This is a genomic window from Pseudomonas sp. GL-R-26 (assembly GCF_019947365.1).
Classification (GTDB): domain Bacteria; phylum Pseudomonadota; class Gammaproteobacteria; order Pseudomonadales; family Pseudomonadaceae; genus Aquipseudomonas.
This window is the reverse complement of the sequence record NZ_JAGYGI010000018.1, coordinates 54145-111815: the sequence shown is the minus strand read 5'-3', so window position 1 is coordinate 111815 and position 57671 is coordinate 54145. Positions and strand designations below refer to the sequence as shown.

Annotated in this window: 40 protein-coding genes and 2 riboswitches (2 of these 42 only partly in view); of the genes, 22 read left to right on the top strand and 18 right to left on the bottom strand. The window is 61.1% G+C overall.

Annotation, left to right across the window (positions count from 1 at the left end; genetic code table 11):
- Positions 1-338 carry the 5' portion of a MerR family transcriptional regulator gene (locus KGA96_RS19470; RefSeq protein WP_223442992.1) on the bottom strand. Its footprint begins 67 nt before the window's first position, so only the first 338 of its 405 coding nucleotides appear in the window; it begins with the start codon at positions 336-338; its stop codon lies off the left edge, out of view.
- A gap of 76 nt (positions 339-414) precedes the next feature.
- On the opposite strand from KGA96_RS19470, the gene KGA96_RS19465 reads away from it, so the two are divergent.
- Entirely contained in the window at positions 415-1638 is a 1224-nt protein-coding gene (locus KGA96_RS19465; protein ID WP_223464417.1) for an NADH:flavin oxidoreductase/NADH oxidase family protein, read from the top strand.
- Between the two features lie 55 nt (positions 1639-1693).
- Here KGA96_RS19465 and KGA96_RS19460 read toward each other — a convergent pair whose 3' ends face one another.
- From KGA96_RS19460 to cobW, 4 genes are all read right to left on the bottom strand, one after another.
- On the bottom strand, positions 1694-2239 hold the full coding sequence (locus KGA96_RS19460) for a vWA domain-containing protein (RefSeq protein ID WP_317850352.1): 546 nt from the start codon (positions 2237-2239) through the stop codon (positions 1694-1696).
- A 119-nt stretch (positions 2240-2358) separates the two neighbouring features.
- Entirely contained in the window at positions 2359-3366 is a 1008-nt protein-coding gene (locus tag KGA96_RS19455; RefSeq protein ID WP_223464411.1) for an ATP-binding protein, read from the bottom strand.
- A gap of 222 nt (positions 3367-3588) precedes the next feature.
- Positions 3589-7410, bottom strand: a complete 3822-nt coding sequence (cobN, locus tag KGA96_RS19450; protein ID WP_223514404.1) for a cobaltochelatase subunit CobN — start codon at positions 7408-7410, stop codon at positions 3589-3591.
- A 3-nt stretch (positions 7411-7413) separates the two neighbouring features.
- A complete protein-coding gene (gene cobW, locus KGA96_RS19445) occupies positions 7414-8484 on the bottom strand; it encodes a cobalamin biosynthesis protein CobW (RefSeq protein ID WP_317850351.1) in 1071 nt (356 codons plus the stop codon).
- Positions 8485-8586: 102 nt separating this feature from the next.
- A riboswitch (cobalamin riboswitch) is annotated at positions 8587-8800 on the bottom strand.
- Positions 8801-8894: 94 nt separating this feature from the next.
- Positions 8895-9121, top strand: a riboswitch (cobalamin riboswitch).
- Positions 9122-9241: 120 nt separating this feature from the next.
- Between cobW and KGA96_RS19440 the strand changes: the two genes are divergently transcribed.
- From KGA96_RS19440 to cobM, 4 genes are all read left to right on the top strand, one after another.
- Complete coding sequence (locus KGA96_RS19440) at positions 9242-9433, top strand: CbtB domain-containing protein (protein WP_046038480.1); 192 nt, start codon at positions 9242-9244, stop codon at positions 9431-9433.
- A gap of 11 nt (positions 9434-9444) precedes the next feature.
- Complete coding sequence (locus KGA96_RS19435; protein ID WP_046038482.1) at positions 9445-10152, top strand: CbtA family protein; 708 nt, start codon at positions 9445-9447, stop codon at positions 10150-10152.
- Positions 10149-10562: a cobalamin biosynthesis protein gene (locus tag KGA96_RS19430; protein WP_046038484.1), complete on the top strand. Its 414-nt coding sequence runs from the start codon at positions 10149-10151 to the stop codon at positions 10560-10562. Before KGA96_RS19435 ends, KGA96_RS19430 begins: the two co-directional genes overlap by 4 nt.
- A gap of 83 nt (positions 10563-10645) precedes the next feature.
- Positions 10646-11392, top strand: a complete 747-nt coding sequence (gene cobM / locus KGA96_RS19425) for a precorrin-4 C(11)-methyltransferase (RefSeq protein WP_046038486.1) — start codon at positions 10646-10648, stop codon at positions 11390-11392.
- Positions 11393-11562: 170 nt separating this feature from the next.
- Here the strand turns inward: cobM and nfuA are convergent, their stop codons facing one another.
- Both nfuA and KGA96_RS19415 read right to left on the bottom strand, forming a co-directional pair.
- The gene (nfuA, locus tag KGA96_RS19420; protein ID WP_007912592.1) at positions 11563-12147 is read right to left on the bottom strand and encodes a Fe-S biogenesis protein NfuA; all 585 of its coding nucleotides are present in this window, start codon (positions 12145-12147) and stop codon (positions 11563-11565) included.
- 152 nt (positions 12148-12299) lie between these two features.
- Positions 12300-14609 (bottom strand): fatty acid cis/trans isomerase, encoded by a 2310-nt coding sequence (locus KGA96_RS19415; RefSeq protein WP_046038489.1) that lies wholly within the window; start codon positions 14607-14609, stop codon positions 12300-12302.
- A gap of 156 nt (positions 14610-14765) precedes the next feature.
- On the opposite strand from KGA96_RS19415, the gene metH reads away from it, so the two are divergent.
- Positions 14766-18476 carry a methionine synthase gene (metH, locus tag KGA96_RS19410; RefSeq protein ID WP_223464407.1) on the top strand — a complete coding sequence of 1237 codons (3711 nt, stop codon included), beginning with the start codon at positions 14766-14768 and terminating at the stop codon, positions 18474-18476.
- 151 nt (positions 18477-18627) lie between these two features.
- On the opposite strand, the gene KGA96_RS19405 is transcribed toward metH, so the two are convergent.
- The gene (locus KGA96_RS19405; RefSeq protein WP_223514401.1) at positions 18628-25254 is read right to left on the bottom strand and encodes an NEL-type E3 ubiquitin ligase domain-containing protein; all 6627 of its coding nucleotides are present in this window, start codon (positions 25252-25254) and stop codon (positions 18628-18630) included.
- A 167-nt stretch (positions 25255-25421) separates the two neighbouring features.
- Here KGA96_RS19405 and KGA96_RS19400 point away from each other — a divergent pair, with 167 nt between their 5' ends.
- Positions 25422-25640, top strand: a complete 219-nt coding sequence (locus tag KGA96_RS19400) for a DUF2970 domain-containing protein (protein WP_223514387.1) — start codon at positions 25422-25424, stop codon at positions 25638-25640.
- Between the two features lie 6 nt (positions 25641-25646).
- Here the strand turns inward: KGA96_RS19400 and KGA96_RS19395 are convergent, their stop codons facing one another.
- Positions 25647-26732: an ABC transporter substrate-binding protein gene (locus KGA96_RS19395; RefSeq protein WP_223514385.1), complete on the bottom strand. Its 1086-nt coding sequence runs from the start codon at positions 26730-26732 to the stop codon at positions 25647-25649.
- A 523-nt stretch (positions 26733-27255) separates the two neighbouring features.
- Here KGA96_RS19395 and KGA96_RS19390 point away from each other — a divergent pair.
- Entirely contained in the window at positions 27256-28914 is a 1659-nt protein-coding gene (locus KGA96_RS19390) for a nitrite/sulfite reductase (RefSeq protein ID WP_223514383.1), read from the top strand.
- Complete coding sequence (locus KGA96_RS19385) at positions 28898-29392, top strand: DUF934 domain-containing protein (protein WP_223464402.1); 495 nt, start codon at positions 28898-28900, stop codon at positions 29390-29392. The genes KGA96_RS19390 and KGA96_RS19385 overlap by 17 nt, the downstream gene beginning before the upstream one ends.
- A gap of 52 nt (positions 29393-29444) precedes the next feature.
- Here KGA96_RS19385 and KGA96_RS19380 read toward each other — a convergent pair whose 3' ends face one another.
- Both KGA96_RS19380 and sohB read right to left on the bottom strand, forming a co-directional pair.
- A complete protein-coding gene (locus tag KGA96_RS19380; RefSeq protein WP_223514381.1) occupies positions 29445-33332 on the bottom strand; it encodes a dermonecrotic toxin domain-containing protein in 3888 nt (1295 codons plus the stop codon).
- Between the two features lie 190 nt (positions 33333-33522).
- A complete protein-coding gene (gene sohB, locus KGA96_RS19375; protein WP_046038501.1) occupies positions 33523-34545 on the bottom strand; it encodes a protease SohB in 1023 nt (340 codons plus the stop codon).
- Positions 34546-34746: 201 nt separating this feature from the next.
- Here sohB and KGA96_RS19370 point away from each other — a divergent pair, with 201 nt between their 5' ends.
- The 5 genes from KGA96_RS19370 to KGA96_RS19350 all read left to right on the top strand — a co-directional run bounded on the left by KGA96_RS19370 (position 34747) and on the right by KGA96_RS19350 (position 39299).
- On the top strand, positions 34747-35457 hold the full coding sequence (locus KGA96_RS19370) for a histidine phosphatase family protein (RefSeq protein ID WP_223514380.1): 711 nt from the start codon (positions 34747-34749) through the stop codon (positions 35455-35457).
- 64 nt (positions 35458-35521) lie between these two features.
- Complete coding sequence (locus KGA96_RS19365; protein WP_007976511.1) at positions 35522-35836, top strand: SCP2 sterol-binding domain-containing protein; 315 nt, start codon at positions 35522-35524, stop codon at positions 35834-35836.
- Between the two features lie 271 nt (positions 35837-36107).
- Entirely contained in the window at positions 36108-36971 is an 864-nt protein-coding gene (locus tag KGA96_RS19360) for a LysR family transcriptional regulator (protein WP_046038506.1), read from the top strand.
- A gap of 106 nt (positions 36972-37077) precedes the next feature.
- Complete coding sequence (locus KGA96_RS19355) at positions 37078-38223, top strand: sterol desaturase/SRPBCC family protein (protein ID WP_223514378.1); 1146 nt, start codon at positions 37078-37080, stop codon at positions 38221-38223.
- Positions 38220-39299 (top strand): SMP-30/gluconolactonase/LRE family protein, encoded by a 1080-nt coding sequence (locus KGA96_RS19350; RefSeq protein WP_223514376.1) that lies wholly within the window; start codon positions 38220-38222, stop codon positions 39297-39299. The genes KGA96_RS19355 and KGA96_RS19350 overlap by 4 nt, the downstream gene beginning before the upstream one ends.
- A 166-nt stretch (positions 39300-39465) precedes the next feature.
- Here the strand turns inward: KGA96_RS19350 and KGA96_RS19345 are convergent, their stop codons facing one another.
- From KGA96_RS19345 to KGA96_RS19335, 3 genes are all read right to left on the bottom strand, one after another.
- Positions 39466-39699 (bottom strand): hypothetical protein, encoded by a 234-nt coding sequence (locus KGA96_RS19345; protein ID WP_223514375.1) that lies wholly within the window; start codon positions 39697-39699, stop codon positions 39466-39468.
- Between the two features lie 164 nt (positions 39700-39863).
- Positions 39864-41975 carry a PAS domain-containing sensor histidine kinase gene (locus KGA96_RS19340; RefSeq protein WP_223464395.1) on the bottom strand — a complete coding sequence of 704 codons (2112 nt, stop codon included), beginning with the start codon at positions 41973-41975 and terminating at the stop codon, positions 39864-39866.
- Positions 41976-42139: 164 nt separating this feature from the next.
- On the bottom strand, positions 42140-42829 hold the full coding sequence (locus KGA96_RS19335) for a GntR family transcriptional regulator (protein WP_046038514.1): 690 nt from the start codon (positions 42827-42829) through the stop codon (positions 42140-42142).
- Positions 42830-42969: 140 nt separating this feature from the next.
- On the opposite strand from KGA96_RS19335, the gene KGA96_RS19330 reads away from it, so the two are divergent.
- The 7 genes from KGA96_RS19330 to KGA96_RS19300 all read left to right on the top strand — a co-directional run bounded on the left by KGA96_RS19330 (position 42970) and on the right by KGA96_RS19300 (position 50353).
- A complete protein-coding gene (locus KGA96_RS19330) occupies positions 42970-44055 on the top strand; it encodes an ABC transporter ATP-binding protein (protein WP_046038516.1) in 1086 nt (361 codons plus the stop codon).
- A gap of 1 nt (position 44056) precedes the next feature.
- A complete protein-coding gene (locus tag KGA96_RS19325) occupies positions 44057-44974 on the top strand; it encodes an ABC transporter permease (RefSeq protein WP_046038517.1) in 918 nt (305 codons plus the stop codon).
- On the top strand, positions 44971-45759 hold the full coding sequence (locus KGA96_RS19320) for an ABC transporter permease (RefSeq protein WP_057714357.1): 789 nt from the start codon (positions 44971-44973) through the stop codon (positions 45757-45759). Before KGA96_RS19325 ends, KGA96_RS19320 begins: the two co-directional genes overlap by 4 nt.
- 16 nt (positions 45760-45775) lie before the next feature.
- Positions 45776-46858, top strand: coding sequence for an extracellular solute-binding protein (locus tag KGA96_RS19315; RefSeq protein ID WP_223514372.1), 1083 nt, complete (start codon positions 45776-45778; stop codon positions 46856-46858).
- A gap of 139 nt (positions 46859-46997) precedes the next feature.
- Positions 46998-48194 (top strand): amidohydrolase family protein, encoded by a 1197-nt coding sequence (locus KGA96_RS19310; protein WP_223514369.1) that lies wholly within the window; start codon positions 46998-47000, stop codon positions 48192-48194.
- Complete coding sequence (locus KGA96_RS19305) at positions 48191-49678, top strand: amidohydrolase family protein (protein ID WP_223514365.1); 1488 nt, start codon at positions 48191-48193, stop codon at positions 49676-49678. The genes KGA96_RS19310 and KGA96_RS19305 overlap by 4 nt, the downstream gene beginning before the upstream one ends.
- 12 nt (positions 49679-49690) lie before the next feature.
- On the top strand, positions 49691-50353 hold the full coding sequence (locus tag KGA96_RS19300) for a flavin reductase family protein (RefSeq protein WP_223514363.1): 663 nt from the start codon (positions 49691-49693) through the stop codon (positions 50351-50353).
- Positions 50354-50434: 81 nt separating this feature from the next.
- On the opposite strand, the gene KGA96_RS19295 is transcribed toward KGA96_RS19300, so the two are convergent.
- From KGA96_RS19295 to lexA, 4 genes are read right to left on the bottom strand one after another with little or no spacing between them, the layout of a single operon-like run.
- Complete coding sequence (locus KGA96_RS19295; protein WP_185754746.1) at positions 50435-53533, bottom strand: error-prone DNA polymerase; 3099 nt, start codon at positions 53531-53533, stop codon at positions 50435-50437.
- A complete protein-coding gene (locus KGA96_RS19290) occupies positions 53509-54924 on the bottom strand; it encodes a Y-family DNA polymerase (protein ID WP_046038524.1) in 1416 nt (471 codons plus the stop codon). The genes KGA96_RS19295 and KGA96_RS19290 overlap by 25 nt, the downstream gene beginning before the upstream one ends.
- Before the next feature lie 7 nt (positions 54925-54931).
- Positions 54932-55549, bottom strand: coding sequence for a translesion DNA synthesis-associated protein ImuA (gene imuA, locus KGA96_RS19285; RefSeq protein WP_223464388.1), 618 nt, complete (start codon positions 55547-55549; stop codon positions 54932-54934).
- Entirely contained in the window at positions 55549-56166 is a 618-nt protein-coding gene (lexA, locus tag KGA96_RS19280) for a transcriptional repressor LexA (protein ID WP_046038528.1), read from the bottom strand. The genes imuA and lexA overlap by 1 nt, the downstream gene beginning before the upstream one ends.
- A gap of 1367 nt (positions 56167-57533) precedes the next feature.
- Here lexA and KGA96_RS19275 point away from each other — a divergent pair.
- Positions 57534-57671 carry the 5' end (the start) of an AAA family ATPase gene (locus tag KGA96_RS19275; RefSeq protein ID WP_223514360.1) on the top strand. Its footprint extends 582 nt past the window's final position, so only the first 138 of its 720 coding nucleotides appear in the window; the start codon lies at positions 57534-57536; the stop codon falls past the right edge of the window.

Genomic DNA, 57671 nt, shown 5'->3' with positions numbered 1-57671 from the left:
TGGATGGTGTCGATCCAGCCCAGCAACTGCGCCTTGCTATGGGCCAGGTGTCGTTGCATCTCTTCGATCTGCTCGATCTTGCGATGCAGGCCGGCCATCAACTCATCGTGCTTGAACGCGCCGGTCACATTATCCGGCAGTAACTGCTTGAGTTCTTCCAGACTGAAACCCGCTTGCTGCGCGCACTGGATGATTTGCAGGGTTTGCAGCGCCTGTTGCGAGTAACGCCGATAACCGTTGGCAGAGCGCTCGACCTGGCGGATCAACCCTTGAGACTCGTAAAAACGGATCCGCGATGCGGTCAACCCGCTCAACTGCGCCAATTCACCAATCTTCATTGCGACCTCGTTTACCTGCTTGACATTAAAGTTAACTTTAAGCTTAGCCTCTACTCATCACTACGAGGAGTCAAGCATGTCGCCCTTTCAAGCGTTGAATTTGCCCAACGGCCAGACCATCGGCAATCGCATTGCCAAAGCCGCGATGGAAGAGAACCTCGCCAATACCGACCAAGTGCCCGACCAGGCGCTGTTTCGCCTGTACCAGGCCTGGGCCGAGGGCGAGGCCGGCTTGTTGCTGTCCGGTAATGTAATGATCGACCGCCGCGCCATGACCGGCCCCGGCGGTGTAGCACTGGAAGACGAACGCCACCTGGAGCGCTTCCGCCAGTGGGCCAGCGCCGGTCGGGCCGGCGGTGCGCATTTCTGGGTACAGCTCAACCATCCTGGCCGCCAGACTATGGCCAACCTGGGCCAGCAAGCCTTGGCGCCGTCGGCGGTTGCGCTGGATCTGGGCCAGTTCTCGAAGATGTTCGCCGAACCCAAACCCATGAGTGAAGACGACATCCAGGAGGTGATCCGGCGCTTCGCCACCAGTGCCGCACTGGCCGAGAAAGCCGGTTTTACCGGTGTGCAGATCCACGCCGCCCACGGCTACCTGATCAGCCAGTTCCTATCGCCGCTCACCAATCGGCGTACCGATCAATGGGGCGGATCCCTGGAAAATCGTGCGCGCCTGCTGTTGTCGGTTGTCGAAGCGGTTCGCCAAGCGGTGTCGCCGCAATTTTGTGTTTCGGTAAAACTCAACTCGGCGGATTTCCAGCGCGGTGGTTTCGATGCCGATGATGCACGGCAAGTGATCCAGTGGCTCAACGAACAAGCGATCGACCTGCTGGAACTCTCCGGCGGCAGTTACGAAGCACCGGCCATGCAAGGCGAAGCCCGCGACGGCCGGACCCTGGCACGGGAAGCGTACTTTCTGGAAATGGCCGGTGAACTGGCCAGCGTGGCGCGCATGCCGGTGATGGTGACGGGCGGAATCCGGCGTTTGGCAATCGTCGAACAGGTGCTCGACAGCGGCATCGCCATGGCCGGCATCGGCACTGCGCTGGCCGTGGAGCCGCACCTGGTCAAGCACTGGCGCGAAGGCCAGGACAGCCATCCGCAACTGCCGCCGATCCGCTGGAAGCGCAAGCCTCTGGCAGCGCTGGCGAGCATGGCGGTGGTCAAGTTTCAGCTGAATCGCTTGAGCCGTGGGCGCAAGCCCCGGCCTGAAGTCTCGGCGTTGTGGGCGTTGATTCTCGATCAGTTGTACATTGGCAAGCGTACCCGGCAGTACCGGCAGGCGATGGGTAAGTAACCCGAAACCTGTGGTGGCTAATACATCGCCTTCGCGGGCATGAACAGCCCAGAATTCAGCCAGGAAGCAGCTCGTCAATATGACGATACTCAGCCTGCAACTGCGCCGCCAACACCCTGCTGCGCCCGAGCCGAATCGGCCCGCGTTCGATGTCGATCAGCACCCCCGGGCACTCCAGCACGGGCAACAACGGCCAGTCCTTCAGCCGGCCATCGGTCACCAGCAGCAACCGCTGCTGCTCTGCCGGAAAACGCTTTTGCCGTGCCGCAAGCCATCGCCCCGCTTCGCTCAACGCGGCCAGCAACGGCGTACCGCCACCGGCGCCAAGGCCATCGAGCCACTGGCGTAATCCGCTGGAAGCCTTCAACCCCTGCACCTGCCACTTGGGTGCAGCACCACTGGCCGTGAGCAACGCCAGTCGCGCACGCTGGCGATAGGCATCGTCGAACAACTGCGCCAGCAAGCCCTTGGCATCGCTCAAGGCCTGATGACGGCGGGTCGAAGCGGAGGCGTCAACGATCACTAGCCACAGTTCATGGGGCGAGCGAGTGCGCAGGTGAAACAACAGGTCGTCGCGCTGACGCGGTCGGCCGTTGAGCAATGTGCCAGGCCAGTTGACCGAACCGCTGCGGGCTGTGTAACGCTTGCCTTGTTTGCCGTGGTCCAGCCGCCCGGCACGGGGTCTGGCATTCGCCCCCACGTCTGAGCGAGGGCGAATGCCTAGGGCTTTTTTGGCCAGCTCGGCACTTCACGTCGTGCGCCGACCGCCAGCGCCTGGGCAGGCATCTCGCCCCACTGGCCCTGCCCTTCGCTCGGGTTGGCGTTTTGCGGCACCGATTGTTGCGCAGCCTGGGATGGCTGAGGTGCCGGTGGAGAATGTTCGCGACGACGATGGCGCAAGGCGAACTCGGCAACGGCGTCAATATCTTCCTCGGCGATCGCGTTCGCCCCGCGCCAGGCGGCGTGCGCCCGGGCGGCGCGCAGCCAGACCAGGTCGGCGCGCAAACCATCGACGCCAGCGGTAAAGCAGCGTTCGGTGATGTGTGCCAGTGCCTGGTCGTCGAGGGGAATGTTTGCCAGTGCATTGCGTGCGTTCTGGCATCGTTCGCGCAGAGACGCCTGTGCCGATTCCCATTCGGCGCAGAAGCCTTGCGGATCGCTGTCGAAATCCAGGCGACGGCGGATGATCTGGCCGCGCTCGGCCGGCGCGGTGTGGCCACCGAGGGCGACGTTCAAGCCGAAACGGTCAAGCAATTGCGGACGCAGTTCACCCTCCTCCGGGTTCATGGTGCCAATCAGCACGAACTTCGCCGAATGCCGATGGGAAATGCCGTCACGCTCCACCAAATTGGTGCCACTGGCGGCCACATCGAGCAGCAGGTCAACGAGGTGATCTGGCAACAGATTGACCTCGTCGACATAGAGCACGCCACCGTCAGCCTTGGCCAGTACGCCAGGGGAAAACTGCGCGCGACCTTCGCCCAGTGCCGCGTCGAGATCGAGGGTGCCGACCAGGCGCTCTTCGGTGGCGCCCAACGGCAAGGTGACGAACTGACCGCTGGCCAGCAGGTCCGCCAGACCGCGGGCCAGGGTCGACTTGGCCATGCCTCGCGGGCCTTCGATCAGCACACCGCCGATTTTCGGGTCGATGGCGGTCAGGTACAGGGCCAGCTTCAAATCGTCGGCGCCGACCACGGCGGAGAGCGGGAAATGCGGGGTGTCGGTCATGTCAGGCGTCTCATTATGGTCGGTTGTGTCGATCAACAATCCAAAGGACAAACTTGAACTCTGTGGCGAGGGAGCTTGCTCCCGCTGGGGCGCGAAGCGGCCCTCGCATGTCCAGGAAAATCGGGTTATCCGGTTTTACGGCCGCTTCGCAGCCGAGCGGGACGGTGCGGCGTTCCGACAAGCTCCCTCGCCACAGGTTTGTGTTGGCCTCGGGCTTCTGTGTCAGCTGTCTTCTTCTATATCCAGCAACAAATTCTCCAGCGCCTCGCGGTACTCGCCGGGTTCCTTCCACATCCCCCGTTGTTGCGCCTCGAGCATGCGCTCGGTCATGTCGCGCAAGGCATGGGGATTGTGCTCGCGGACAAAATCCCGGGTGTCCGGATCAAGCAAATAGGCATCCGCCAGCAACGCGTACTGGTGATCGTCGATCAACTGCGTGGTGGCGTCGAAGGCAAACAGGTTGTCGACCGTCGCGGCCATTTCGAACGCACCTTTGTAGCCGTGACGTTTAACACCTTCGAGCCACTTCGGATTGGCCGCCCGGGAGCGGATCACCCGGTTCAGTTCTTCTTTCAGGGTGCGAATCTTCGGCAGGTCCGGCTGGCTGTGGTCGCCATGATAGCTGGCCGCCGCCTCGCCTTTCAGGCTTTCCACCGCCGCGAGCATACCGCCCTGGAACTGGTAGTAATCGTTGGAGTCGAGCAAATCGTGCTCGTGGTTATCCTGGTTTTGCAGCACTGCCTGCACCTGGCTCAGGCGCTGGCTGAACTGTTCGCGGGCGGCGGTGCCCTCGTCGGAACCGCCATAAGCGTAGCCGCCCCAGTTGAGGTAAACCTCGGCCAAGTCCTCGCGGCTCTGCCACAGGCGACCATCGATAGCGCCCTGCACGCCTGCGCCGTAGGCACCGGGCTTGGCCCCGAAAATCCGCCAGCCAGCCTGACGCCGCGCAGCGTCTTCATCGAGCCCTGACAGCAACAAGGCTGCGCGCTCTCCGCGTACCTTGGCCGCCAACGGATTGAGGTCATCCGGCTCATCGAGGTCGGCCACCGCTTGCACCGCCGCGTCGAACAAGCGAATCAGATTGGCAAAGGCATCGCGGAAGAAACCGGATACGCGCAAGGTCACGTCGACCCGAGGACGGTCAAGCAAACTCAACGGCAGGATCTCGAAATCATCGACCCGCTGGCTGCCGGTGGCCCAGACCGGGCGCACGCCCATCAGCGCCATGGCCTGGGCGATGTCATCACCGCCGGTGCGCATGGTCGCGGTGCCCCACACCGACAGACCGAGCTGGCGCAAATGATCGCCGTGGTCTTGCAGGTGCCGTTCGAGAATCAGGTTGGCCGACTGGAACCCGATGCGCCACGCCGTGGTAGTCGGCAGATTGCGCACGTCCACCGAATAGAAGTTACGACCGGTGGGCAGCACGTCCAGGCGGCCACGACTCGGTGCGCCGCTGGGACCGGCCGGGACGAAGCGACCGCTCAGGGCATCGAGCAATCCGCGCATTTCCGCCGGGCCGCAGGCGTCCAGACGCGGGGCAATGACGTCACGCAAACCATCGATAATGGCTTGTACCTCAATCCAGTCGGCCTCCTGTAGGAGCGAGCCCCCTCGCCACACAAGCCCGTTCCCAGAGGAGATTGGTGTGGTTTGAGCCTCTGGATTCAACGCGTCCGAAATCAACTGCGCGGCAAACAGCTCCAGGCGTTCGCGAGTATCGCCCGCCGTGCGCCAGGTCTCTTCGCTGATGCCCACAAGAAGCTCAGGGCGCGGCCCCGTCCACGGCTCGGCCAAGGCGCAATCGAGCGGATCGAACCCCAGCCCGAAAGCCTTGGCCAGTGCCCGCAGCAGACTCGACTGCGCGCCCCGGCCATCGCCCCGTGGAATGCGCAACAGCGCCAGCAAGGTATCGATACGCAAACGACCGGTGGGCGATTCGCCGAACACATGCAGGCCGTCGCGGATCTGCGACTCTTTCAAATCGCACAGGTAAGTGTCGAGCCGTGGCAACCAGATCGCCGCGTCGGCATCGCTGTCGAGCTGTTCATCCAGTTGCAGTTCACGGTCGATGTGGGTGTCGCGTACCAGTTGCAAGATATCGCGCTGCAACTCTCGGGCACGACGCGGGTCGAGCAACTGCGCTTCGTAATATTCGTCCGCCAACAGTTCGAGATTACGTAGCGGGCCGTAGGTTTCGGCGCGGGTCAGCGGTGGCATCAGGTGATCGATGATCACGGCCTGGGTGCGCCGCTTGGCCTGGGCGCCCTCGCCCGGGTCGTTGACGATGAACGGATAGATGTTCGGCAGCGGCCCGAGCAAAGCATCTGGCCAGCAATGTTCCGACAGCCCCACGCCCTTGCCCGGCAGCCATTCGAGGTTGCCGTGCTTGCCGACGTGGATCACGCCGTGGGCGCCATACGTGTTGCGCAGCCAGAAGTAGAACGCCAGGTAACCGTGGGGCGGCACCAGGTCCGGGTCGTGATACACCGCGCTCGGGTCGACCTGATAACCCCGGGCCGGCTGAATGCCGACGAAGGTCAAGCCAAAACGCAGGCCGGCGATCATCATCCGTCCGCTGCGGCACATCGGGTCGCTTTCCGGCGCGCCCCAACGTTCGAGCACCGCCGCGCGGTTGGCTTCGGGCAGTGCATTGAACATCACCAGATAGTCATCCATGCCCAGGCTTTGCTGGCACGGACGCTGGTCGAGAGTCTCGAGATCGTTGCTGACGCCGCCCAGCAACTGCTGGATCAACGCGGTGCCGCTGTCCGGTAACTCAGCCGGCAATGGATAACCTTCGGCATGCAGCGCCCGCAGGATATTCAGCGCCGCTGCCGGGGTGTCGAGGCCGACGCCGTTGCCGATGCGGCCGTCGCGGGTCGGGTAATTGGCGAGAATCAAGGCAATGCGTTTTTCAGCATTGGGCACCCGTGCCAGATCGACCCAGCGCCGGGCCAGTTCGGCGACGAAATCCATGCGTTCCGGTTGTGGCCGGTAGCAAACCACATCCGACTGACTGCGCTCACTGCGCCACGCCAGGTCCTTGAAACTGATCGGGCGGCTGATGATGCGTCCGTCCAGCTCCGGCAAGGCAATGTGCATCGCCAGATCCCGAGGGCCAAGCCCCTGTTCGCTGGCGCGCCAGCCGGGTTCGTTATCCTGGGCGCAAATCGCCTGGATCACCGGAATATTGCGGCGAAACGGGCGCAGATGCGGTGCTTCGGGACTGGATTGGGCGAAGCCGGTGGTGTTCAGGATCACCGAGACGCTGGCCTCATCCAGCCAGTCCTCGACCGCGCAAAGACAACCGGGCTCTTTCAGGCTGGCCAGCGCAATCGGCAGCGGATTCAACCCCGCCGCCTGCAAGCGCTGGCAAAAAACATCAATGAACGCGGTGTTCGCCGCCTGCAAATGCGAGCGGTAAAACAGCACCGCCGCCACCGGTTGATCGGCGTGCCAATCGGCTTGCCAGTCGCTCAGTGCGGCGGAGTGTTTGTGCGGATGGTAAATCGCCGTGCGTGGCAGGGTTTGCGGCTCGCCCCAGGTGTAATCACGGGCCAGCCAGCGGTTGGCCAGACAGCGGAAGAAATCGAGGGCGTTGCCCATGCCCCCCTGGCGCAGAAACTGCCAAAGCCGGTCGCGATCCTCGGCGCCGACGGTGCTCAGGTCACTGAGCTCCGGATCCGGGCGATCATCGCCCGGCACCAAAATCACCTGCACGCCGCGCTGCGACAGTTCGACCAGACGCTCGATGCCGTAACGCCAATAGGCGATGCCGCCGTGCAGCGAAATCAGGATCACCCTGGCGTGACGCAGCACTTCATCGACGTACAAATCGACCGAGGCATGGTTCTGCACCTGCATCGGGTTGGCCAGGCGCACGCTCGGGTAATCGTCGGGCAACTGCTGCGCCGCTTCGGCGAGCAGCGCCAGGCTGGAGTCGCCGCTGCACAGGACCACCAGCTCGGCGGGGGTTTGTCCTAGGTCGGCAATGTTGTCATCCGACACGAAACCGCCGGGCTGGGTCCTGAGCAGGTGCATGGCTTACACGCTGAGCGCGGCGCGCAATTGCGCTTCGAGAACAGTGGCGTCCAGTTCCTGGCCGATCAGCACCAGGCGGGTGACTCGCGCTTCTTCGGCGCCCCACTGGCGGTCGAAATGCTTGTCGAAACGCGTGCCCACGCCCTGGATCAGCAGGCGCATCGGTTTGTTCGGGATCGCCGCAAAACCCTTGACCCGCAGGATGCCGTGCTGGACCACCAGTTGGGTCAGCGCATCCAGCAGCAGGCTTTCGTCGGCTTGCGGCAGTTCGATGGAGATCGAATCGAAGGCGTCGTGATCGTGGTCATCATGATCGTCGTCGCCATCGTGATGATGGTCGTGGTGGCTGTGACGGCTGTCGATGTGTTCTTCGGAGCCGGCACCCAGGCCGATCAGCACGTCCAGCGGCAGGCGACCGCTGCTGGCTTCAACGATTTTCACCGCTGGCGGCAATTCCTCGGCGACTTCCAGACGCACGCGGGCCAGGTCCGCCGGGTTGATCAGGTCGGTTTTGTTAAGGATCACCAGGTCAGCGCTGGCCAATTGGTCGGCAAACAGTTCGTGCAGCGGCGATTCGTGGTCCAGGTTCGGGTCTAGTTTGCGCTGAGCGTCGACCTGATCCGGGAACGCAGCGAAGGTGCCGGCGGCCACGGCCGGGCTGTCGACCACAGTGATCACCGCATCCACCGTGCAGGCACTGCGGATTTCCGGCCACTGGAAGGCCTGCACCAGCGGCTTGGGCAGGGCCAGACCGGAGGTTTCGATGAGGATGTGGTCAAGATCGCCGCGACGGGCCACCAGTTCGCGCATCACCGGGAAGAATTCTTCCTGGACGGTGCAGCACAGGCAACCGTTGGCCAGTTCATAGACACGGCCGTTGGCTTCTTCTTCGGTGCAACCGATGGAGCACTGCTTGAGGATTTCGCCGTCAATGCCCAACTCGCCAAATTCGTTGACGATCACCGCGATGCGGCGACCCTGGGCGTTGTCGAGCATGTGCCGCAGCAGCGTGGTTTTACCCGAGCCGAGAAAGCCTGTAACGATGGTGACGGGGAGTTTGGCCAGTGTTTTCATCGGATGCCCTATGGCTAATGTGGCGGGCATACGGGACGACGACCGGCAACGCGGACGCGCATGCCTGAAGAGTTCGCCACCGGATCACCCCGCCCGGTTGAAAGTGAGAATCTGTGACGAGGCAGGTCTCCTGGCTGACGGTGTGCCGGCCTTGAGCCTGGCATTCGCTGCGCCTTCCCGCCGGCCTCATGGATTGAGCCTGCAGTGGCGTGGCAACGAACATCACCGTTCACAGTTGCGGGGGCAGCCGCGGCATCGACCGCGTTCCCTTCTTAGCTTCGACAAACGCCGAAGAACCTCGAAAGCGCAAGGCTACGCATGGTCTTGGGGCGGGTCAATGCTTGCGATCCCTGTGGCGAACCTTAAATGCGAACCCTTGCCAATTGACGCCCAACCCCCGGCCATGCTCTCCTACACACCTTGTTACGGGTGCCCTTCACAGGGTGAAACGGGAAACCGGTGAATCATGTGCTTTACTCTTAAGCCATGTCAGTCCGGTGCTGCCCCCGCAACGGTAAGCGAGCGAAGCATCAGATCCACTGCGCCACTACGGCATGGGAAGGTGACGCTTTCAGGTTCAGGCCCAAGCCTTTGCCCCTCGTGAGCCCGGAGACCGGCCCGCAACACAAAGTGACCAGTACGATCACTGAACCAACAAACCCGCGGTGGGCGGGCGCTGTTCGAAACCTTGCGCGCCTGGTCGTGCGGGTTTTTGCATGCGCTCTTATTCCCCGCTGACAGACCAGAGGGAAACGCCATGTCGATCATCAGCAGCGCCGAACACACAGCCGCGAGCACCACCTCAACCCTGACCCAACGTCTGGCCACCGCCATCTGCGCGTCGATCCTGGGCGCGTGCCTTGTGTATTTTGCCGGTTTCTCGCACATCGAAGCGGTGCACAACGCCGCCCACGATACCCGTCACAGCTCCGCGTTCCCGTGCCATTGAGAGCTGTCGACATGATCAAGCGTATTGCGCAAACCGCAGGTTTCACCGGGCTGCTGGCCGCCCTGTTGCTGACCCTGCTGCAAAGCTTCTGGGTCGCCCCGCTGATTTTGCAGGCCGAGACCTACGAAAAAGCCGAACCGGCCGCTGTTGAAATGCATGAACACGCCGACGGTGCGATGGCTGCCCACACCCACGATGCGCAAGCCTGGGAGCCGGAAGACGGCTGGCAGCGCGTGCTGTCGACCACCGGCGGTAACCTGGTGGTGGCCGTCGGTTTCGCCCTGATGCTGGCCGGCCTGTACACCTTGCGTGCGCCGACCAAAACCTCGCAGGGCCTGCTCTGGGGCCTGGCCGGTTACGCGACCTTCGTGCTCGCACCGACCCTCGGCCTGCCACCGGAACTGCCAGGTACTGCCGCCGCCGATCTGGCACAGCGGCAACTGTGGTGGATCGGTACGGCCGCGTCCACTGCCGTCGGTATCGCCCTGATCGTATTCAGCCGTCACTGGCTGATGAAAGTCCTCGGCGCGGCGATCCTCGCCGTTCCCCATGTGATTGGCGCGCCGCAACCGGAGGTGCATTCGATGCTCGCTCCAGAGGCGCTGGAAGCCCAGTTCAAAATCGCTTCGCAACTGACCAACGTGGCGTTCTGGCTGACCCTGGGCCTGATCAGCGCCTGGTTGTTCCGTCGCAAAAGCGATGGCCAGTACCACGCATGACGGATATCAGCACAGCGCCGACCCTGGTGGTCGGCCTGGGCTGCCAGCGCGGCTGCCCTGTCAGCACGTTGCTGGCGCTGCTCGATCAGGCGCTGGAGGCACACCAGATTGCTCGTCATGAAATCAAGGCGCTGGCCAGCATCGATTCGAAGCGCGACGAACCTGCGTTAATCGAACTGGCTCAGCAGCTTGGCCTGGAATTGATGTATTTCAGCAGTGAACAACTGGCCGTTTATGAACCGCAACTCAGTCATCAATCGCAAATAGCCTTTGAACGCACCGGTTGCTACGGCGTGGCGGAAAGCGCCGCACTGGCCCTGGCCGAACAACTGGCCCAGGCCCCGGCAAAACTGCTGATTCCACGACAAAAATACGCCCAGGCAACCCTGGCATTGGCCGGCGCTGCGTAAAAAACCGATAATCCCCCGCTTTGATCATGAACATTCTTCATCTGAAGCCCTGTTCAGCCCCTTTTTCCCCACAGGAACCGACGATGACCGTCTACTTCATTGGCGCAGGTCCCGGCGACCCCGAACTGATTACCGTCAAGGGCCAGCGGCTGATTCGCAGCTGCCCGGTGATCATTTATGCCGGTTCCCTGGTGCCTGCCGCCGTACTGGAAGGTCACTGTGCCGAACAAGTGGTCAACAGCGCCGAACTGCACCTGGAACAGATCATCGACCTGATCAAGACTGCCCACGCCAAAGGCCAGGATGTGGCCCGGGTGCACTCCGGCGATCCGAGCCTGTATGGCGCCATCGGCGAGCAGATTCGCTATCTGCGTGAGCTGGGCATTGCGTTCGAAATCGTACCCGGCGTGACGGCCACAGCCGCTTGCGCAGCGCTTTTGGGCGCAGAACTGACGCTGCCGGACGTTTCGCAAAGCGTGATCCTGACGCGCTACGCCGACAAGACCGCCATGCCTCCCGGAGAGGAATTCTCCAGCCTGGCGCAGCACGGCGCGACCATGGCGATTCATTTGGGGGTTAATCACCTGGCGAAGATCGTTGAAGAACTGCTACCCCATTACGGCGCCGATTGCCCGATTGCGGTGGTTCACCGTGCGAGCTGGCCGGATCAGGATTGGGTGGTGGGCACGCTTGAGGATATTGCCGGGAAGGTTGAAGCCAAGGGCTTTCGCCGTACGGCGTTGATTCTGGTGGGTCGGGTGCTGGGCAGCGATAACTTCAGCGAGTCGTCACTGTATCGCGCGGGGCATGCGCATCTCTACAGACCCTGAAAGCACCTGTGGCGAGGGAGCTTGCTCCCGCTGGACCGCAAAGCGGTCCCAACATCAGCCAACGCATTCATCACGGGAAAATGCATTGACTGATTTTGTGATGGCTATGCCATCAAGCGGGAGCAAGCTCCCTCGCCACAGCGCCGTTTTTTCGTTTCGCAGCGAACACCTTAGTAGTAGGCGTTTTCTTTCTGCGTGTGGTCGGTCACGTCGCGAACACCTTTCAGCTCCGGGATGCGCTCGAGCAGAGTGCGCTCAATGCCTTCCTTCAGCGTCACGTCGGCCTGGCCGCAGCCCTGGCAACCACCGCCGAACTGCAGGACAGCGATGCCGTCTTCGACCACATCGATCAGGCTGACCTGACCACCGTGGCTGGCCAGCCCCGGGTTGATCTCGGTTTGCAGGTAGTAGTTGATGCGCTCGTTGACCGGGCTGTCGGCGTTGACCATCGGTACCTTGGCGTTTGGCGCCTTGATGGTCAGCTGGCCGCCCATGCGGTCGGTGGCGTAGTCGACAACGGCATCGTCCAGGAAGGCTTCGCTGAAGTGGTCGATGTACGCGGTGAAGCTTTTGAGCCCCAGCGCGGTGTCTTCGGGTTTTTCTTCGCCCGGCTTGCAGTAGGCAATGCAGGTTTCGGCGTACTGGGTGCCAGGCTGGGTGATGAAGACGCGGATGCCGATGCCCGGGGTGTTCTGCTTGGAGAGCAGATCAGCCAGGTAATCGTGGGCGGCGTCAGTGATGGTAATAGCGGTCATGGAAACTCCTCGCAGGCTTGGGCGCAGTTTACGCCAATCAACGCGCCGGACAAAGTCCTAGTATTTTTGTCGGGAAAAGAAACACCAATCACCCTGTGTGAGCGGGCTTTTGTGGCGAGGGGGCTCCACACCCACAGGGGATCTGCGTCCTGTCAGAGGTTCTCGTAGCGGTTCATGTCCAGCACGCCCTCTTCCACCGGATCGTTTTCGTGGATGTAGCGACTCAGGTCATGGAAATAAGGCCAGAATTGCGGATGACTGCGGCGTATGCCCCAACGTTCGACGATTTTCTCGAAGCTGTCGGTATCCTTGGCGCTTTCCATCGCATCCACGAACGCCGGCACTTGCCCGGCCGGGATGTTGAACATGAAGTTCGGGTAGCTGCTCAGCACGCCAGGGAAAATCGTCAGGGTGTCGAGTCCCGGCTGATAGCGCAGCGATTCACCGAGCAAAAACGCCACGTTACTGTGGGCACGGTTACGCAACAGGCTGTAGACCTCACGCTTGCCGCTGCTGGTTTCGATACGCAACATAGTGGCTTCCGGCAACTGATCGATGACCTTCAGCCCGGCGGCCGGACGCGAAGTCAGACGGCTCAGCGCCTGCTCGGCATTTTGCAGGTCCGGATCGATGTTCGGCCGCGAACAGTAAGCGCCGTCGCAGCGATTGATCGGGTCGGGCCTGGCATTAAGGTCGCCGTATCGGGCCAGCAACTGATTGGCAAAGTCACGCTTGGGATCAGCCGGATTGAGTTTCAGCGCGGTCGGCGAGTCGTCATCGATGGTCTCGTAGTCGAGCCACATCTTGAATTTGCCACTGTTCTGATACCAGTCGTCAAGGTAGCCATCCCGAGAATCGGCGGGCATCAGGCGCAGGAAATTCTGCTCGGCGCCGTTGCGGATCAGGTCGAAATACAAGCGCGTCTGGGCTTGGTGGGACAGGTTGCCGAACACATCGAAGTTCACCGCCAGTTGATAGTAGGTGCGCTCCAGCAGCGGATAGTCGAACAGCCATATCGTTTGCGGCACCTCGCCGATCAGGCCTTTGGTCACCGAAGCGCTGTCGAAATGGCGGAAGATACTCAGCAACGCGTTGTCGTTGCCGGCCCACAGGGTCGACCAGCTCGGCGCAGGCTGATCGGCGTAGCTGTCCCGGCGCAAGGCTTCGTATTCATTACGCTTGTCGCGGTAGTCGTGCCACAGGCTCAGGACGCTGCCGACGTCGTCATTCTGCCCCGGCATCGCCAGCAACGGCGTGGCCTGCCCGCGATAGTTCGGATCGGTGACATACAGGTCGTGCTCGGGCGCCTGGAACAGCGCCCAGAAATTATCGCGGATCACGTCCGTGGCGATCTGACCACGACACACCGGCCCACGGATAAAGGTGCGCACAAAGTACTCGGCGTTATCGAGCATGAACTGATAGCGCGCCTGGGCCGGAATCGCTTCGAAAGTGGCAAACGGGTTGGCCCGGCTCTGCGGTCCATAGCCCGGCAATGCGTCGACCTGCCAGTTGCCGCTGTAGAACAGACTCTTGACCCGCGCCAGCTTCGCCGGACTCAGCGGATAGGTGATGTGGGTCTTGTGCACGATCACGCCCTGAACCGGCCACAAGCGATAGTAGAACTGCGTACCCGGATCATCGTTCGGGCGACGGGTGTTGATCAGGTCAATTGGCTGGCCGGTCGGGGTGCGCGAACGCACCCACTGGAAGAAATGCCCAGGCTCGCCGTCCTTGAAGTAGAGATGGGCGAGGAACCAGTGCTCGAACAGCCAGCGCCCCACCAGACTTTCCCGGGCGCCCGGCGAATTGAGCAGGTTTTCCCATTGCACCACCTCCAGGGCTTCCCTGGCACTCGGCGCCAGCGCTTGCTGATCGATCGGCGCGCCTGCCGCCAACCAGCGTTGCAGCGTCTGGTACTGCTGGTCGGTCAGGCCGGTCACTGCCAGTGGCATGCCCTCCTTCGGATGCTTGGCGGCGTAGTCGTCGAACTCCGTGGGCATGGCACACATGTTTTCCCGGTTCAGGCCCAGGACGATGTCTTCCGGCAGCTTCGCGTTGGGTTGCAACGGAGTTTTGTGGCCAAGCTCCAGCATCCGCGCCATCAATGCAGCCTGGCTGCCCTGGGCATCGAGCACCGAATAGAAGCCTTTTTGCTGCCAGGCCTGTTTGCCGGAGGCGTCATAGAACAGTCGGGTCGGCGCAACGGCCTGGCGGCGGTCACCGTCGTAGACCGGGACTTTGGTTGCGCCCCGTGTCGCGCCCTCGCCGCTGCCCAGGTTGAGCTGACAGGCGGCGTCGTTGCAGGCGTGGCAGGCCACGCACTTTTCAGTGAAGATCGGTTGAATGTCGCGGCTGTAAGAAATAGCAGGTGAAATGGCAGTGGAAATCGCCGGGCCTTGCGCCACGGCGCCCCAGCTTAAAAACAGCAGCAATGTGCTGATGACGAAGCGATACGACATGTCCCTGGTCCTGAATCCTGAAAAAACGCCGCGATTCTACCGGTCTGTCATCCTTACCAACATGAACGATATTCATGCAAATTCGAGCCATGCTCCAAAAGCGCACAGGTTTGCTATCATCCCGGCCCTTCGTCATGGCCTTACCGAGTAGTCCAAATGTCCGATCGCAGCGTTCGCCTTCAAGCTCTCAAGCACGCCCTCAAAGAGCGCATCCTGATTCTCGATGGCGGTATGGGCACGATGATCCAGAGCTACAAGCTCGAAGAGCAGGATTACCGTGGCAAACGCTTCGCTGACTGGCCAAGCGATGTCAAAGGCAACAACGACCTGTTGGTACTGACTCGCCCGGATGTGATTGGCGGCATTGAAAAAGCCTACCTGGACGCCGGCGCCGACATTCTGGAAACCAACACCTTCAACGCCACCCAGATCTCCCTGGCTGACTATGGCATGCAAGGCCTGGCGTATGAGTTAAACGTAGAAGGCGCACGCCTGGCGCGCAAGGTTGCCGACGCCAAGACCCTGGAAACCCCGGACCGACCACGCTTCGTCGCCGGCGTGCTCGGTCCTACAAGTCGCACCTGCTCGTTGTCCCCGGACGTGAACAACCCCGGCTACCGCAACGTGACCTTCGATGAACTGGTGGAAAACTACACCGAGTCCACCAAAGGCCTGATCGAAGGCGGTGCCGACCTGATCCTGATCGAAACCATTTTCGACACCCTCAACGCCAAGGCCGCGATCTTCGCCGTACAAGGCGTGTTCGAGGAACTGGGGATCGAGCTGCCGATCATGATTTCCGGCACCATCACCGACGCCTCGGGCCGCACCCTGTCGGGCCAGACCACCGAAGCGTTCTGGAACTCCGTGGCCCACGCCAAGCCGATTTCCGTCGGCCTGAACTGCGCCCTCGGCGCCCGCGAATTGCGCCCGTACCTCGAAGAACTGTCGAACAAGGCAGGCACCCACGTTTCCGCGCACCCGAACGCCGGCCTGCCGAACGAATTCGGTGAGTACGACGAATTGCCGTCGGAAACCGCCAAGGTCATCGAAGAGTTCGCCCAGAGCGGCTTCCTCAACATCGTCGGTGGTTGCTGCGGCACCACGCCGGGCCACATCGAAGCCATCGCCAAGGCCGTGGCCGGTTATGCGCCGCGCGAGATTCCGGACATTCCGAAGGCATGCCGCCTCTCGGGCCTCGAACCGTTCACCATCGATCGCAACTCGCTGTTCGTCAACGTCGGCGAGCGCACCAACATCACCGGTTCCGCCAAGTTCGCCCGTCTGATCCGCGAAGACAACTACACCGAAGCCCTGGAAGTCGCCCTGCAGCAGGTCGAAGCCGGCGCCCAGGTGATCGACATCAACATGGACGAAGGGATGCTCGATTCGAAGAAGGCCATGGTGACTTTCCTCAATCTGATTGCCGGCGAACCGGACATCTCCCGCGTACCGATCATGATCGACTCCTCCAAGTGGGAAGTGATCGAAGCCGGCCTCAAATGCATCCAGGGCAAGGGCATCGTCAACTCGATCAGCATGAAAGAAGGCGTCGAGCAGTTCATCCATCACGCCAAGCTGTGCAAGCGCTACGGCGCCGCCGTGGTGGTGATGGCCTTCGACGAAGCCGGCCAGGCCGACACCGAAGCGCGCAAGAAAGAAATCTGCAAACGTTCCTACGACATTCTGGTCAACGAAGTGGGCTTCCCGCCGGAAGACATCATCTTCGACCCGAACATCTTTGCCGTCGCCACCGGTATCGAAGAACACAACAACTACGCCGTCGATTTCATCAATGCCTGTGCCTACATCCGTGACGAGCTGCCGTATGCGCTGACCTCCGGCGGCGTGTCCAACGTGTCGTTCTCGTTCCGTGGCAACAACCCGGTGCGCGAGGCGATCCACTCGGTATTCCTGCTGTACGCGATCCGTTCCGGCCTGACCATGGGCATCGTCAACGCCGGTCAACTGGAGATCTACGACCAGATCCCTGCAGAACTGCGCGACGCCGTGGAAGACGTGATCCTCAACCGCACACCGGAAGGCACCGACGCCCTTCTCGCCATCGCCGACAAGTACAAGGGCGACGGCAGTGTCAAGGAAGCCGAGACCGAAGAGTGGCGCAACTGGGACGTCAACAAGCGTCTGGAGCACGCTCTGGTCAAAGGCATCACCACCCACATCGTCGAAGACACCGAAGAATCGCGCCAGTCCTTCGCCCGCCCGATCGAAGTGATCGAAGGCCCGCTGATGTCCGGCATGAACATCGTCGGCGACCTGTTCGGCGCCGGCAAAATGTTCCTGCCTCAGGTAGTGAAATCCGCCCGCGTGATGAAACAGGCCGTGGCGCACCTGATCCCGTTCATCGAACTGGAAAAAGGCGACAAACCGCAAGCCAAGGGCAAGATCCTGATGGCCACGGTGAAAGGCGACGTGCACGACATCGGCAAGAACATCGTTGGCGTGGTGCTGGGCTGCAACGGCTATGACATCGTCGACCTCGGCGTGATGGTGCCGGCAGAGAAAATCCTGCAGGTGGCCAAGGAACAGAAGTGCGACATCATCGGCCTGTCCGGCCTGATCACCCCGTCGCTGGACGAGATGGTCCACGTTGCCCGCGAAATGCAGCGCCAGGACTTCCACCTGCCGTTGATGATCGGTGGCGCCACCACCTCCAAGGCGCACACGGCGGTGAAGATCGAGCCCAAGTACAGCAACGATGCGGTGATCTACGTCACCGACGCCTCCCGCGCCGTGGGCGTGGCGACGCAGTTGCTGTCCAAGGAGCTCAAGGCCGGTTTCGTCGAGAAAACCCGCCTGGACTACATCGACGTTCGCGAACGCACCGCCAACCGCAGTGCCCGTACCGAGCGCCTGAGCTATGGCGCGGCCATCGCCAAGAAGCCGCAATTCGACTGGGCGAGCTACACGCCGGTCAAGCCGACCTTCACCGGCACCCGGGTGCTGGACAACATCGACCTCAATGTCCTGGCCGAATACATCGACTGGACGCCGTTCTTCATCTCCTGGGACCTGGCCGGCAAGTTCCCGCGCATCCTCCAGGATGAAGTGGTCGGTGAAGCCGCCACCTCGCTGTACAAAGATGCCCGGGAAATGCTCAGCAAACTGATCGACGAGAAGCTGATCAGCGCCCGCGCGGTGTTCGGTTTCTGGCCGGCCAACCAGGTGCATGACGACGACATCGAGCTCTATGGCGATGACGGCAAGCCGATGGCCAAGCTGCATCACCTGCGCCAGCAGATCATCAAGACCGACGGCAAGCCGAACTTCTCCCTGGCCGACTTCGTCGCGCCCAAGGACAGTGAAGTGACTGACTACGTGGGTGGTTTCATCACCACTGCGGGGATTGGCGCCGAAGAAGTGGCCAAGGCCTACCAGGACGCCGGCGACGATTACAACTCGATCATGGTCAAGGCCCTGGCCGACCGCCTGGCCGAGGCCTGCGCCGAGTGGCTGCACCAGCAGGTGCGTAAAGACTACTGGGGTTATGCCAAGGATGAAACGCTGGATAACGAGGCACTGATCAAGGAGCAGTACAGCGGTATCCGTCCGGCACCGGGCTACCCGGCCTGCCCGGACCACACCGAGAAAGCCCAGCTGTTCGCCCTGCTCGATCCAGAGGCCCAGGAAATGCGCGCAGGCCGCAGCGGTGTGTTCCTCACCGAACACTACGCGATGTTCCCGGCGGCCGCGGTCAGCGGCTGGTACTTCGCTCACCCGCAGGCGCAATACTTTGCCGTGGGCAAGGTCGACAAGGACCAGGTGCAGAGCTACACCTCGCGTAAAAGCCAGGAGTTGAGCGTGACCGAACGCTGGTTGGCGCCGAACCTGGGTTACGACAACTAAACAGCCTTGCCAACCACTGCATTGTGGTTGGCAAGGCCCTCTGTAGGAGCGAGCCTGCTCGCGATAGCGGTCTTTCAGTCAACATCGATGTTGAATGTTATTCCGCAATCGTGAGCAGGCTCGCTCCCACATTAGTTATCCGGCGGCTGATTCAGCTGCTTCTGGCCGAGGTCCCCGGTTGCGGCTCCCCACCCGCGACCTCCTTGCGGGACAACTCGATCATCTTCGCGTTGCGCGCCGCCGCCTGCTCGAACATCTGAGTCAAAAGGGCAGCGTCATCGGCGATATCAACACCGTCATCCTCCCCTGCCTGACTATCCACCTCATCAAGCGCCCTGAACTCTTCAGGGTATTTCTCCTTGAGATAACTCACCCAATAGTCACGCTGGATCAAGTCTTCGAAAAACCCGTCGGACCGCTCCGCATTGACGATTTCCACGCGCGCGTCAGCCAGTTGTTGCCGCGTGACGCCCGAGGCATAGGTCATGTGTTTCGGCTGACCCGGCAGGATCAGGCCGTCATCCCAACCCTCCGTCAGACCGATTCGATAACCCAGGCGCACCTCGGCCTCATCCTCACCGGTATTAGCTGCGGCCTTGGTCGCCAGATCATCGATCTTGTCCAGTCGGAACAACTGCCTGGACAGTTTCAGCAGTGCTTCGCCCTTCACGCTCAAGCCTCCAGGCGGAATGTCGAGCAAGGCATTGTGGGTGAACACTTTGCTTTCCAGCCCGCTGAACGTGAGAATTCGCCCGTCGACACAGGTGCCATGGGTACTCGAACTGGCGAACAGCACTTCCCGAAGTTCGCTGTTGCTGGCCGCGGCTTCCATCACTGTCCAGACCCGTCGCGTCAAATCGGCATTGGCCACCCGAAACTCCTGGGTGTCCTGCAATCGCGAGAGCAAATGAAAGAACGCAGCATTGTCCGGCTCGGCCGCCAGCCGATTCCAGATTTCGCTTTTACCGGCCAGTTCCTCCGGGAGTGTATTGACTAGCCATGGGGTCTTTTGCGCGGAATCAGGCTCAACGTCAGGGAGTTCTTCATCCGACTCGACGCTGTCACTTTCGCCTTCGTCGTGAGCATCATCAAGTAACTCGTCGAGTTCGGCCCGCGAGAGCCCCAGCACGGTGTCGCGTGCTCCCGAGTCACGGTAAGCCCTCAAGCGTTCGAGGCTCTCAAGCGCCAGGTTGTTGTCGCTCAGATCGATGCCGATCATCAGGACATTGTGATTGCCATCCAGAGCCTGCGCTGGAACCGATGTGATGTCGTTACCACTCAGATTCAGGACTCTGAGGTGGGCGGCATCCAGCACGCCGTCCGGCCATTGCGCCAGATTGTTATTGCGCAGATCGAGTGTCACCAATGCTTCGAAAACGTCGAGATCGAAGGACTCCAGTTCGTTGTAGCCCAGGTCAAGCCGGTTCAGGCGTTCCAGATTGCTCAACGAGGCGTACAGGTGTTCGGCATCACTCAGCCGGTTCGAAGACAGTTCCAGTCGCTCGAGCGTACCCATGTGCTGGACCGGCTCGGGTATGGCTTCCAGCCCATTGCCGTTGAGTTCCAGGGTCTTGAGCCGGGTAAAAGCGTTGAGGAATCCGTCGGAGCCTGTCGGGGTCAGCTTTACACCGGTCAGGTTCAACCTGCCGACGTGCTCGAATGTTGCCGGCATCTCTGGAAGATCGCCCAGTTGCAGACCGCTCAGATCCAAAACGGCATTGGCGACGCCCTCCACGCCGGTCAGGCCCTGACGCCAGCATTCGAGGATGCGCAAGGCGCCCAGCCTGCGAATGCTCGAAGACACCATCCAGCCTGTGCCGCGCACGCCCCGTGTAAAGATCCAGCCGTTCAACTGACGCGTAAGCGCTTCGAAGGTCTGTTCCCAACCGGCAAGGCGTTCGCTGATTTGCACCTCGCTCGCCCCGCGCTCGCGCATCTGTTCCAGCGCTTGCAAGGCTTCATCATCCGCCAGTGCCGGCTTCAAACGTTGCAGACGCCTTGTGAAAACCTCGGCCCCTTCTCCCGCCGCAACCTCAGGCAGCGTCAGCAAATGCTGCGCAATGGAAAGCCCACTCTCGGACGGCGGGAAACCAAGCGGTATCGGCTCCATGGCGAACCGTTGCAGGGCACCCTCTGGCAGCACTCTGGCAACTTCTGTTCGCTGCCAGGCGGTCCGGAGCATGGCGCCAGCCTGATGGGTCAAGGGCGAACCGCCGAGATTGGTTTTGAGCATTACCTCATTTTCCAGTACCGCCACCGGTAGCTCGGAAATCTTGCTGTCGCGTAAATCCAGCCAGGTCAGCTCCGGCAAATCCTGGGCACCCACCGGCCAATCCCGCAGCTCAGTCGCGCGCAGATTCAAGGCCTTGAGACGAGTCATTGCGCTGACGTCCAGGCTGTTCAGGGGATTGCTGCTCAGGTCCAGATATTCGAGCGTCTGCAGCCCGTCGAGACCTTGCTGAACCCCTGGATCGACAACAATCGCGTTACTGGAGAGATCCAGCTGAGTCAATTTTCCGAGATTGTCGGGGCCGATGGGGATTTCGGTCAGGCCGCAACTGCGCAAGTCGAGTGTTTGAAGTTCGGAAAACCCGCTGATGAAATCGCGAATCTGTGCTGCAGGCGCTTTACTCCCCCTCAAATACAGCGTTTGCACCTCCGGGAAAGCACCGGCCTGCAGCTCGGGAAAATCACTCAACCCCAGATTTGGCAAGTCGAGCACCGAGGCATTGACCGTAGCGCCGTAGCGCTTGAACACGCCGTTGCGCCAGCAGGCTCTCAGGGAATTGGCCGCTAATGTCCGACCTGTCATTTCGTTGATCGCTGTCGGCATTTCACGCACACGATAGGACCAGTCATTGAGGTTGCGGTTGAGTGCATGGTGTTGCTCACTCAAGGCTTCGATCGCCCCGTACCTCGCCTCGGCGTCCTGCCACTGCTCGACAAACTGATTGAACAAGGCCTCGTGATTCTCGTTGATGCCCTCGCCAACGCGTCTCAACTCACCCTTGCTGTAATCCCTGACCATTTCCTCGAGATCGACAAGGTGTGGGGGTTGCCTTTTGGCGTACTCATACGCCGGCCTGAAATTTTCACGAAGGAAATTCGACCAGTCCAGCGACAGTCCGGACCAGAGCTTTTCATGCCCGTTGAACATGCCGTCGGGCAAGGTCCTGATCCCGGTGCCCTTGAGGTTCAATCGCTCGAGTCGCGGCAGTTCGAGCACCCCGCGGGGCCATTCGAACAACGAAGGTGCAAGCACTTCCAGCAGGCGCAGATTGCGCAACTGGCTGACATCCAGCGCAATCGGCGCGAATCCCGAGCAATAGACATTGAGGTACTCGAGCCTGGTCAGCGCGCTCAGCCTCGTCGGCATGTCGGCGGCGTAGGGAGCGGATGAGTACAGGCTCAGATCGGTGAGTTCCGGCATCGTGCCGATGATTTCGGGCACATTGCTGAACTGGTTGCCCGTGGCGTTGATCCGTAGTTTTCTCAATCTGGGGAAATTCGCCAACAGCGCATCGGCATTGGCATCGGTGATGCACCTGCCCCGCACGTACAGATCACGCACATGGGAGAAATCCGCCGACAACGAAGGAAGCGCTTCGTCACAGGTCAGGTCAAGCAATGTGAAGCGCGCCTGCTCTGCGGCCAACGGCGAGTTGCGCCAGCTATCCTTGAGACTCTGCGCGACCGAGGCCTTACCGCCCAGCATGCGCTCCAGGGCAGAGCTCGGCGATGGCTCGCCAACCCATTGATCGAGCGTCGCCTCAAGCGTCTCCCACTCCCGCAGGCGGGTCTGCAACAAACCGTAAATCTGCGCGTCGGTTTTTCCTGCCCGCAACTGCGCCAGGACAAATCCGTTGGCCTGCTGTTCGGTCAGCGCCGGATAGACATTGCGAACCCGTATCGCCAGCGAAGGGTTGATCCCTTGCCCGCGCCCGCTGGCGTAGTACCCCACCAACCGCTCGTTGACCCGAACCGGAGGCTTGAACGTCGCATGCTTGCCAGTGCGTGTCTCCAGGCTTTGTGCCAGCTCGCCACGATGGGTGACGGCATAGTCGATGATTGCCGTACGCAACTGGCTGCCCTGAGCCACATGGGGAACACCCAGCGCCTGGCGCGCCGCGTCGGGCAAGGCGTGCATGATCGACGGATAAAAATTGTCACCATTTCGAGGAATGCCATTGAGCTCCTCGCCGCGCTCATCGAACGCCTGGTAAGCCGGCCCTTTCTTGACCACATATTTGCGCGTGTCGGCAGCCTGACTGCCAATGCCATCGATCAGCGGCCCCTCGACGTGACTGTCGCGCACTTCCAGGCGCACGCCGTCGGACCAGCCCGGCAGCTTTTCCAGGGAATGCAGGGCGAGCCATCGGCTGTCCGCCGATGCCATACGCTCCAGAAGCAACCCGGCAAAGGCCTGGTTGACGCGCCCTTGCCGTGCATACCAGCGGCCCTCTTCAAGCATGTTCAAGGGAATCCGCCGCGTCGTTTGCCACCGCTCCAGTTCCTCGGCATTGCCATCGAGCAACACCCTGTTGGCAGCGGATTCACTCAGCCCCGGGCAAGCTCGCTGCAACATCGCCACCGGCCCCTTGACCGCCTTGGTGTTCCCCGGGCCAGCCTCGAACGCCGCCAACAACTCAGCCAGCCCGGGAGGTGGAGGCAGGCGATCGAGGTGCATCTTGCGCAAGGCATTGTCATGGGTGCCGCTGGCATCGGCGATGGTGAGCAGTTGTTCGTCAGTCAGGGCCTCGGTCCCATGGCCCATGCGCCGCAACAGGGTCAGGCGATCCCACTCTAGAGGACGCTCCAGCGTATGGCGCCAGGCACCGTGGCCGTTGTGTTCGAGAATCGGCCGCCAGGCCCTGACATCGGACGGATGCTTGATGCGCCATTTTTTCAGCGAGGAATCAAAGGTGATCTCATACACCTTGCCCACCTGGCGGATGTAAGTCTTGCGGTTCGCACGAAACTGGCCCAAAGCATTGGGGGCGATGTCATCGCCCAGTTCAACGTTGCACTCATAGGCCTTCAGGTCGGGTTTCCACAGCCGTGTCGCGCCATCGGGGTGCTTGATGGCGTCCAGCCCTTCAACCACAGGTTCGGGTGCAACCGGCGCCATCTTGCCCAGCACCTTGCCGGCCCCAGCCATCGCCGCGATCAGCGCCAGGTTTTCCGCAACATCGATCAGGTGCGCCTTGGCCGCGTTCTGATCACCCTCACTCCATTCGACAACCCCTTCGAACGATTCGTACAGCAATTGCCCGGCCATTACCGCCAGCATGATCTCGCCCAGCACCGGTACGAACATCGACACCATGTTCAAGCCCAGCATGCCGATTTCCAGCAGGTGATTGAGCTTTGCCGCCCGAACCCTCGCATCGACTTCGGCGGTCGGGACCGCATGGCTGCGCGCATCGGCGATGACCTTGGCGCGGTTTTGCTCGTAGAGATAAGTCCACAGATCGGTGTTGGCGGACCAGATTCCGGCTACGCCATTACGCGTCGTACCCATTGGGTCGAGGTAAGGATCTTCCACGGGTTCGCGCTTGCCCTGGGCTTCAGGGGGCAGCTCCTTGATACCAACGAACGTGGAGATCGGCGGAATGTACCGGGCGACCTTGACCCAGATGGAATGCAGCGGATCGCCTGGAGCGTCCGCCGCCTTGCGGGTGAACTGGCTGAAGTAGTAAGGGCGGTCGGCGTAAGCCACGAACTGACTGAAAAAGCGCTGGTGTGCGGTCGGCCTGCCATCGCTTGCAGACCGTGAATTGCCGGCCGTGAACTGGCGCTTGAATTCGTCACTCAGCTGCGCCGAGGTGTAGCGCTTGAGCGGATGCTCGGGATCATGGGGGATGTAGACGATGAAATCGCTGGTGTAGCGATATTGCTCGCTGATGCTGAACACCACGCAGCCGGTCATCCGGCGCTTCATCAGGATGAGATCGCGAAACCAGACCTGTCTGTCGCCCAGCCGGGGATGGACTTCCCCGCCAATGACCGAAAGGATCATCGAGTAGTCTTGCGGCTCGATATCCTTTTTCAACAACGCCAGGTCGGCTGCCGCCCTCATTGCGGTTTTCTGGCTGTCGATAAATTGCTCGCGCAGGTTGGCTTCCGCCCGCGTATCGGCTGGCTGGAAAAAACCGTTCACGAAGGTTTGATATTGCGCTCCGATGTCCAGCGTTCGGCACAGCGACAAGAACTGCCTGACCGTCATGCCCAGCGCAACATCTTTGAACGTGCCGGGGGTCGGCGTTTCGACGACGAACCCTGAACCACGGTGAAAGGCCCCGTCTTCACACTCCGAGGCCTCGAAGTTGTGCAATGCCGCCTGGAGCAAGGAAAGCTTCAACACCTCGAAAGACGAGACTTCGATATCGAACACGCCAGCCTCCAGGGGGCGTCGCAGGCACACCCAGGTCTTGCTGACGTCGACGTCGATCGAGAACCTGTCCTTGAGAGCCTTGGCCAATATCGGCCCGGCGAATGTTTCGGCATCGTGCAGCGCGGACATTGTCTGGTCCAGCCGGGTCTGCGAGATAAAACTGGTGTTGAAGCTTGCCCTCAGTGCCTGCTGTTGCGCGCCGGATGCGTGCACGTACCAGTCAGGCAGGCGTATTGCGCTATCTTTGATCGCGGCGCGCCTTGAGGACGTCGCGCTGATCAGCCAATCGGGGGTCATGCGTTCAAGCGATTCACTGTGCATGCTGCTTTTGCCTGGCAGCAACGGCTTCGACGTCGGGGACGAAGTGCGGGATGAAATGCTCATACTGTCTCTCCTGATAAATGGAGCGACAGGACACCACCCGAAGGCTGGACACCTGCGGTACATAGTTACCGCAAGTTCAAAAAGGCGAGACAACGCGTTTCAGCCAGCCACGGCACGAATCGGCAGATTGGCTATGCTGTGAGGACCAACCTTCAGGCGAGGGATTTATGAACGATCCGGCCGACAACAAGCCGCCGACCTTCTGGCAAATGCTGCACAGCGTCATGGCGGCAGCGTTCGGGGTGCAGAGCGGGAAGAACCGGGCCCGTGATTTCACTCACGGCAAACCGAGTCATTTCGTGATTCTGGGGATTGTGTTCACGGCGGTGTTTGCATTGACGCTGTTCGGCATCGTCAAGCTGGTGCTGCTTCTGGTCGGGGTTTGACGGGGCTCAGTGCATCAGGGTTTGCAGGGTGAACGGGTAACGCCAGGACGCGGGACGCCCCTTGGCCGAGAGTTTGTGGAAATCCACGCCGAAGTCCTGCGCGGTGCCCATCGCCAGCAGCCGCTTGGCCTGTGTCCGATCGATCAGCTGCAATAACGGGATCTGGCGGTCACGGCCACCGTATTGGCTGATGTCCACGCCTTCATCGTAGTCATGCAATTGCACCAGCGCCCAGCCACCGAGGCTGAAGTGCCCGCCCAGCAAGACACTCAGACGACGGTCCAGCAGTGCCTGCAACGCCGCGGGTGAAGTGTTGATCGCGCCGAACAGCACGCCTTTTCCTGGCACACCTCCGGCTTCGACATACGCCTGCATCCCACCGAACGCCATCTCGTCATTCGCGGCCCAGACCAGCGACGTCTGCGGGTAGCGCTTGAACAACAACCGGGCCTGCTCATAAGCACGTTGCCGGGTCCAGCCGCCGTACACCAGTTGCCGCAAACGCACTTCGGGGTGCTCGGCCAAGGCACGCCGCAAGCCCTTCTCGCGAAACTGCGCGGACGGGGTGATCTTCAAACCGGAAAAAGCCAGCAAGTCGATGGTCTGGCCGGGGGCCACCGGGCCATGCTGTCGGATCAGTTCCTTGAGCATCAGGTAGCCGCCCTCCTCGTCATTGGGTACCAGGCTGCCGAGCAAATCGGGGTACTTGTCAGGTTGGGCACCGATCAGTTTCGTCTGATCTGGGGTCAGGGCGTTGTTGACCATGAACAGTTTTACCCCACTGCCCTTGGCCAGCCGCAGGATTTCGGGGGCGATGTATTGCTCGTTGACGAAGACCAGGTAGTCAGGACGATGGTGGCCCTGAAGGGCTTCGCGAGCCTGGCGGAGGGTGTTTTCGGAGACGCGGTCGGAATACTGGATGCTCAAGTCCATCCCCAGGTCGGTCGCCGCGGCCTGCATGAACTGCGAATAACTCACCCAAAAAGCTTCCGTGGGGGTTCCCGGATTCAGGAACAGCACTGACGCCGCCTGGGCACAGGGTCCCACGACCATGCCCAGCGTCAGCAATACGCCACACAGAAACTTCAACATTGGTCGTCCGAGCCCCCGGAAATTCGCCGCGCATTATAGCCAGCGGACGTCCGTAAAACGGCGATTTTTCCGGTATTTGTCAGACAATCGTCGGAACCGGGCCCGGACGGGGTCGCTTACTGATGACTGACCCAGAATACCGCCGTCCCCACAACCAGAATGATCAGGAACAAAATTGCCCATGCATCAACGGTGCTATCGCTTTTCCTTGCTTTGGTTGGGTTGCTCATTGCATCGCCTCTTGTCGGTTTTATCGGTGATTGCATAAAGACACGAGCAGAGTAAAGACGACGATTGCCCGCATCACAAACAGGGTCTTTGCAACAACGATTCTCATTAGGCGATTTGGTTCTTTACATATGCTCAAACATCACTTTTACGCATAACTGCAAACTGGTATCTTGCCCCGGCTCCGTAGGGAGTGCGCGGCCGTGCGCGCAGAATTGCCGAGGTTTTATCGGACGCCAGCAAGCCAAAAAACGCCGCTGTTTCCGACCGGCCCAAGCCTGAGAACAGGACTTATATGTACGTATACGACGAATACGATCAGCGGATCATCGAGGACCGCGTCAAGCAGTTCCGTGATCAGACCCGACGCTATCTGGCAGGCGAGCTGAGCGAAGAAGAATTCCGCCCCCTGCGCCTGCAAAATGGCCTTTATATCCAGCGTTTCGCGCCGATGTTGCGAGTCGCCGTGCCTTACGGCCAACTGACTTCGCGCCAGACGCGAATGATGGCCAAAATTGCCCGCGACTACGACAAGGGCTACGCCCACATCAGTACCCGGCAGAACGTGCAGTTCAACTGGCCGGCCGTGGAAGACATTCCGGACATTCTTGCCGAACTGGCCACCGTGCAGATGCACGCGATCCAGACCAGCGGCAACTGCCTGCGCAACGTCACCACCGACCAGTTTGCCGGTGTCGCCGCCGACGAACTGATCGACCCGCGCCCATGGTGCGAGATTGTCCGCCAGTGGACCACGTTCCACCCGGAATTCGCCTACCTGCCGCGCAAATTCAAGATCGCCGTCAACGGTTCGACTTCCGACCGCGCCGCCATCGAAGTCCATGACATTGGCCTTGAGCCGGTGCACAACGCCGCTGGCGAACTGGGCTTCCGTGTGTTGGTCGGCGGCGGCCTGGGCCGTACGCCGGTGGTCGGGGCATTCATCAATGAATTCCTGCCGTGGCAAGACCTGTTGAGCTACCTCGACGCCATCCTGCGGGTCTACAACCGCTATGGCCGTCGCGACAACAAGTACAAGGCGCGGATCAAGATCCTGGTAAAAGCGCTGACGCCTGAAGTCTTCGCACAGAAAGTCGATGCGGAAATGGAGCACCTGCGCGGTGGCCAGACCACATTGACCGAAGCCGAAGTGCAGCGCGTCGCCAAGCACTTCGTCGACCCGGACTACAAGGCCCTGGAAAACCAGGCAGCCGCACTGGCCGAGCTCGACCAGCAGCACCCGGGCTTCGCCCGTTGGCGCGTGCGCAACACCCTGGCCCACAAGAAGCCGGGCTATGTGGCCGTGACCTTGTCCCTGAAACCGACCGGCGTTGCACCGGGCGACATCACCGACAAACAGCTCGACGCCGTGGCCGATCTGACCGACCGCTACAGCTTCGGTCAACTGCGTACCTCCCACGAGCAGAACATCATCCTGGCCGACGTCGAGCAGGACAAGCTGTTCGCCATGTGGGGCGAGTTGCGCGAGCAAGGCTTCGCCACGCCGAACATCGGCCTGCTGACCGACATCATCTGCTGCCCGGGCGGCGATTTCTGCTCCCTGGCCAACGCCAAGTCGATCCCGATCGCCGAATCGATCCAACGCCGTTTCGACGACCTGGACTACCTGTTCGACATCGGCGAACTGGACCTGAACATCTCCGGTTGCATGAACGCCTGTGGTCACCACCACGTCGGCCACATCGGCATCCTGGGGGTGGACAAGAAAGGCGAAGAGTTCTATCAGGTTTCCCTCGGCGGCAGCGCCAGCCGTGACGCCAGCCTGGGCAAGATCCTCGGCCCGTCCTTTGCCCAGGAAGCCATGCCTGACGTGATCGAAAAGCTGATCGACGTGTACATCGAACAACGTACCGAAGACGAACGCTTCATCGACACCTATCAGCGTATTGGTATCGACCTCTTCAAGGAGCGCGTCTATGCAGCGAATAATTAAAAACAACGAAGTCGTCGACGAAACCTGGCACCTGCTGCCCAAGGATTTCAACATCGACGAGATCAGCAACTGCGACGACCTCATCGTGCCGTTGCAGCTGTGGCGCGAACACAGCCGTATGCTCCTGGCCCGCGACGGCGGCCTGGGCATCTGGCTGGACGCCGATGAAGAAGCCGAGGAAATCGGCGAAGACGTGGCTCAGTTCCAGGTCATTGCCCTGAACTTCCCGGCATTCACCGACGGCCGCAACTACTCCAACGCCCGCTTGCTGCGTGACCGTTACGGTTTCAAGGGCGAATTGCGGGCCATTGGCGACGTGCTGCGTGACCAGTTGTTCTACATGCATCGCTGTGGTTTCGACGCGTTCGCCATTCGCGCCGACAAAGACCCGCACGAAGCCCTTGAAGGCCTCAAGGACTTCTCGGTGACCTACCAGGCCGCTACTGACGAACCGCTGCCGCTGTTCCGTCGTCGCTGACCGTCACGCCTTGAACCCCGGCGCGGGGTTCAAGGCGTTTTCACCCTCCCCGCTAAAACAACGGATAGTCGGCCAGCGGCATCGGCCGCCCCAAGGCGACCCAATCGCGGTACAGCCGGACTCGATCCTCCAGCACCACGAACAACCGAAACGGATTCTCGGCATCCGCCATCCGCGTTTCGACACACTGACGCAACCAGCCCCACAACTCTTCTGACGCATCTGCTTCCTGCAGCAAGCGCCACACACGCGCCTGCAGCGACCGATAGCCGACCTGGAAATCCGCCGTCAGGCTCAATCCATCCATGACCCGCAGCAACGTACTGCCCGATGGCAGGACGGCCAATCGTTGCCAGATCTGTTGTCGCGCCAGGCGCACGCTTTCATCGCCCTCCTCCAGCCAGGGCGTCGCACTGCCATAATCGGCACCCGGCTCACTCAGCCACAGATTGATACCGGTGCGTTCGCGATGATCCACCAGACGCAACAAGGTCTCTTCATCCGTCAGCGGATTACCCCACAGTTTCACCCGGTCCCGGGAGACCGCCTGAATCAGTATCGCGAAGGGAACCCGGCTGATCCGGTTGCCTCGCAAGTCGAGCGCGGTGAGGTACGGCTGATCGGCGATGCCAATCGGGCAACGGCTGATCCCGGTGTTTCTCAGATTCAACACACGCAACTCATTCATCCCCAGTACCACGGGCGGGACAGTCAACGGGTTGTCACTCAGGTCCAGCGTTTGCAAGCTCACCAGATCACGAAACTGCGAAGCCGTGTTCTCCCGGAGCTGAAGAAAGGTGGACCTCAGGTTGAGCGTTGTGAGTCGAGTCATTTGCCGAACCGGTGCAGGCAATACCCCCTCCAGCACGTCGTCTGCATTGAGTCGACGCAGATCCACGCGTTCCAGGTTCAGGGAGTGCAGATTGGGGAAACTTTCGAGAAAAGCGTTCAGGCTCTCGCGCTCGACAAGATGCAGGCCCTGCATCGATAGCTCGACGACTTCATTGAAGCGAACGTTCATTGTCGGCAAGCGATGGAAGTCCTCGTACCCCAGGTCCAGTCTGTAACCGCTGCACACCTCGCCGGACATGACTCGATTGATCTGGGGCGGGCATTTTTGCCAGATGCTCATCAGCTCGTCGCCCAATTCATTTCGCGCTTCACGCTCGCAATCGATCACGGTTTGCAGCAGTTCGACATTGTACGCCGCCACCTGCTGAGGACTCATGCCTGCGGCGGCATCATCGCCCACCGCCAGAAAATCCACATCCATGTCATCGGCATCCAGCACGGCCTGGTCGGCCCAGTGGCACAGATCGGCATGCAACTGCTGCGCCTCGAGCGTCAGGCGATCCACCAGCGCTTGCGCCCGGGCACCCGCCGTCAGGAGCAACTCGTCCACTTGGGCATCGGTGAACTCCGGATACAAATCCTTGACCTGCAAGCGCATGATTTCGTGAGCCAGCACAGCGCCTTGTGGCGTGTTCGGAAAGCCGCCGCCGCGCAACCCCCTGGCTTCGAAGGGCAACCGCGAATCCATTCGATTCAAGCCGAGTATCAGCTCGGAGCGAGACAAGGCGCGCCCGCCAATGCGCAGGCGCAACTGGCTGGATGCGTCCGGGGAGCTCAGCGACATCACCGCGCGTTCCTCCCCTGACAACAGATCGACCAGCGCGGCAAACAGATCCGAACCCTCATCGTCGGTAGCCGCCACCATGGTATACCGATAGCGATCACCGACCTTGATCAAACGCCGGCAATCCGCGGAATCGAACGGGCCGCAACGGTCCAGGACCCGGCCACTGATTGACCCGTCGAGCACCTCAATGCGTAGGTCTTTCGGCCAACCGGGCAGGCGTTCCAGGGAGTGCAACGCCAGGACATCGGAATCGGGATGACTGACCGAACGCAAGTACAGGCCCTCATAGGCCCGGTTGAGTCGTACATGCTGCTGATACTCGCGTGCCTTGCTGTCCAGACGCTTGAACAGTTGCAGCGCCTCGTCAGCATCGACAGGCCGATTGATGTCGACCCCGGAACGGTCGAGGATCTGCTCCACGGCATTTTTCGGCAAACCCTGGTATTCGCGCTGAAACAGGCGAATCCAGTCCTGGTCCGAGTGCTGAAGCGCCTGATAGCGGGCGTTGAACAATCCGGCCCGTGCTTGCGGATCGGTGACGGTTTCCAGTTCCTGATCGAGCTTGAAGCGAGTGATGGTGTCGGCAAGCAAAGGTGTCGGGGCGCGGCCGGCCTGCATAAGGCGCAACATGTCGTCGTCGACCGTGCTGATCCGGGCGATCTGCGCCAATACCTCATCGCTGAAGACAGCAAGCGGTGCGCAAACGCGTCGCATCAGCTCCACACGTGTCGACACCGGCGCCGATACCGATCCGGGTATGGGTTCGACCGGCGTTTCGGGATGCGGCTCGCTCCCCGGCTCCTCCGAATCCTGCAGCGTTCCGGCGATTTTTTCTTCACCCTTGAGTGCCGCCACCGCCCCGGCCAGCGGGAGCGCATTGAGCAAGCCGAACACCGTGCGCGTCACGCCCTCGGAGCGCTGCTCCGGCGCTTTGCCGTTGATGGCCTGATCGAGGCCGTAACCGGCGTCGATCAGGCCGGCCAGCACCAGCACGCCCTCACCTCCCGGAATGAACAATGCCAAAGGCCCCAGCCGGTTGATCCACTGCACGAGCGGCTGCACCACCGCGCTCAGGTTGTCGCGATTGACTTGGGCATCGTCACGGATGGTTTTGACGCTGGCCATGGAGGCCTGCTTCATGGTCAGTACCAGTTGCGCGAACGGATCGGTGTCGGTCGACACACGCTCAAGGTCGATATAGTCCTGCGGGTCCCAGAAACCGTCGTTATTGAAGAACCCTGCGTTCTTTTTCAGCCAGTGCTCCTTCGGGTAAACCGCCATGCCCTGCAACGCCGTCAACACGCCCGCATGGAAGGTGCCGTCTTCACGATCGTCCTCGGCAAAATGCGCGACCAGCGCTTGCCGTGTGGCGGCACCCCTGGCTTGGGCCACGATCCATTGGCGCAGGTGCGGCAAATCGGCGAATTCATGCAAGGGTGAGGAGTTGCCGGGAATATTCAGCAAGACCCGGCCACTGTGACGGTGGCGGTAACACCAGATATCGTCCGATGTGTAGCGATAGATCGTCAGCCGACCGACTTCGATCGGCGCACTGACGCGAGTGGGCGCCTGCACCTGATCGATGGTCAACGCACCCCAGACCTGCTCCGCTGGCAAACCGGCGGCCTGCATGGCCAGGGCCAGGCCCTCCTGACTCAAGCTGCCCTCCTGATGTTGCAGGCAGGCGCTCATGATAAAGGCGGCCTTGGCCGAGGTTCTCAGATCGTAAGGCTGCGCCTGGACGATTCGCTTATCGGACGGCCAGGCGCGATCAAGGTAAGCCTGATAGTGGGTCTGCAGATCCAGATCCCATACCCACTGTTTGAACGCCGCCGGCCTCAGGGCAATTTGCGTTGCCGGCCCATACACCTGAGGCGTGGTCTGGCGATAGATGCCTTCGTAGGTATGGTGGTTGCCGTTGCCGTGGTCGGCAAATTCATCGACATGCTCCACGATACGCATGGACGGGCCGACATCGGGCGGTGTGAACAAGCCCAATAGGCTTTCGGCAAAACGCCCGTCACCGACGCTCTGGTAGTTTGCCAGCAACGCCTGCACCAGGGTTTGCGTGTTTGCCACCTGGCCTTGCTCGATACCGTCCTGCGGCGGGTGCCCGCGGTAGCGGTAATCCAGGGTGACCAACAGGGCGTTTTGCGGGTCGATGTCTTGCCCCCACTTTTCCTTGATCAACTGTGCAGCGAACTGCGCGGGAGACTGCGGCAAAGCCGCGCTCACCACAGACTCCAGTGTTACGCGCAGCGGCATATGTTCGGCATGAAGCGGTGTCCGATGGTCATTCATGTGCGTTCCATGGCAACTGTTTTTTGGAACACCAACATAACCAGCCGCTGCCTTGCCGAAAGCAGGAACGGTCGCCTGCTGCCTACAGAGATTTCGCCGGGCCGTGGAGGACATCGGGCAAGCATTCGCAGGCAAAAAGAAAACCGGGGCATATGCCCCGGCTGGATGTTTTGTTGTATCTCCTGGCCCGTTACCAGAAGCGTTGCTGGGTCAAACGGCTCCACCAGCTCAGCAGCACGCGATCGACCGAGCCGCTGGCGGCCATGCCGATGCGTTCCGGCAGGCTTTTGCGTTCGGCGTAATGCAAGTGATAGAGCTCGGACTTGCTGGCGCGCTCGGCGAGGTATTCATCGCTGGTCTTGAGTTCGTCGACCAGGTGTTTGTCCAGCGCCGCGACGCCGAGCCAGATTTCGCCGGTGGCCACTTCATCGATCGCCAGTTGCGGGCGATAGCGCGACACGAAGTTCTTGAACAGTTGATGGGTGATGTCCAGGTCTTGCTGGAACTTCTCCCGGCCCTTCTCGGTGTTTTCGCCAAACACGGTCAGGGTGCGTTTGTATTCACCGGCGGTCAGCACTTCGAAGTCAATGTCGTGCTTTTTCAGCAAGCGGTTGACGTTGGGCAACTGCGCCACCACGCCAATCGAGCCAAGGATCGCGAACGGTGCGCTGATGATCTTCTGCCCGATGCACGCCATCATGTAGCCACCGCTGGCCGCGACCTTGTCGATGCACACGGTCAAGGGCACGCCGGCCTCACGGATACGCGCCAGTTGCGAGGAGGCCAGGCCGTAGCTGTGAACCATGCCGCCGCCGCTTTCCAGGCGCAGCACCACTTCGTCCTTCGGTGTGGCCAGGGTCAGCAAGGCGGTGATTTCGTGGCGCAGGCTTTCGGTGGCCGATGCCTTGATATCGCCGTTGAAATCCAGCACGAACACCCGGGGCTTGGCCTCGGGCTTTTTCTTCTGTTTCTTGTCGGTTTTAGCCTGGGTCTTGCGCAGGGCCTTGAGCTGGTCCTTGTCGAGCAAGGTCTGCTCCAGGCGTTCGCGCAGCCCTTTGTAGAAATCATTGAGCTTGCTGACCTGCAACTGGCCCGACGACTTGCGCCGCCCCTTGCTGCGCAAGGCCGCAAAACTGGCCAGGACCACCAGAATGGCGATCACCAGGGTCACGGTCTTGGCCAGAAAAATGGCGTACTCGGAAAAAAACTCCACAGGGACTCCTCAAACGATGCGCGGCTTGAACGCGCGCGGGATACCTCCAGCATACCCATGCGCCGACCTTGCGACCAGCCGTGAAAGCTCTGGCAACAGGCCTGTAACAGGCATTTCAAACAAGCGTATGTTTTTTCATTGACAGCGCACCGCCATCCTCATAACCTCGCCAAACCTTCAACGTACCGGGAAGACGCGGACGTGGGCAGCATCTATTTGATTCGACATGGCCAGGCCTCCTTTGGTGCAGACGACTACGACGTCCTGTCGCCGACCGGTATTCTTCAGGCTGAAATCCTTGGCCGCCACCTGGCCGAACTCGGGATCAGCTTCGACCGCTGCCTGGCGGGCGACCTGCGCCGCCAGCAGCACACGGCCAACAGCGCGCTGGAGCAATTCGCCGCGGCGGGCCTGCCGGTGCCGCTGCTGGAAACCGACGCCGCCTTCAACGAGTTCGACGCCGATGCAGTAATCCGCGCGCTGTTGCCGGCCATGCTGCCAGACGAACCCGAAGCCCTGGACATCCTGCGCAACGCCGCGCAAAACCGTAGCGAGTTCCAGCGTATCTTCGCCCTGATCATCGAGCGCTGGCTGGCCGGCACCTACGACACACCGGGCCTGGAAAGCTGGCTGGGGTTTGTCGAGCGGGTGCAGGCCGGCTTGCATCGCATCCTCGACCAGGCCGACAACACCCAGAAAATCGCCGTGTTCACCTCCGGCGGCACCATCACCGCCCTGCTCCACCTGATTACGCAAATGCCTGCCCGGCAGGCCTTTGAATTGAACTGGCAAATCGTCAACACCTCGCTCAACCAGCTTAAGTTTCGTGGTCGCGAGGTGTCCCTGGCTTCCTTCAACAGTCATGCGCACCTGCAACTGTTGAAGGCCCCGGAACTCATCACGTTTCGCTGAGTCCGGACTATTGTGACCCTGGCTGTAATCACCCAGCTCTTATTACCCAAGAAAGGATCGAACCATGACCTCCGTAGCTGATGCCGTACAAGCAATGAAAGCCAAGTTCAACCCAGCCGCTGCTGCCGGTCTGGACCTGGTCTTCGGTTTCCGCATCGACGACACCAAGAACTTCTCGCTGATCGTCAAGAACAGCACCTGCGAACTGCAGGAAGGCGAGAACCCGGACGCCCAGGTGACCCTGGTGATGGACGGCGAAACCCTGGAAGGCATCGTCGACGGTTCGACTGACGGCATGCAAGCGTTCATGGGCGGCAAACTGCGCGCTGAAGGCGACATGATGCTGGCGATGAAACTGTCCGAGCTGTTCCCGTCGTAAGCACTGGGCTTCCGAACTTCGGGAGCGTGCCTGCTACAAACGAATCCCGCCCTTAGTGGCGGGATTCGTCGTTTTTGCTGGTCCTGTGGCGAGGGGGCTTGCCCCCGTTCGGCTGCGAAGCAGTCGTCCCACCATTGATTTCGACTTATCGGAAGGACGCCAAGGGCCGCTTCGCGCCCCAACGGGGGCAAGCCCCCTCGCCACAGGGTATGAGTGGTGCCAGTGAGGTATCCGCTCTTACAATGCCTGAACCTCTCACACCGGCCACCCCATGGACATCGACCTCGCCCGCACCTTCCTCGAAATCGTCCGCCATGGCAGCCTGGCTGCCGCCGCGGAAAAACTCCATGTCACCCAGACCGCGATCACCGCACGGGTGCAAAAACTCGAGAGCCAGCTGGGCAGCACTCTGTTCGTGCGCAATCGTGCCGGTGCCCGCCTGACGCCCAACGGCGAAGCGTTCGTGGTGTACGCCAATCAGCTGGTGCAAACCTGGGAAGCCGCGCGGCGTGATTTGCCGTTGCCCGAGGGTTTACACGATGTCCTGCACATCGGTGGCGAGGTGAGCCTGTGCAACCCGCTGATGCTCGGCTGGGCCGGTGAAATCCGCAAGAATATCCCCAGCCACGCCCTGCGCATGGAAATCCGCGATGGCGAAAACCTGCTGCGCCAACTGGAGTTGGGCGTTCTGGATGCCGCGCTGGTGTATCAGCCCGAGTATTGGCCGCGTCTGCAAGTCGAGCAGGTTCTCGAAGAAAAACTGATTCTCGTGCGCCAGGCCGAAAAGCCCGACCCTTATGTGTACATCGATTGGGGCAGCGAATTCCGACGCCAGCACGACGCCGCGCTGCCGGAAAAAGCCAAGGCCGCGCTGAGTTTCAATCTCGGTCCGCTGGGCTTGCAGTACCTTCTTGAAAACGGCGGCAGTGGCTACTTCCGCACCCGCGTCGTACAGAGTTATCTGCAAAGCGGCGCCCTGGAACGGGTGCCCAAGGCGCCGGAATTCAACTACCCGACCTATCTGGTCTACTCGCGCGATCGTGACTCGCCGACGCTGCAACGCGCCTTCGATCTGCTGCGCAAGGTCATCGATTCCGACGAAGACTGGTCGCAGCGCTGGGATCCGCTGACCTGAGACCGGTTTGCACCGGATCATGACCGTTGTGTCCTCAAGGTTCGGTCCGTCAAGTCACCGGGATCGGCTAATCTGAAAGAGATAACAAAAACGACAGGTGATTGCAGTGAGGCAGACCACCGAAGGATTCCGCAGCCGTTACCGCGCCGACATTCATCCGCTCTACAACCCCTGGCTGCACGGCGCGTTTGTCCTGGTGTTCGGGGCACTGGCGATCAGCGTCTTCTGGAGCAACGTACATCAGGTGCGGCCAGCGGAATGGCTGGCGGTGCCCGTCACGCTGCTGTTGTTCAACCTCGGTGTGTACATGGTGCATCGCCACCTGGGGCATCATAAAAAGACCTTCGCCCGGCTGTTTTATGCCCGTCACGCAGTCGACCACCACAGCTTTTTCACCCCCGGCCACATGACCTACGACAGCGCCCGCGACTGGCGGGTGATCCTGTTTCCGGCGTGGCTGATCGTGCTGCACACCCTCGCCGTCGCCCTGCCCCTCTGGTGGCTGCTCAAGCATATCAATACCAACGTCGCCGGATTGGTCGGCGGCCTTCTTGTCCTCGGTTACCTGACTTACGAAGTGTTTCATGCCTGCGAGCATCTGCCGCCGCACAACCCGCTCACACGGCTGCCGTGGATCCGCCAGATGCGCCGGCTGCACGAACTGCACCACCGCCGCGAACTGATGCAGGAGCGTAATTTCAACATCGTTTTCCCGCTGATGGACTACCTGTTCGGCACCCTCTATTGGGAGCCGGAACCTGCGCCGCTCAACCCGACGAGAACGCCCATGACCCGCATGCAGCATCAGATTGTCATTGCCGGAAACCCGGTCCAGGTACTTGCCTACGCCAGCACCGTGACCCTTTGGCCGCAATGGCATCCGTCGTCGCTGCGCATCGATGGGCCAAAAGGGCCGTTGCATGCCGGCGCACGTTTCGAGGAGGACATCCGTGCCGGCGGGCGCGACGGGCACTTGCGCTGGGAGGTCGCGGAGTACCTGCCCGGAAGGCGCTGGAGCGCCGAGGCCCGGGGTGATCACGGCCTGTCGCTGGTGGTGACCTATGAATGCGATGCCACAGGCGAGGACACACGCTTCGTCCGCACCCTGGAATATCAATTCAGCGGCCTGGCAATGCGCATTGCCAACCGTTTGTTGCTCAAGCGGCGCATCGATCGGGAATCGGCGGTATCGATGCTGGCGTTGCGCGACATGGCGCAGAAGTCTCTGGCGGCGACAGGAGTCGGCGCGTGAGCAGAACCTCCAAATGTCTGTTGCTGGCCATCGTCGCCGTCGGCGCCTTCCTGCTGCTGATGCCAACCAAGGTGCGACCGGTGGCCTGGACGCCACAACCTGCGCCGCCCCTCGACAGCGGAGTCTACGCCGACAATCAGCGGCTCAAGGAGGTGGAACGCGTCGGTGCCGCCAACATCGACGGACCCGAAGCCTTGTTGCTGGAAAACGACACGCTCATCACCGGCCTGCACGACGGTCGCCTGATCCGCACGAGCCTGGATGGCAAGACCACCAAAGTCCTGACCGATACCGGTGGCCGGCCACTGGGCCTGGCCCGGCATCCCAATGGTCTGCTGGTGATCGCCGATGCCGTCAAAGGCTTGTTGTCCCTCGATGCCCAGGGGCGTCTGGTGGCCTTGACCACAGAGGTCGATGGCGTTCCCTTCGGTTTTACCGACGATGTGGCCATCGATAAACCGGGTCACTACGCCTATTTCAGCGATGCTTCGAGCCGCTTCGGCTATGGCCACGACGGTGAGGCCGTGATCGAACACGGCGGCGACGGTCGACTGCTGCGCTACGACTTCCAGACCGGCAAGACATCGGTTGTGCTGGATAAGCTGGAGTTTGCCAACGGTGTGACTCTGGGACCGGACGATGCCTATGTGCTGGTCAATGAAACCGGTGCCTACCGCATCAGCCGCTACTGGCTCAGCGGTCCGAAGGCCGGCACCCATGACCTGTTCATCGACAACCTGCCAGGGCTGCCGGACAACCTGTCGTTCAATGGCCACGACCGCTTCTGGGTGGCACTCTATGCCCCGCGGAACGCCTTGCTTGATGGCACGGCGGCGCATCCATTCGTGCGCAAGATGATCGTGCGGGCCATGACCGTCTTGCCCAAGCCAGTGGAAAAACGCGGATTTGCCCTGGGCCTGGACCTTGAGGGCAAAGTAATTGCAAACCTGCAGGACGGCAGCAGCGACAATTACTCACCGATCACTACGGTGCGCGAGTATGGGGACTGGTTGTATTTCGGTTCGCTGAAAGCGCAGAACATGGTGCGATTGCCGTTAAGCAAGGCATTGCAATGAGCGGTCCCCCTTCCTGAGTTCACCGCTGTTGTTCACCGGGATATTTTGGCTGGGTCATGAGGCACCTCGTTGAGAGCCGTAACATCGGTCTCTGAGCATTCGAGGTGCCGGTTCTGGTTGCCGTTCCAACTTTCCCGCCACCGGTCGTCAGTGGCAGCACGCTGGTTCAGGACGACGCGCCAAGTTGCTTGACGATCTTGTCCTTGACCAGCAGACGAGCCTCCTTGAGTTTCCTTACGGTGTCATCGTTGGACTTGGCCTCCTCTGCTTTCACCACTTCGGCATCCGCCTGGGAATACTTGTTAAGCAGTGAATCCAGTAACGGATCCTTGGTGCGTTTCTGCTGGACTTCTTCCTTTGAGCGTTTCAGATCCTGATAAAGGTCATGTGGCACCGGCATGGAACACCTCCGTTTGTTGATCGGCAGCGAAACGCGATCAATTGCGTTCACCAACTATCAGAATGGCCTCGGTTTACCCGTTCTGTCGACCACCTGTCAGACCAGCGGTGTCCGTTCGTCGTCCGGTCCCACAGGCGCTAAAACCTTTGCCTGCGCCAGCGGATTCAGCCGTTGAGCACCATGCGCACCATCTGCCTGAGTGATTCGGGATTGTAGGGTTTGCTCAACAGGTGGGTGTCGGAGCTGAGTTGGTGATTGCGCGAGATGATGTCGCGGGTATGCCCCGAGGTGAACAGCACAGCCACCGGCGGTTCCTGCACTTTCGCCCAGGCCGCCAGGTCGGAACTCTTGATCAGACCGGGCATGACCACGTCGGTGAATATCAGGTCCACCGCCAACCCTTCCAGCAACATTTGCATGGCGACGTCACCGTTGGTGGCCGTGAGGACCTGATAGCCCTCTTCACGCAACAACTCCACCGCCGCCACCCGCACGGCCTCATTGTCCTCCACCACCAGGATGCGTTCGTGCCCGCCCCGTTGCGGCACATCGGGGCCCGGCGTTTCGCTGGGTGCTGCGCGTAAGGTGCGCGGGAAGTACAACTGCACCCGGGTCCCCCGCCCCACGTCACTGGCAATTTCGATATGACCGCCACTCTGCTTGACGAAGCCAAACACCATGCTCAGGCCCAAGCCGGTGCCGTGCCCGTCGGCCTTGGTGGTGAAGAACGGCTCGAACGCCTGGGCCAGCACCTGCGGCGGCATGCCGACGCCGGTATCCGTCACGGACACCCGCACATAGTCCCCCGGGGCAATGCCCTTTGCGGCGCAAAATTTGCGATCAAGGACGATGTTTTCCGCGCACAGGTCAATCCTGCCCTCGCCTTGAAGGGCGTCACGGGCGTTGATCGCCAGATTGAGAATGGCGTTTTCCAGTTGGTTGCGATCGACAAACACATTCCACGAGTCTTCGGGTGCCGTCATGTGAACCTGAAGGGTTTCACCCAGGGCACGCAGCAACAACTCCGCCAGACCATCGAAAATCTGCCGCAACGTGAAGACCGCGGGCGACAACGGTTGGCGACGGGCGAATGCAAGCAATTGCGAGGACAGCTTGGCACCGCGCTCGACGGCGGCGATAGACGCCGAGACCCGGCGCTGCACATTGGCGTTACCCGGCTCATGGCGCGCCAGCAGGTGCAGATTGCCGGCGATCACTTGCAACAGGTTGTTGAAGTCATGGGCCACACCGCCGGTGAGGCCGCCGATGGCTTCCAGCTTCTGTGACTGGCGCAGTTGCTCTTCCGCCGCCAGCCGCGCCTCGACTTCATCGGCCACCCGTTGTTCCAGGTTGCGGGTGAACTTGAGCAGGGACTCTTCGGCGTTCTTGCGTTCGTGAATATCGATCAGCACGCCGGGGAAGCGAAACGCCTCGCCCTGCTCATTGAACTCGCAACAACCACTGGCGAGTACCCAAAGGTAGCTGCCATCCAGGCGCTGGATCCGGTATTCGACGTTGTAGGGCTCACCCGTCTCCACCGACAGTCTGACTCGCTCCTGAACCCAACTGCGGTCATCCGGATGGATCCGGCTTTCAGCGATTTCCTGGGACAGGTTTTGCAGGTCTTGCCCGGGTGGATAAGAGAGCGTGCGAGCGAAGCGCTCGTCACCCGACAGCACGTTGGTCTTGATGTCCCAGACAAAGGAACCGAGCAAGGCGCCGGCGTTCAGCGCCAGGCGTACCCGTTCGTTGTCGGCGCGGTAGGCGTCTTCAGCCACTTGTCGCCGTTGCTCGGAGATCACCCGCTCCGTGGTTTCCACCACCATGGACATGACCCCGGCCGGGCGCCCGTCATCGTCGGCCACCGGGCTGTAGTAGAGGTCCATCCAGACATCTTCCGGAACCCCGTCACGCAGCAGTACCAGTTCTTTGTTGCGATAGGACAAGGTACCGCCCGCCAGGCAGGTGTCGACCACGTGGCGATTGAACTCGGCAACTTCCGGCCAACCCAGTTCCACGGCAGAACCGAGCAGATACGGATGACGTCCACCGGCAAACTTGGAATAAGCGTCGTTATAGATCATGTACCCGGACTGGCCCCAGAGCATCACCATCGGCAGCGGGGACGCGAGCATCAACTGCACCGCGCTGCTCAGGCTCCTGGACCATGAGTCGAGCGGGCCAAGTTCGGTCAGGCTCCAGTCGAACGCACGAATGCGCCCGGCCATTTCGCCGTTCCACCCGGAGCACCCGTGGCTATCCTCTAGAAACTGCATCGGCTGGCTCTATCCCGGTAAGTTGCACCCGTTTATTTCGAGCATCCTGCACGCTATTCGTTTCATAGAGGTATAGCTGATTCTGGTGGGCCACTGGAGATCCCTTGTGGGAGCGAGCCGGCTCGCTCCCACAATTTGGTCCTCAGTAACCGAGAGACCGTGCACTACACCTCAATCAAGTGCTTTAGCGGGTTGTAACTGCTTTTCAGCGTGGCCGCGACATCCAGAATGGCCTTCTCGATGCCATTCAAATGCATGCAGGTCAGCTCTATGGCCGCGCTCTGGTTCCCTGCTTCGATGTACTCGATCAGCCGCAGGTGTTCGTCGTCGCGGCAGACCTCGTGGCTGTCGTCATCCAGTGCGGCGGCATACAGCGACGCCCGGGAAATCAGCTTCTGGAACCAGTCCAGCAGCACCGGGTTGTTCAGGCTGCGGGCCAGTTTGATGTGGAACTCGCCGAGCAGGTGAATCAGCCGTTCGTGATCACCGCTCTGATGCGCTTCATCTTCCAGCAGCAAGTGATCGCGCAGGTCCTGAGTCACCGCTGTATCACGCCGACGGCACAGCTCACTGACGATGCCGATCTCGACCAGGCGACGGGTTTCGAACAGCGAGCGGATCTCTTCGTCACTGGGCAACGACACCGACGCACCTTTATTGGGCTCGGTGGTGACCAGTCCGTCGGCCTCCAATTGCTTGAGCGCGGCCCGAACGGACGTGCGGCTGACATTGAACAGCTCGGCCAAAGAGGCTTCGCCAAGCTTCATGCCCGGACGCAACGAGCGTTTGCTGATCGCTTCGTAAACCCCTTGGTAGACGCGGTCGACCGTGGTTTCCAGTTTCTTTTCCGTCATTCATCAACTCCTGGCGCCCTGTGCAACCGACCCTGGCGAATGAACAGCCATTGAAAAAGGGGCTTGCACGGGCAGATTAATCCGGGTATTTCTAAATTGCATCCAGATTTTGCATACAATAATTAGAGGAATGCACCATAATGGGTCATCCAACAGCAATCGAAGTGCGAAACGTCTCAAAACGATACTCCGACGATCCGGGGCTTGCTCCAGCCCTCGATAACGTCTCGGTGGACATCGCCGACAACGAATTCTTCACCCTGCTCGGCCCCTCCGGTTGCGGCAAAACCACCCTGCTGCGCACCATCGCCGGCTTCGAGCACGTCAGCGAAGGTGAGATCCGCCTTGCGGGCGAGCCGGTCAACGATTTGCCGCCGTTCAAGCGTCGGGTCAACACGGTGTTCCAGAGTTACGCGCTGTTTCCGCACATGAGTGTTGCGCAGAATATCGCCTTCGGCCTCGAGATGCAGGGTCTTGATCGCAAACTGATTCCGCAGCGCGTCGACGAGATGCTCGCGCTGGTGCAAATGCAGCACCTGGCCAGGCGCAAACCGGCTGAACTGTCCGGCGGCCAACAGCAACGGGTGGCTCTGGCCCGGGCCCTGGCGCCAAAACCCAAAGTGCTGTTGCTGGACGAACCGCTGTCGGCCCTGGACCTCAAGCTGCGCAAGGAAATGCAGGTCGAACTCAAGCGCGTGCAGAAAGAAGCCGGGATCACCTTCATTTTCGTCACCCACGATCAGGAAGAAGCCCTGACCCTGTCCGATCGCATCGCCGTGATGTCCGCCGGCAAGATTCTGCAGATCGGCTCGCCCAATGAAATCTACGAGCGTCCGCAACACCAGTTCGTTGCGCAATTCATCGGCGACATCAACTTCCTCCCCGGCCACCTCAAGCGTGGCCAACAGAACGAAAAGCTCTTCGTGCCCAACGGCATGCCCGTGGAAATCCCCTGCCCGGCCCAGGGCTTTGACGGCAATAAGGTGCAACTGGCGTTCCGCCCCGAGCGTTCGCAACTGGTGGAGCCGACGCAGCCACATCACCTGCGCGGTGTGATCGAAGCCGTGCTGTATGTCGGCACGGCCACGCTCTATCAATGCCGCCTGAACAACGACATCAAGGTCATGCTGCGCGAGAACAACGAGGGCCTGAACCACGGGCGGGTGGTGGGCGATCGTGTCGCGGTCAACCTGCCGCCCCACGCCTGCCTGTTGATGGAGGCCTGAGATGAGCGTCAGCAGCACTTCCCCGGCCCTCAACCGCGCGCTGTTGCTCAGCCCGGTGGTTCTGACCCTGCTGGCCCTGATCGCCATTCCGCTGGGCATCATGGGCTACATCAGCCTGCTGCCGCGCAACGTCTATGGCGGCGTCGACTGGCAGGCCAACTGGCAATTGCAAAGTTATGTGCAGCTGTTTTTCCAGGAAGGTTTCGACGGCGAACTGGAACTGAACTGGGTCTACGCCCAGGCGTTGCTGCGTTCGGTGTTCCAGGCCGGTGGCACCACGGTCCTGTGTTTCCTGTTCGGTTTCCCGGTGGCGTTGTGGATGTCGAGCCTGACACCCCGTCGACGCAACCTGATGGTGTTGCTGATCACCATCCCGTTCTGGACCAACCTGCTGATCCGCAACTACGCGTGGCTGATCATCCTGCGCGAACACGGCTGGATCGCCCAGAGCCTCAACGCGCTGTTCCCCCAGGCCGGTGGCATCACCCTGCTCTACAACGACTTCGCGGTCAGCGTCGGCCTGGTCTACAGCTTCCTGCCGTTCATGATTCTGCCGATCTATTCGACCCTGGAAAAACTTGACTGGCGCCTGGTAGAAGCCGCCTACGACCTCGGTGCCAACCGCTGGCACGCATTGCGCCGGATCATCCTGCCGCTGTCGATGCCGGGGGTGATTGCCGGTGCCTTGCTGGTGTTCGTGCCAAGCCTGGGTGCCTTCATTACCCCGGCGATCCTTGGCGGCGGCAAGACGCTGATGATCGGCAACCTGATCCAGCAGCAATTCGGCACCGCGCGCAACTGGCCGCTGGGCAGTTCGCTGTCGTTCCTGTTGCTGGGGATCATGTTGCTGTCCCTGGTGCTGTACGCCCTCTATAGCCGCAATGCCGCCAAGACCCAACGCCCAGGAGCCCAAGCATGATCGCCCTGCACCTGAAGAAACTGCCCCTGACCCGCGAAGTCAGCCTGTTGATGCTGGCCTATCTGTACCTGCCGATATTCGTGCTGATCGCCTACAGCTTCAACGCCAACCGCTCGGCGACGGTGTGGACCGAGTTCTCGTTCGACTGGTACGGGCGAATCCTGGCCAACCCGTCGATCCAGACCGCCGCCCTGAACTCGATCATTGTCGCCAGCATCGCCACCGTTTGTGCCACGGCGATTGCGCTACTTGCGGCCTTGGCGACCTACCGGCCGTTCTACGGGCAGAAAATGGTCGAGGGCGGCATCAACCTGCCGTTGATCCTGCCGGAGATCGTCACCGCCGTGGCCACCCTGCTGCTGTTCATGGCGCTGGGGATCAAGCTCGGTTTGCTGACGGTGATCGTCGCGCACATCGGCTTCTGCATTCCCTTCGCTTACCTGCCGATCCGCGCGCGGCTCAACGACCTGGACAAGAGCCTGCTGGAAGCGGCGAACGACCTGTACGCCAACCCCTGGCAGGTGTTTCGCCGGGTGACCTTGCCGCTGCTGTGGCCGGCGGTGCTGTCCGGTTCGGTGCTGGCGTTCGTGGTCAGCCTCGACGATTTCATCATGACCTTCTTCGTCGCCGGCCCCGGTTCGACAACCCTGCCGGTGTACATCTTCTCGGCCATCAAGGCCGGGGTGACGCCGGAGATCAATGCGATTTCAACGCTGATGCTGGTGATTTCCATCGTGCTGGTGGTGCTGGCCTTCTGGCTGGGACAGCGCGGCAAACAACAATAAGCCTGGAGACTTCTATATGAGCAAGAACGTGAAAAGCCCCCGTTTCGCTGCTGTCAGTTTTGCCGTTGCCGGTCTGGCCTTGAGTTGCTTCACCGCGCTCACTGCGTTCGGCGCCCAGGCCGCCGAGCCCAAGGAACTGTTCTTCTACAACTGGACCGACTACTACCCGGTCGAGCTTTTGGCCAAGTTCGAAAAGGAGACCGGCATCAAGGTCACCATGGACGGCTACGACAGCAACGAAACCCTGCTGGCCAAGTTGCAGGCCGGCGGCGCGGCGTATGACGTGATCGTGCCGTCGCAATCGATCATGCGCACCCTGATCAACCAGGACCTGCTGCTGGAGATCGACGCCTCGGCCCTGCCCAACTTCCAATACGTCAAACCGGCGTTCCGCGACCCGAGCTTCGACCCGGGGCGCAAGTTCTCAGCACCGTACCTGTGGGGCACTACCGGGTTCTCCTATGACAGCGCCCGGGTGCCCGGCGGCAAGCTCGACGACTCGTGGAAAGAGTTCTTCGAGCCGCGCAAGGAACTGCAAGGCCAACTCGCGGCCCTCGACACCTCCAGCAGCGTAATCAACGCCGCCAGTCACTACCTGAATGTCGACGAGTGCAGCGAAAACCCCCAGGACGCCAAGCGCATCCTCGAGCTGCTGCAAAAACAGAAACCCTTCCTGAAGATGTACAGCTCGGACAACACCGTCGACCGCATGGCCTCCGGTGAAGTGATCATGATGCAGAACTGGAACGGTTCTACAGCGCGGGCCACCTTGCAGAAGAGCACCATCAAATACGTGTATCCGAAGGAAGGCCTGGCGATGTTCCAGGACAACTTCGCCGTACCGAAAAGCGCACCGCACCCCGGCAACGCGAAGATCTTCATCGACTGGATGATGAAACCGGAAAACGCCGCCGCCGTGTCCAACGCCATCGCCTACGACAACGGCATCCAGAGCGACAAGCTGATCGACGCCAAGTGGCGGGTGATGGACGCCATCAACATGCCCGACGAATTCGCCTCGCGCCTGCGTCCGGAAAAGGAATGCAGCAACAAGGCGCGGGAGCTGCAGGACCGCATTTGGGCCAAGCTCAAGGGCTGATTGCCTAACTTGAAACCGAGTTGCGGCCATCGCGAGCAGGCTCGCTCCTACAGGGATTTTGTGAACGCCGAAGATCCACTGTAGGAGCGAGCCTGCTCGCGAAGAGGCCCTCTCACACAACACTGAATTTGAGGTTTGTATGACCCAACCCCGCTGGCTGCGCAACGTGCGCCCCTACGGCGCCCCCGCCGAAGACCTGCTGATCGAAAACGGCCGCTTCAGCCAACGCCGCCCGGCCTCGACCACCGAACTGCTCGCCACCGACATCGACGGCCAGAACCAACTGCTCACCCCCGCCCTGGTGGAAAGCCACGTACACCTGGACAAAACCCTCTGGGGCCAACCCTGGCGCCCCAACAGTGCCGGCCCGACCCTCAAGGACTATATCGCCAACGAACGGCGCATCCTGCGCGAAGTCACCACGCCCATCGCACAACGGGCCGGCGCCCTGCTAGAAAACTGCATCGCCCGCGGCTCGCTGACCATGCGTTGCCACGTCGACATCGATCCGGAGTTCGGCCTGCGACATGTCGAGGCCATGCAGCAACTGCGTGAAAACTACCGCGACCTGATCGACCTGCAACTGGTGGTGTTCCCGCAGACTGGTTTGATCAGCCGCCCCGGCACCGCCGAACTGATGCGCGAAGCCATGGCCCTGGGTGTGGAGAACGTCGGTGGTTTGGACCCGTGCGGTATCGACAACGACCCCATCGCACAACTGGATTTCGTGTTCAAACTGGCCAGCGAGTTCGACCGTGGCGTCGACATTCACCTGCATGACAAGGGTGAGCTGGGCCTGTGGCAGATCGCCCTGATCGCCGACTACACCGAGCGCTACGGCCGCCAGGGTCGGGTAATGATCAGCCATGCGTACTGCCTGGGGATGTTGCCGTGGAGCCAGGTCAAACCGGTGGCCGAGCGCCTGGCGGCACTGGGTATTTCGCTGATGAGTTCAGCCCCGGCCGATTGTGCGGTGCCGCCGTTCCTGGCCTTGCGCGAAACCGGTGTGAATGTGTGCCTGGGCTCGGACGGCATTCGTGATGCGTGGTCGCCCATGGGCAACGGCGACATGCTGGAGCGGGCGATGTTGCTGGCGTTCCGTTTCGATTTGAACAAGGACGAAGAACTGGCGGCGGCGTTCGAGGCGGCGACCGGCAACGGCGCCCAGGCGCTGGGTTGCGAAGCCAATCGCCTGGAGATCGGCCAGCCGGCGGACTTCCTGCTGATGCCAGTGCAAACACTGGGCGAAGCCGTGGTTTCGCGGCCGTTGCGTCAGGTCTATCGCGCGGGCCGATTGATTGCTGCGGGCGGTCGTTTGCTGGAAAGCCGTTTGTGAAGCGCATCGGCTTGCGCGCCAGTTGCGTGGTCGGCTTCGACGGCACGCAGCATGTGCTGTGGCGCGACGGCGAAGTGGTGTTCGCAGGCTCACACATCGAGTTTGTCGGGCGCGGTTATCCGGGCCCGGTGGATCAGTGGATCGATTACGGCAACGCGCTGATCGGCCCCGGCTTCATCGATCTGGATGCCCTTGGCGATCTCGACTCCACGGTGCTGACCCTGGACAACGGCGACGAGCGCGACCTGGGCCGGATGTGGTCGGCGCAGTATCTGGCGCGTGGATCGCGGGAAAGCTACAGCCCCGAAGAAGAAGTCTTCAAATACCGCTACGCCTTCACGCAACTGATCCGCAACGGCATCACCACGGCCATGCCGATCACCTCGATGTATTACCGCGAGTGGGCCGAGACCTACGACGAATTTGCCGCGGTGGCCGGTGTGGCTGCCGAACTGGGGCTGCGCACTTACCTCGGCCCTTGCTACATGAGCGGCATGAGTTACTGGCAGGCCGATGGAACCCTGGCGCACCACTGGGACGAAGCCCGGGGCATGGCAGGCCTCGATGGAGCCGAACGGTTTTTCCGGGATTTCGACGGTGCGCACAACGGCTTGATTCGTAGCGCGCTGCTGCCTGATCGCATCCAGACCTGTACCCCGGCGCTGCTGCAACGTACCGCCGCGCTGAGTCGGGAGTTGAACGCACCGATGCGCTTGCATTGCTGCCAGGGCCTCGGTGAAGTGGCGATGGTCGAGCAACTTCGCGGTACTTCGCCACTGGGCTGGTTGCAGCAGCTTGGGCTTTTGAACCCGCGCAGCCTGCTGCCCCACGGCATCTACACCCGAGGCGATGACGACCTGCAACGGGTGGTGGATGGCGGCGCGAGCCTGGTGCATTGCCCGGTGGTGTTTGCCCGGGACGGCGAGGCACTGAATTCGTTTGGGCGCTATCGGGCCAAGGGCATCAACTTCGCCCTGGGCACCGACACCTGGCCGGCGGACTTGCTGGACAACATGCGCCAGGGCTTGAACATCGCCCGCCTTATGGAGGGCGGCAACGCACTCACCAGCACACTGGATTTGTACAACGCCGCCACCCTTGGCGGCGCCAAGGCTTTGGGCCGTGATGATCTCGGACGTCTGGCGTCCGGGGCCAAGGCCGACATCACCGTGTTCTGCCTGCGCGGCCTGCACTTGGGCCCCTTGTTCGACCCACTGAAAAACCTGGTGCTGGCCGGCCGTGGTGACGACTGCATCGCCAGCTACATCGACGGCCGTTGCCTGATGCGGGACGGCCAGGTCGAGAGCGTCGACTACCCCGCCCTGCAACGCCAGGCCCAACAACAATTCGAAAAACTGATGCGCAGCCACAGCGACCGGGCCTTCGGCCAACCGGACTGGAAAAGCCTGTTCCAGCCAGCCATCCCGTTCGCCGACGACTACAGCGCCCACGCGCCATTGAGCGCGATTGATCCACTTCTCTAGAGATTCCTGCCCATGCAAAGCTTCGACTTCAGCACATTGAGCCCAAGGGACAAATACAAGATTCTGATTGGCAGTGTGGTGCCCCGCCCTATTGCACTGGTCACCACCGTCGACGGCGAAGGCCGGATCAACGCAGCGCCGTTCAGCTTTTTCAATGCGCTTTCCGCCGATCCACCAATCCTCGCGCTGGGCGTGGAAAACTACGGCGACCAAAGCCCCAAGGACACCACCCGCAACATTCAGCTCAACCAGGAATTCACCGTGAACATCGTCAGCGATGCGCTGGTGGAAGCCATGAACGTCTGCGCCGTGCCCTTCGCTCCCGGTTTCGATGAACTGACCGCCGCCGGCCTCACCGCCATCCCCGGCACCACAGTCAAATGCCCACGCATCGGCGAAGCCCCAGTGGCGCTGGAGTGCCGGCGGATGATGGCGCTGTCCATCGGCCAATCCCGGGAGATCATCTTTGGTGAAGTGCTGATGGCCCACGTGCGGGACGAACTGATCGATCCGAAAACCCTGTACATCGATCAGTTGAGGCTGGATGCGATCGGACGCATGGGCGGGCATGGCTATGCGCGCACGCGGGATTACTTCGACCTGCCGACACGCTCGTTGCAGGCCTGGACCGATGCGCCGGGGGGTGGGGAGCGGTTTTGGCCGCTGGCCAAATAACAGGCATCAACACAAACCCTGTGGGAGCGGCTTTTGTGGCAAGGGGGCTTGCCCCCTCGCCACAAAAGCTCCCGCCGTGGATCAGTGAAAATCCCGACTGCGCACGCTAATCCCATCCAACAACGCACTCAGATCACTCAACCGCCCGGCTATCAGATGCCGGACCTCGCCCTCCTTCTCCCAGCGCCCATCGACCTTGAGCAACTGCGAGCCGACCAACACCTGGCGCTGGCGCTCGGCAAGGTCGCGCCACACCACCACGTTGACGTTGCCGAACTCGTCCTCAAGGGTGACGAAGGTGACGCCGCTGGCGGTGGCCGGGCGTTGTCGGCCAGTGACCAGCCCGGCGACGCTGACCGGCCGCCCGTGCTCGACGTCCAGCAACTCCTTCGAACTGCGGCAGCGCCGCGCCTTCAACTCACCGCGCAACAGGGCCAACGGATGCGGCCCGAGGGTGGTGCCGACACTGGCGTAATCGGCTTGCAGGTCCTCGCCTACGGTGGGCTTTGGCAACGACACCGCGTCCTCCTCCTGGCTCGGCACGCCGGCGAACAAACCCAACTGCTTTTGTACCCCGGCCACTTCCCAGCGTGCCCGATGCCGGTCGCTGGCCAAGCCACGCAACGCGCCGGCATCGGCCAGTTGCTCCTGGGTGCGGGCATCGAGTCGCGCCCGCTCGCCGAGGTCGGCGATGTCGGCAAACGCGCCTTTGGAGCGTGCCGCCTCGATGCGTCGGGCATCGTCCTCGCGAAAACCCTTGATCATGCGTAGCCCCAAGCGAATCGCCGGTTGCGCATCGGCGATCGGCTCCAGGCTGCAATCCCAGTCACTGGCGCGCACGTCCACCGGGCGAACCTGCAAATGATGACGCCGAACGTCCTGCAGAATCTGGTCCGGGCTGTAGAACCCCATGGGCCAGCTGTTGATCAGCGCACAGGCGAAGGCCGCCGGCTCGTGGCATTTCAACCAGCAACTGGCGTAGGTCAGCAAGGCAAAACTGGCCGCGTGGGACTCGGGAAAACCGTAGCTGCCAAAGCCCTTGATCTGCTCGAAGATCTGCGCGGCAAACTCGGCGGTATAGCCGTTTTTTTTCATTCCGGCGGCCAGCCGTTCCTTGTGTGGTTCAAGCCCGCCGTGGCGTTTCCAGGCGGCCATCGAGCGGCGTAGCTGGTCGGCCTCGCCGGGGCTGTAGTCGGCGGCGACGATGGCGATCTGCATGACCTGTTCCTGAAACAGCGGCACGCCGAGGGTGCGCTTGAGCACCACCTCCAGTTCCGGTGACGGATACGCCTCCGGTTCTTCCTTGTTCCGGCGCCGCAGGTACGGATGCACCATGCCGCCCTGGATCGGCCCCGGCCGAACGATGGCGACCTCGATCACCAGGTCGTAAAACGTCTTCGGCCTGAGCCTCGGCAGCATCGACATCTGCGCCCGGGATTCGATCTGGAACACGCCGATGGTGTCGGCCCGACCGATCATTTCGTAGGTGGCCGCATCTTCGGCCGGGATGGTCGCCAAGCTCAAGTCCAGCCCCCGGTGCCGGCGCAGCAGATCGAAACATCGGCGAATCGCGCTGAGCATGCCCAGCGCCAGGATATCGACCTTGAGCAAACCGACCGCATCGAGGTCATCCTTGTCCCACTGGATGATGGTGCGCTCGGCCATGGCGGCATTTTCCACCGGCACCAGACTGTCCAGCGGCTGCTCGGAAATCACGAAACCGCCGGGGTGCTGGGACAAATGCCGGGGGAAGCCGATCAACTGCCCCGTCAGGCTCAACACCCGGCGCAGCACCGGGCTCTCCGGATCAAACCCGCCCTCGCGCAGACGTTCAACGGGAGGCGTTTCATCGCTCCAGTGCCCGCAACAATCGGCCAGGGCGTTGATCTGGTCCGGCGGCAAGCCCAGTGCCTTGGCCACATCGCGCACCGCGCCGGCCGCATGGTAAGTGCTGACCACCGCCGTCAGTGCCGCTCGGGTTCGACCATAGCGCTGGAACACGTACTGCAAGACTTCTTCGCGGCGTTCATGCTCGAAATCGACGTCGATATCCGGCGGCTCGTTGCGCTCTTTGGAGAGAAAACGCTCGAACAACAGCGTGGTGCGATCCGGATCGATTTCGGTGATGCCCAAGGCGAAGCACACTGCCGAGTTGGCGGCAGAACCACGACCCTGACAAAGAATCTGTTGCTGGCGGGCAAAGCGGACGATGTCGTGGACTGTCAGGAAATAGCTTTCATAGCCCAGCTCCGCGATCAGTTGCAGCTCCTTGTCGATCTGCACCAGCACTTCGCTTTTCGGCCCTTTTGGCCAGCGCCACTCGATGCCTTCCTCGGTCAAATGACGCAGCCACGAGGACGCCGAGTGCCCTTGTGGCACCAGCTCACGGGGATATTGATAACACAACTGGCCAAGATCAAAGGTGCAGCGCCGGGCGATGTTCAGCGTTTCAGCGAGCAAGTCGGGCGGATAAAGCGCCTGCAGCACGTCGAGGCTGCGCAGATGGCGTTCGCCGTTGGGGTGCAGGCGCAACCCGGCATCGGCCACCGGCAGGTGATGACGGATCGCGGTCATGGTGTCCTGCAAGGCGCGCCGGCCGCGTGCGTGCATGTGCACATCGCCACTGGCCACAGCCGTAATGCGTAACTCCCTGGCCAGGCTCAGCAGATCGTTCAGGCGCCGGGCATCGTCCTGACCGCGATGCAACTGCACCGCCAGCCACAGGCGCTCGGCGAAGACCTGTTTGAGCCAGCGGCCCTGTTCAAAGGCATCGACAGCGTCCGGCACCCACAACGCCAGCAATCCCGGCAAGGGTTCGCTGAAATCCTCGCGCAGCACCTGATACTGGCCTTTCTGCGTACGGCGCCGGGCGCGGGTGATCAATCGGCACAGCGCCTGATAGCCCTCGAGGCTCTCCACCAGCAGCACCAGTTTCGGACCGTTCTCGATGCGTATTTCACTGCCGATGATCAGCGGCAACTCCACGGACTTCGCTGCCTGCCAAGCGCGAACGATGCCCGCCAGGGTGCATTCGTCGGTGATCGCCAGGGCTTGATAACCCTGTTTTTTCGCGCGCCGGAACAGCTCGAGGGCACTGGAGGCACCTCGCTGGAAGCTGAAGTTCGACAGGCAGTGCAATTCGGCATAGTCGTTGCTCATGCGAACCAGCCCTGCAACCACAGCGGGCCGTCCTCACCGACCGCCCGGTAGGCCCAGCCCTGTTGGCCGGCACGGGTTTCGATCAGGTAATAGTCACGGCGTACGTCGTCGCCGTCCCACCAGCCGGACTCAATACGCTCCGGCCCCATGAGGATGCGCGCCGAGCCCTGATGCACCGCCAGCGGTTCAGTCAGCAGCCAGCCCGGCCGTTTCACCGCGGCCGGCACCGCGCAGGGCTGGCTATCGGCACGGGCCTGCCACGCGCACTCGGGGCGGTGATCGGCCTGGAAGCGCAAGCCATGCACCGCGTCATCCCCCAGCCGTGCACGCAGGCGCTCGCGCAGTTGTTCCCAGGGCAAGGACTGCTGCGGGCGATCGTCGAACAGTTCCTGATGCTGGGGCACGAAGGTCGGCAAATCCTCGGCGCGCAAGCGAAAGCCGCGCACCGGCGCCTCGACCTGGACTTGCTCCAGCCGCCCCCGGGCCAGTTCGAAGAGCATCGCCGGATCGCGCTCGGCGCTGAGCAGGCCGACCTTGATGAGCGTGTCCGGCAACCCGGCGTGCTCCAGATGCAGGTCGAAACGCTGTACGCCGCTGTCGCGACCACAGAGGAACGCCGACAGGTCGCCGGTCAACCGGCGCAACGGAAACAGCAGGGCTTGATGGGACTGCACATCGAAATTGAGCTCGATACGCACATCGAAGCGGTCCGGCGGCAGGTAAAACGCCAGGGCCAGCCGCCGCGAACCGAACAGGGCATCCAGATGCTTGAGCACCTGGGCCTCGAAACGCCGGGCCAGGCTATGCCGGGGCAACGCCTGCACCTGGCTCAAGGTGCGCAAGCCCATGCGCGACAAGGCCGTGGCGACCGAGGCTTCGAGGCCGATCCGGTCGACGGGCATTTGCCCCAGGTGATGCTGCAAGGCTTGATCGTCCGGCACCACCAGACCGTCATAGGCGTTGGCCAGCACCCGCGCCGCCACCGGGTTGGGCGCGGCCGCGATGCGGTGCCGAAACCCCAGTTCGCCGAGTTCTCGGCGCAGAAGCGCTTCGAATTGCGGCCAGGCGCCGAACAAGCCGAGGCTGGACTCGATCTCGAACACTACGGCCCGGGGGTAATGCACGCTGACCTGGGAACTGAAACGATAGGCCCAGGCGGCGAGAAACTGCTGCCAGTGGTCGATTTCAGCGGCGTCGTATTCGGCCGTGACAAAGCCTTTGCTCAAGGCCTGTGCCGCGCTCATGGACTGGCCCGGACGCAAGCCCAGCGCCCGCGCCGCGCCGTTGACGGCCTGCAGCACCCGGCGCTGGGCCGGGCCGGTCAGCAACGCCAGGGGTTCATCGGGATCGGCGCGCTGACGCAGTACCGCGTCCAGCGCCAATTGCGGGAAAAGAATGCAGACCCAGCGCATGGCAACCTCAATGCCCCACGGCGAAGGCAATCGGCGCCGAACGGGCCAGGCCGCCGCGGCACTTGAGCACGCGCAGTTGCGCCGGTCGGGCATCGATGGCAATGCGCAGGGCCGCCGGCGAAGGGTTGATCGCTTCACCGAGGGGACGATAGGCGAAGGCCAGGGTCTGGCCGGTTTCCGCCGCCACCTGCAAGCGGCGCAAGGCGCGGTCATCGGCCTTGTGCGGCCAGCACAGCACCGCACCGCAACTGCCCGAACGCAGGCATTGTTCCGCCGCCCACAGCGCATCGCGCTCGCTGGCCCGGATGATCGACAACTGACGCAGATCGACCCCGGCGCCCTGCCACGCCTGGGGATACGGCACATAAGGCGGCGCCACCAGCACGATGCGTTCGCCCGCCGCCGACAGCCGTGCCAGCGTCGGCCACACCAGTTGCAACTCGCCCACGCCCTGCCCGGCCAACAGGATTTCTGTCAGCGCCGCCTCCGGCCAGCCACCGCTGGGCAATGCGGCGTCCAGCGCGGCATGCCCGGTGGGCTGCGGGCTGGCAGCCGGCGGCGCAGGCCGGCCCCTCCAGACCTGGCCGCCATTGAACAGCGTATCCAGCGCAACGACGGCGCCCATCAGCCTTGCCTCACCAGGCCACAGAACACGCCTTCGATGGCCAGGTCCCGGTCGGCCTCGACAATGATCGGCTGGTAGGCCGGGTTGCGTGGCAGCAGGCGAACCACATCGCCGACCCGCTCGAAGCGCTTGATGGTGACTTCGCCGTCGAGCCGCGCCACGACGATCTGGCCATTAACGGCCTCGGGGCTGCGGTGCACGCCCACCAGATCGCCGTCGAGAATGCCGTCCTCGATCATCGAATCACCCCGCACCCGCAACATGTAGTCCGGCACCCGCGAGAAGATCGACGGATCGAGCAGCAAGCGGCTGTGCACCTCGGCATCGGCACCGATCGGCGCACCAGCCGCCACCCGGCCCAGCACCGGGATGTCCAGCAACTCGGGACGCGGCGGCTGCCCGAGCAGGCGAATGCCCCGGGCCTGATTCGGGTTGACCTCGATAAACCCGGCTTCGGTCAACGCCAGCACATGCTTGCGCGCCACGCTGCGGGAGGCGAAACCGAACGCCTCGCTGATTTCAGCGAGGCTCGGAGGCTGACCGTGCTCGGCGATGCGATCGCGGATAAAGGTCAGGATGGCGGTACGGCGGGGAGTCAGAGTCGTCATGGAGTACATTTGTACTCTTTTGGCTTTTTCCTGGCAAGGACTTGTAGGAGCTGTCGAGTGAAACGAGGCTGCGATCTCTTGAGGCCAGAGCAAAAAGATCGCAGCCTGCGGCAGCTCCTACAGGAGACCGGTTCAAACGTAACGTCCAGCGCTCCTTACTCGAACAAAACGGGCGATCAAAAAACGAGGTCTACCGTTCGTCGCCTTTCTAAAAAAATCAGCATCTAAAGAAAATAAAAACTCATAAAAAAGTACGAAAAGCACATTTACCCCTACAGAAATATCCTACTTAACATAGCAAGATCACTTCTGCTTACCGAAAACTAAAGCACAGTTTCAAAAAGGAATTTCACAGTTCCACGCCAGAAACTAGCCGCACTAGATACAAACCAAACCACTAAGGCTCCTAATATCACGTAGGGCTTACCTTAAAACATTATAGGAAAAGTCTTACAACGCAAAAAACCCTCGCTTGCACCCAACACTAAAATCAACTAATTCTTGCAGCACCTCTTAACATCAAACGACAAACCACACGAGCAAAAGCAAAATGAAAAACAACAAACCTGAAAAACGCCATTCAATTAACGAAAGAAAAGAAGTAACGACCCCACCCCCATAGAGAAGTCAATCATGCCTAAAAATATTCTGCCCAGAGTTCTCACCCTAACGTCCATATTCATAAAAGAACAACTAAAAGAACCCATCGCTTTTTTCTGGATCATGATATCACCTTGTGCGATGTTCTATTTTTTTGCAACAACCAGGCAAGACCCCAACTATTTTTCGAGCAACTACATTACTATTTCAGCATGGTTTTATGCCTATATATCCTCTAGCGTCGCGTTATTCGGATTCGCCTTTTACATAATCGGAAGAAGGGAAAGCGGATTCACCCGATCATTTATTTACTCCAAGGAATCGAAACTGATTTTTCTTTTATCGCACTTCATTGCCTACTCGTTAATATCGATATCTTATTGCGCAACCTTTTACTTAATGACCAAATTCCCATTTGGAAACTATGCCTTCAATGAACTATTGAATATAGCACTACGCTTTTACATCTGCTTTATCATGTTTTGCACTTTCGGGGCTGCATTCTCATTGCTACCGATCAATTTTCAGAACTCGAACACTCTGCTTTCCATTTTTTCGTTCTGCATGCTGATTCTCGGTGTAATGAGTGCCAGCAGATCAAACCCCATCACCGATACTTTGAACCTCGCAAACCCACTAACACTTGCAAGCCAGATAATGGAACAAGGTCTTGAATCCAACAAACTCATCACGACAGCAATAATTCTTTTATTTATTTCAGTACTGCACAAAACGTTCAAGCACCTAAGAATCAATCCCGTATGGAGCCGATACTGATGAAAAAATTCACGGCGCAGAGCATTGACTTCTCCTATACAGACAACCCCCTCTTGACCCAGGCATCTCTTGAGGTTGCTCAAGGCGACATTGTCGGCATTCTGGGACCCAATGGATCTGGGAAAACAACTTTTTTC

Excerpts from the sequence above, each read along its gene's own strand:
- KGA96_RS19465 (WP_223464417.1), top strand. The coding sequence starts at position 415 with ATGTCGCCCTTTCAAGCGTTGAATTTGCCCAACGGCCAGACCATCGGC.
- KGA96_RS19455 (WP_223464411.1), bottom strand. The coding sequence starts at position 3,366 with ATGACCGACACCCCGCATTTCCCGCTCTCCGCCGTGGTCGGCGCCGAC.
- cobN (WP_223514404.1), bottom strand. The coding sequence starts at position 7,410 with ATGCACCTGCTCAGGACCCAGCCCGGCGGTTTCGTGTCGGATGACAAC.
- cobW (WP_317850351.1), bottom strand. The coding sequence starts at position 8,484 with ATGAAAACACTGGCCAAACTCCCCGTCACCATCGTTACAGGCTTTCTC.
- KGA96_RS19440 (WP_046038480.1), top strand. The coding sequence starts at position 9,242 with ATGTCGATCATCAGCAGCGCCGAACACACAGCCGCGAGCACCACCTCA.
- KGA96_RS19435 (WP_046038482.1), top strand. The coding sequence starts at position 9,445 with ATGATCAAGCGTATTGCGCAAACCGCAGGTTTCACCGGGCTGCTGGCC.
- KGA96_RS19430 (WP_046038484.1), top strand. The coding sequence starts at position 10,149 with ATGACGGATATCAGCACAGCGCCGACCCTGGTGGTCGGCCTGGGCTGC.
- cobM (WP_046038486.1), top strand. The coding sequence starts at position 10,646 with ATGACCGTCTACTTCATTGGCGCAGGTCCCGGCGACCCCGAACTGATT.
- nfuA (WP_007912592.1), bottom strand. The coding sequence starts at position 12,147 with ATGACCGCTATTACCATCACTGACGCCGCCCACGATTACCTGGCTGAT.
- KGA96_RS19415 (WP_046038489.1), bottom strand. The coding sequence starts at position 14,609 with ATGTCGTATCGCTTCGTCATCAGCACATTGCTGCTGTTTTTAAGCTGG.
- metH (WP_223464407.1), top strand. The coding sequence starts at position 14,766 with ATGTCCGATCGCAGCGTTCGCCTTCAAGCTCTCAAGCACGCCCTCAAA.
- KGA96_RS19405 (WP_223514401.1), bottom strand. The coding sequence starts at position 25,254 with ATGAGCATTTCATCCCGCACTTCGTCCCCGACGTCGAAGCCGTTGCTG.
- KGA96_RS19400 (WP_223514387.1), top strand. The coding sequence starts at position 25,422 with ATGAACGATCCGGCCGACAACAAGCCGCCGACCTTCTGGCAAATGCTG.
- KGA96_RS19395 (WP_223514385.1), bottom strand. The coding sequence starts at position 26,732 with ATGTTGAAGTTTCTGTGTGGCGTATTGCTGACGCTGGGCATGGTCGTG.
- KGA96_RS19390 (WP_223514383.1), top strand. The coding sequence starts at position 27,256 with ATGTACGTATACGACGAATACGATCAGCGGATCATCGAGGACCGCGTC.
- KGA96_RS19385 (WP_223464402.1), top strand. The coding sequence starts at position 28,898 with ATGCAGCGAATAATTAAAAACAACGAAGTCGTCGACGAAACCTGGCAC.
- KGA96_RS19380 (WP_223514381.1), bottom strand. The coding sequence starts at position 33,332 with ATGAATGACCATCGGACACCGCTTCATGCCGAACATATGCCGCTGCGC.
- KGA96_RS19365 (WP_007976511.1), top strand. The coding sequence starts at position 35,522 with ATGACCTCCGTAGCTGATGCCGTACAAGCAATGAAAGCCAAGTTCAAC.
- KGA96_RS19360 (WP_046038506.1), top strand. The coding sequence starts at position 36,108 with ATGGACATCGACCTCGCCCGCACCTTCCTCGAAATCGTCCGCCATGGC.
- KGA96_RS19345 (WP_223514375.1), bottom strand. The coding sequence starts at position 39,699 with ATGCCGGTGCCACATGACCTTTATCAGGATCTGAAACGCTCAAAGGAA.
- KGA96_RS19340 (WP_223464395.1), bottom strand. The coding sequence starts at position 41,975 with ATGCAGTTTCTAGAGGATAGCCACGGGTGCTCCGGGTGGAACGGCGAA.
- KGA96_RS19335 (WP_046038514.1), bottom strand. The coding sequence starts at position 42,829 with ATGACGGAAAAGAAACTGGAAACCACGGTCGACCGCGTCTACCAAGGG.
- KGA96_RS19330 (WP_046038516.1), top strand. The coding sequence starts at position 42,970 with ATGGGTCATCCAACAGCAATCGAAGTGCGAAACGTCTCAAAACGATAC.
- KGA96_RS19325 (WP_046038517.1), top strand. The coding sequence starts at position 44,057 with ATGAGCGTCAGCAGCACTTCCCCGGCCCTCAACCGCGCGCTGTTGCTC.
- KGA96_RS19320 (WP_057714357.1), top strand. The coding sequence starts at position 44,971 with ATGATCGCCCTGCACCTGAAGAAACTGCCCCTGACCCGCGAAGTCAGC.
- KGA96_RS19315 (WP_223514372.1), top strand. The coding sequence starts at position 45,776 with ATGAGCAAGAACGTGAAAAGCCCCCGTTTCGCTGCTGTCAGTTTTGCC.
- KGA96_RS19310 (WP_223514369.1), top strand. The coding sequence starts at position 46,998 with ATGACCCAACCCCGCTGGCTGCGCAACGTGCGCCCCTACGGCGCCCCC.
- KGA96_RS19300 (WP_223514363.1), top strand. The coding sequence starts at position 49,691 with ATGCAAAGCTTCGACTTCAGCACATTGAGCCCAAGGGACAAATACAAG.
- KGA96_RS19290 (WP_046038524.1), bottom strand. The coding sequence starts at position 54,924 with ATGCGCTGGGTCTGCATTCTTTTCCCGCAATTGGCGCTGGACGCGGTA.
- imuA (WP_223464388.1), bottom strand. The coding sequence starts at position 55,549 with ATGGGCGCCGTCGTTGCGCTGGATACGCTGTTCAATGGCGGCCAGGTC.
- lexA (WP_046038528.1), bottom strand. The coding sequence starts at position 56,166 with ATGTACTCCATGACGACTCTGACTCCCCGCCGTACCGCCATCCTGACC.